The organism is Martinezella paranaensis, assembly GCF_014200235.1.
Lineage (GTDB): Bacteria > Pseudomonadota > Alphaproteobacteria > Rhizobiales > Rhizobiaceae > Rhizobium > Rhizobium paranaense.
The window spans coordinates 55,739-113,409 of sequence record NZ_JACHBI010000001.1 but is presented as its reverse complement, the minus strand read 5'-3'; the positions used below and the strand labels follow the sequence as shown (position 1 = coordinate 113,409).

Genomic DNA, 57,671 nt, shown 5'->3' with positions numbered 1-57,671 from the left:
AAACCGGCGTCCAATGCAGATAGCCGTTGAAGACGATGATCAGCAGCAGGCCCCACCAGAAGATCGGCATGGAATAACCGACAAGGGCCACGCCCATCACGCTCTGGTCGAACCATGTGCCGCGCTTGACGGCGGCGAAAACGCCTGCCGGAATGCCAAGACAGATCGCCAGGATCATAGCGCAGATCGACAGTTCCAGCGTTGCCGGGAAGAAGGTCAGGAAGTCGGTCAGCACGTCGCGCTTGGTGGTGATCGAAGTCCCGAGATCGCCGTGCAGCGCACTCCAGATGTAGTGGCCGTATTGCATGACCAGCGGCTGGTCGTAGCCGAGATCATGAGAGATCTGGGCATGGCGCTCAGGCGACATGACGCGCTCGCCCGACAACAGCATGACGGGATCGCCGGGAAGCAGGCGGATGAAGGAGAAAGCGACGATCGATACGCCGAGGAATGTCGGGATCAGCACCGCAAGGCGGCCGAAAAGAAATCGCAACATGGCAGATGTCCAAAGTTTTCCGGCGGTCAAGCAAATTGCCTGACCGCCGGTTTCACCCGGCTCTCGACCGGGTATTTCAGAGCGTGTCCGTTATTCGGCGATATCGACGCCGTCGAAGCGGTGAACGCCGACCGGATCCTGCACGTAGCCAGAAACCTTGGTGCTCATGGGAACGAACTCCTCGGAATGGTCGATGGTCATCCACGGAGCTTCGCGCTTGAAGACGACCTGCGCCTGTTCGTAGAGCTTAGTGCGCTCCTTGACATCGGCAGTCTGCTTAGCCTTCTTCACGAGACCGTCGAATTCCTTGTTGCACCACTGGGCGCGGTTGTTACCGCCGACTGCGTCGCAGCCGAGCAGCGTATCCAGGAAGTTATCCGGATCGCCGTTGTCGCCGGTCCAGCCGAGGATAGCCGCGCCATCGCGGTCCTTGGCGGAGGAGAGCTTCAGGTACTGAGCCCAGTCATAGGTCACGATCTCGGCCTTGACGCCGATCTTGGCGAGGTCAGCCTGCATCAGCTCGGCAGCACGACGTGCATTCAGCATGTACGGACGCGAAACCGGCATAGCCCAGATCTTCATGCTGAGGTTCTTGACCCCAGCCTTTTCAAGCATCTTCTTGGCTTCTTCCGGGTTGTACGGATCGTCCTTGATGTCCTTGTTGTAGGACCACATGGTCGGCGGGATCGGGTTGGTAGCGACCGAGCCGGAACCCTGGAAGACGGCATCGACGATCGCCCGCTTATCGACAGCCATGTTCAGCGCCTTGCGCACTTCGGCCTTGTCGAAGGGAGCAACCAGCGTGTTGTAGGCGAGATAGGAGACGTTCAGGCCCGCCTGTTCGAGAACCTTCAAGCTCTTGTCGGTCTGGAGATCCTTGATGTCGGCGGCGTTCGGATACGGCATGATCTGGCATTCGCCGGACTTCAGCTTCTGCGCGCGAACGGATGCGTCAGGGGTGATCGCGAAGACGAGATCGTCGATCTTTTCCTTGCCCTTGAAGTAGGTTTCATTCGCCTTGTAGCGGATGACGGCATCCGGCTGATAGGCGACGAAGGTAAACGGACCAGTGCCGAGCGGCTGCTGGTTCATCTGCTCCATCTTCTTGTCGGCCTGCAGCTTGTCTGCATATTCCTTCGACAGGATCGAAGCGAAGTCCATGGCCAGGTCGGCGATGAACGGCGCTTCCGGACGATTCAGCACGAACTTGACGGTGAGGTCATCGACCTTGTCGACCGACTTGATGAGGGTCGGGAAGCCCATGCCCGCAGCATATTCATAGGAACCGCCGGCGACGTACTTGGCCCACGGGCTGTCTTCCTTGAGCTGGCGGTTGAACGAGAAGACGACGTCGTCAGCATTGAGATCGCGCGTCGGGGTGAAGTAATCGGTGGTCTGGAACTTCACGCCCTTGCGGAGCTTGAAGGTGTATTCCTTACCATCCGGGGAAACAGTCCAGCTTTCGGCGAGGCCAGGCTCAACTTCGGTGCTGCCGTGCTTGAACTCGACGAGGCGGCTATAAACCGTACGCGAAGAGGCATCGAAGGTGGTGCCGGCGGTGTAAATTCCCGGATCGAAACCTTCCGGCGAACCTTCCGAGCAATAGACGAGCGTTTTGGACCAGGCGGACGTCGCCATGACCGAAGCCAGGGCGGTCACTGCCAACAGGACAGAGATCTTTTTCATGATGTCGTTTCCCAGGTTTGTTATTCTTTTGAAGCCGTGGATCCCCTGAGGTTCCCTTCCGGATCGCGCCGATGGAACGCTATTTAATGTGTGAAAGCAACACGCCCCGCCCAAAATTTTTCCAAATTATAGAGTTTGGAAATTTTCCTATAAAAATGGTCTTGGATTGGTAACAATCTGACGAAATCGCGCCTCTTTTCGACGCATTTCGGATAATTTTACCCTTGCCTCTTCGCAAACATTAACGATTGGCGACAGAATTTACCTGACGGCACAAACGAAAAATCCGCGGACACCTCAAGGCGCCCGCGGATTGGGAAACTGCGTAAATTTAGGGAGGATCAGGCGGCCGGTGCCGTGATCGCTGGCTTCTTGGCGATTGCTCTGTGATCGTTCTCGGTCAGACCGAGCAGGAAATTGATCTGCGGACGGGCCTTGACGAGATCGTCGATGGAATATTCGGTCAGCACGTCGAAGAAGGCGTTGAGCGCCTTGCGCAGCGCCGAGTTCAGGCCGCAGCTATCGACCAACGGGCATTCGACGACACCTTCCTCGAAGCATTCCGCCATCGCGAAACTATCTTCGGTCACCTTGACGACATCGAACAGGCTGATGCTGGCCGCCGGCTTGCCGAGACGCACGCCGCCATTGCGGCCACGCACGGTCTCGACGAGACCAGCCTTGGTGAGCGGCTGCAAAATCTTGAACAAAAACAGCTCGGAAACACCATAGGCTTTTGCGATTTCCGGGATGCGGCTCAAGTGGCCATCGTTGGCGGCGCAATACATGAGCATGCGCACTGCGTAGTTGGTCTGCTTGGTCAAGCGCATGCCGATCTCCTGGAATCAAGGCCGCATAGGACGGTTCGACTGGTATATAGTGCCTTTCGTAGTTTTGAACAATTCCAAAATATGAAAATCACATTCACGTTATTCTGATGGGGGGACTCAGCCCTTTCCTGCTCCCGCCCTAAGCTCCCTGGCGTAATCGAGAATAGCCTGCTTGCGCTCCGGCGTACCCGGATGGGTCGACAGCATGCTGGTATCGGAATGATCGCCGAGTTTCGTTTCCAGAGTATCGAAGAAGCGCGACAGTGCTGTCGGGTCCATGCCCGCTTCCTGCATCAACTCGACCGAACGGCGATCGGCTTGGGCTTCGGCAGAGCGGGAATAGGCAAGCGCCAACAAGCCGCCCCCCTGGGTCAAAACATCCTGCACGCCGGAACCGACGTCGCCGGCAATCAGCAAGACCAAACCGGCGACGCCGGCGGCGCGGTAAAGTTGGCGGAGGCTATGCTTGTATTCGACATGGCCGATCTCGTGGCCGAGAACGGCGGTGATCATTTCCGTATCGCCGCCGGCAAGGTTCACCAATTCGTCGGTCAGGACCAGATTGCCGTCCGGCAACGCGAAGGCATTCGGGCCGACGACGCCACCTCCGCGAAAGTTCAGCTTATACCGGCCGACACCGCCCTCCGCATGGGTTGCGATCTTTTCGAATTGATCGGCTATTTCCTTACGCCTGGCTTCGGGCAGCTTGCTCGGGCTGAGCGTCACCTGATCCAGCGTCTTCAACGTCCCCGCGGACATCATCTCCGGCACGACCGGCGGCGTCACCAGAACGGCGACCTCCACCAGCGCCGGCAAAGCGTAGTGATAAATGGTCGACGCCAGCACGATCGTCGCAACGGCGAAGGCGATCATGCGCGGGCGCACAATCTCCAGCCGGTGTACAAAACCGCTGCGCCCCTCACCGCGGCCTTGGAGATAAGCGTCGACGGCATCATTATCGCGCGTTTCGAACACCGACTCGTTGCCGAAAACAATGCGCCGCGGAATGGAGCCCACGCGTGGACTGATTTCGATATCGGAACGGATGCCCCAGGCGAGGCGCTTGTCCTTTTCGTCGTCCTCATCCGAGAGGACGGTGAGCGAACCACCGATGTCAACCAGCCGGGCGGCAACCGCCCGGCTGGAATGGGGCGGATGCCAGGTGCCCGTGGCAATTGATGCCGGATCAGAAACCAAAGTCGAAGCCATCGACATCAAGATATTCCGCACTAATGACGCCGCCAGTCGAGCGGATCTGGTCGAAAACCACGCCGATCTCGCCGTCAATGCTTATTGCGGTGTGTTCTGCTAAAAGCCGCTGCATCTGTACCGCAGCCCATGGACGCATCAGGCCCAGCGTTACGAACGTCAGCACCGTATTGACGACGACAACCCAAATATACTCCCCGCGACCAAGGTTGCTACGGAGCTGATGGCGATGATCGATCATTGCTGCCGACCAGACGATGTTGCGGATCGAGGCCCGATAATAAAGGCCGGCGAATACGTATCCGAGCAGGCCAATGGCAAGCCCGACATATGCCGGACCAAGACCAGCATCTGAACCCATTGGGACATTGCGAAAGGCGCCTAAAACGCCCAAAACGAACCCCATGACTGCACCGCCTGCAATGGCGATCGCGATCATGGCACCGAAAACCTTGTAAATCGCACTCAATCGAGGCTCGGTCGAGAATGATCGGTCTCCATAACGCAAATTGTCGAAGATGTACTTATAAAACCAACGACTTGCGACTGGAGACGCCAACCCGAACGAGATCACCGTTACCAAGGCACCTAAGAAGATCGCCTTAAATGCACCTCCATAGGTTCCGACGAAATCGAAGCGCACATTGCGATAGCTCGTCACGCGCGCATTGAACTTCAGGCCGCGCATGAGAAACCATGGGAATACCACCAGCATCACCGGCCAAATTGCCAAGGCGGCCAACGGTGCCACATGCGAAAGGATATTTAAGGCGATGAGAAAGCCGAACACGATCAGCCGTCCGATCAGTATCTGTTTGCCCTTGGCATGATATTCAAAGGTGTGGCCCAGCAGGACCGTATTCCCATAGAAATACCGGTTGCGGCGTACCTTCGCCCAGGCGGAATAAATGCCCAGCGTAACGATCGTCAGCAGGATGTTGACGATCCAGATGCCGAAATACTCTTTGCTGCTTCCAGTAAATGATGCACGTTGAAAAAAGTGCTTATTTCCAATGGGATAATGCTGTTCAACAACTGCCATAATTCCCTGCCCCCACTATTGCCGTTTTCTGGCTGCTTACGGGAAGCAGCCAGAACGATTACCAGCTACCGCGACACATCCATCCCTTGCGTCAACAGATGTGTCGCCGCTATAAATTCTCTCTATCGTTGCATTTGAGAGCAGGAAATTCAGCTATAGGCAATGGGAAAATTAAGAACCGGGATAGGCAATGCGGCCGTGTCACAACTCAGACTGAGACTGCGACTTCAATGCCACACCCCCCGACCCGCCTTTAACTCACCGAAACCCAGACCGCCATCTCACAGCCGCCGGGCTCGCGGAAATGAAAGCGCCGGCCGCCGGGGAAGTCGAAGGCGGGCCGTGTGACGACCCCGCCGGCGAGTTCGACGGCGCGCTGTGCCGCTTCCAAATCCGTCGTGCGCACGACGGGAAGCGGTGCGTCGGTTGCCGCTGCCGCGTCACCCTGGATGCCGGCGTCGATGCCCGCCGCTTCGATGGCGTGATAGGTCGGTCCGTAGCTGACGAAGCTCCACTCGAAAGCTTCCTCGAAAAAACGGCGGGTCTTCAACCCGTCGGTCGACGGAAATTCGAGATAGTCGATCTGATAGGTCACGGGCATCACACCGTCCTCCGGTTGTTCTTGTTTTGTTCTAAAACAAAATACACCGTCCAGCAAGATGACTCAGCAGAAAATAACCGCAACAAAAAACCGCCGCCCAATTCAGCCTCAAATCGGCATTGGACGGCGGCTCGTATCAGACGATATCGAAGAACGTTACTTCATCGTCGGCATGACGAATTCAGCCCCGCCCTTGATGCCGGACGGCCAGCGGGCGGTGATCGTCTTGGTGCGGGTCCAGAACTTGATCGAGTCCGTGCCGTGCTGATTGAGGTCGCCGAAGCTGGACGCCTTCCAGCCGCCGAAGGAGTGGTAGGCGAGCGGAACCGGGATCGGAACGTTGACGCCGATCATGCCGATGTTGATGCGCGAGGCGAAATCGCGGGCGGCATCGCCGTCGCGGGTGTAGATCGCGACACCATTGCCGTATTCGTGCTTCATCGGCAGATCGAGCGCTTCTTCGTAGTTCTGGGCGCGGACAACCGAGAGGACCGGTCCGAAGATTTCGGTCTTGTAGATGTCCATGTCCGGCTTGACGTGGTCGAACAGCGTGCCGCCGACGAAATAGCCGTCCTCATAACCCTGCAGCTTGAAGCCGCGGCCATCGACCACGAGCTTGGCGCCTTCCTCGACACCGCGGTCGATCAGGCCGTTGACGCGGTTATACGCATCCTTGATGACGAGCGGGCCCATATCGGCCTTGTCATCGGTGTAGGGGCCGATGCGCAGGGATTCGATCTTCGGCACGAGCTTTTCGACCAGGCGATTGGCGGTGTCTTCGCCCACCGGAACGGCAACGGAGATTGCCATGCAGCGCTCACCGGCCGAACCATAGCCTGCGCCCATCAGGGCGTTGACGGCCTGATCCATGTCGGCATCCGGCATGATTATCATGTGGTTCTTGGCGCCGCCGAAGCACTGCGCGCGCTTGCCGTTCATCGCCGCCGTGCCATAGACATAGCGGGCGATCGGCGTGGAACCGACGAAGGAAACGGCAGCGATATCCGGATCGGCCAGGATGGCGTCGACGGCTGCCTTATCGCCATTGATGACGTTCAGGATGCCTGCGGGCAGACCGGCTTCGATCATCAGTTCGGCGAGGCGGAGCGGCACGGACGGATCACGCTCGGACGGCTTCAGGATGAAGGCGTTGCCGCAGGCGATCGCCGGGGCAAACATCCACATCGGGATCATGGCCGGGAAGTTGAACGGCGTAATGCCGGCGCCGATGCCGACCGGCTGGCGGATGGAATACATGTCGATCGCCGGGCCGGCGCCTTCGGTGAACTCGCTCTTCTGCAGATGCGGGATGCCGCAGACGAATTCGCAGACTTCCAGGCCACGGAGAACGTCGCCCTTGGAGTCCTCGACCGTCTTGCCGTGCTCCTTGGAGAGCAACAGAGCCAGCTCGTCCATATGCTGGTTCAGGAGTTCGACGAACTTGAAGAAAACGCGAGCGCGGCGCTGCGGATTGGTGGCGGCCCATTTCGGCTGCGCGGCCTTGGCGTTTTCGACGGCTGCGCGGATTTCCTCGACGCTGGCGAGCGCGACGGTCGCCTGCACTTCGCCGGTTGCCGGATTGTAGACGTTGCTCGTGCGGCCGCTGGTGCCAGCGACGTGCTTGCCGCCAATGAAATGACCGATCTCTTGCATGGATGTGCCTCCTCGTTTTCTGGAATGGTGACAGGATCGCACTTCAATTTGCACAAATCAATGAGCTGTTATAAGCAACCGTTGTGCAGAAATTAAAGCCCTGGATGTGCATATGGATTGGGATGATGTCCGCATGTTCCTCGCTGTTGCCCGCACGGGACAGATCCTGGCGGCCTCGAAACGGCTTGGGGTCAACCACGCGACGCTCTCCCGGCGGGTGACGACGCTGGAGGAGCGGCTGAAGACGCGGCTGCTGGTGCGCCGCACCAATGGCTGCGATCTGACCGCCGAGGGCGAAATCTTCCTGCATGCAGCCGAGCGCATGGAAACCGAGATGCTGCGCGCCCAGGCAAGTGTCGGCCATCTCGACAGCGCCATTACCGGCACGGTGCGCATCGGCGCGCCGGACGGTTTCGGCGTCTCCTTCCTCGCCCCCCGTTTGGGCCGGCTGATTGCGCGCTATCCGGAACTGCGCATCCAACTGGTGCCGGTGCCCCGCTCCTTTTCGCTGTCGCAGCGCGAGGCGGATATCGCCATCACGCTGGAACGCCCCGAACAGGGTCGTCTGATCTCATCCAAGCTGACAGACTATACGCTCGGCCTTTACGCTTCGAAGGCCTATCTCGATCAGGCAGGCCTGCCGGACAGCGTGGAGGCACTGAAATTGCACCCGCGCATCGGCTATGTCGAAGACCTGATCTTTACCGCATCCCTGAATTTCTCCGGCGAGATCATGCGGAGCTGGGACGCATCGTTCGAAATCTCCACCTCCATCGGCCAGACGGAAGCGGTGCGCTCCGGCGCCGGCATCGGCATTTTGCACGATTACATCGCCAGGCAATATCCGGAGCTGATCCGCATTCTTCCCGATGTCTCGATCAAACGCGCCTATTGGACCATCTATCACGAAAGCGCCCGCGATCTGGTGCGGGTGCGCACCGTCGCGGATTTTCTGCAGGAGTTGGTGAGCGAGGAAAGGCGGATGTTTTTCTGAAGCAGTCAGGCCTCTAAAGCTCGTCGCGATCTTTCAGATTCGCTCCCGCGCTTTGGCTGCTTGTTTTTGCATGTCGTTTTCGCAAGACCGCCGGACACTTTTGCGCAACATGCGTTAGGCATGCTTCGGCGGCTCTTCGTTCTCATCGGGATTGGGAACGGGAATTTCATCCGGCAGCCTGTCGGGATCCGGCTCCTCTATCGGCGGCACGGGTGCCCAGCCGGGACCGGGCATCGGTGGCTTTTCGGGAATCGGCTCGCGTGGCACGGACATGGCCAGGTCCTTCTGTCTTATTGTTGATATGAACAGAACGACGGCGAACAGGCAGGGTTCCACAGGAATTCCAGCCGCCCACCGAGAACGCCATGGCCTGGCTCCCCTGCCCCGGCATGAATTCCCGTTTCATTTGCGCACGGAACCAGTTCGTGCATAAGTAGAATAATAGACTTTCGTTTTCATCCAGGCAGGGTCCGAGGGGCGCTTGATGTTGAAAGGCGGGGTATTCTTCGCGGCGCTCGCCGGCGGTCTCAGCGCATGCACGAGCATCGACTATTCGCAGCTCCCCCCGGAAAAGGTTCGACCAGGTGCGCAACGTGTCGTTCAAGGACTCCGCGGATATCCTCGGCGAAGCCATCCAGGGATTGGTGAAGGCGAACAAGGTTCAGCGAAACGATGTGGCCGGGACGGCCATCACTGCAGCGGTCGGCAGCAGCATCGCCGATAACCTCTGGAACAAGAAGGGGGCGTGTGCCGCCTCCAAGGTCAGCCCCGAGGATATCGCGGCGGTCAAAAAAGCCATCCCTGGCGCTGCCCAGCCCGCCGCCAGAAGGACATTCAGGGTGCCGCCCGAAACGCCCGCAATACCGCCCCGCGGCCGCGCCAAGATCGTCTCGCGGATCACGTTCTAGGAGTGTCTTTGGGCGAGCACCAGAGATGCGCGACCGCATCGAGGTGACACGGCGCTGGACAAGGGCCGGTCGTGGCCTAGAATCCTAAGAACGTCTCAGGGAGCAAAGATCATGAGCGAGAAAAAGAAACCGAAGCTGACCGAGAAAGAACGCAAGGAGCAGGACGATTATCTCGAAGAGGCGCTTGAGGAGACCTTTCCTGCGAGCGATCCAATCTCACCGGGACATGTCGCAAAGAAGCCTGAGGACAAGAAATAGCCCGCCGCTGATATCCGGCTGCCTGCTATCGTTTGATCTATGGGGAGAAATGGTACGGTTGGGGGGTCTCGAACCTCCGACCTCAGGTGCCACAAACCTGCGCTCTAACCAACTGAGCTACAACCGCACATGCTCGCGTCGCCGCGAACGGGGGTGACATACGAGGACTTTGAAATTATTTCAAGTCCTATCTCCCTGCAATATGAAAAAGCTGGGCATGACCGCCTTCCAAAGCACATATCGCAGTCGGACGAGCCTGCGAAAAGCGTTGTGAGGCTGAATCAAAAACGTCCCGTTTCCAGTGTTCACCTGAAAACGGGACGTTCCGATCTTGGGAGGTTTTTTAAGAATTAGGCAACCTTGAAGGAGGACATGGCCTTTTCAGCAGCGTCCTTGGCCGGCTTTGCCAGCTTTTCGGCAACCTTCTTGGTGGTTTCCTGGATCGACTTGGCCTGCTCGACGGTAACTTCAGCCTGCTTGCGGATGAAGGAGGTCTGCAGTTCGAAGAGTTCGGCGACGGACTTGACGCGAAGCAGAGCTTCCATGTGCGCCAGCGAGCTTTCAGCATTGGCGCGCAGCACGTCGATGGTCTTGAGCCCGATTTCCACGGAGCCAGCCTGGGCGGTCTGGACAGTGGCCTCGAGGGTCTTGCCAGCGTCTTCGGCAGCCGTCTTCATCTTGGCGAAGGCTTCCTTGGACTGTGTAGCGCCCTTTTCGGCGAAGTCGCGGAAGGATTCAGAGAGCTTGGACGGGTCGAATGCAGCCGTTGAAAAAACGTCGTCTTTCTTTACAGTAGCCATGATAGCGCTCCTATACGGGCCCTCCTCAGAGGCGCCCTTGGTGAATTGATTGAGCCCTATATAATATAAACTATTGTGCAGTGCAACATCTTTTTTGCGATGCACAACGCGTTAACCCTTCCAGTCAAAAACCTGGCCCGTCGCTGGACCTGAAACCGGGGCGCCGTTATTAATAAAGCGTTAAAGTAAGAGAGGCGATCACGCCCGCAAAACAGGTCGGAACATGCCCGCAATTCAGTATCCGTTCATTGACATTGCCGTGCACCCCCGCGTTCGGGAGCGTTTTGCGCGCGGCGAAGCCATGGTGCTGTTTTCGACCGGCTTGGATCGCGTGCTCTGGGCCAACGGCGCCGGCGCCAACCTCTTCGGCTACGATATCATCTACGATTTCCTCGACCAGGGACCGAAGACCGGCGATGTCTCCTTCCGCCAGATCGAGGCGACGGCGCGCGGACTTGGTGCGGTCGGCGACCAGCGCACTTTCCTGATCCGCATGGCCTCCGGCTTCCAGCGCTCGGTCGTCAATGCCGCGGTCGAAATCATCCAGGTCCAGGCCGGTGAAGAGGCGGTCCTGTTTTCTTCCCCGGTCTCCTCCAAACCGCTCGCCGCGGCCGAGAGTGCAAAACGGATGATCGACGGCTTCGACGATCCCGATACGCATATGGCCGTGATCGGCCGCGACGGCGAAGTCATCGCCGCTTCCGCCCGCTTTGATGCACTGGGCGTGACGCCGCAAACCGCAAGGATGTTGACGACCATGGCGGGGGCACAGGCGGAGCGGCTTATCAAGCGGCCGATCCCGACCGGCCATGGCTATCTGCCCGCCGCCGTCGGCAAGCTGTCGGAAATCCCTGCCCTGCATCTGCTCTTCGTCGTCGATACCGCAGCCGGTGGTCTCGACCCGACGGCAAGCCTCGGGGCCGAAGCATCTGCCGGCTCCGCAACGGGCGCCGCGATCGAACCGGAAGCGGAAGAGGCGCGGAATGAGCTGGAGACAGCAGCGGCTGAGGAGATGCCCGTTGCCGACGCAGCGCCTGCCCCAGAAGTTCTCTCCCCTGAGGTCATCGACGCGGTGGCCGATATCGAGGACATCGAGCATGCGCCGGAAACATCTGGCGCCGACCATGAAGAGGTACATGCACACACCGATGCCGTCGGTCAGAATATCGACGCGCTGGTGATGATGGATGGCGTGACGCCCGAACAGATCGAGGCGGCCGCCCATGCCGACGAGCTTGTACCAGAGGCCGATGACGATCTCCGACCGAGCACCGGAGAAAAGCGGGCGGAGGATGCTGAAGCCGGCGCTGAGCCCGTCGCAGCCGAGGCAGGCGTTCCCGAAACCGACCAGTTGGAGGGTTTCACCTTCAAGCGCAGCGGCCGCGCCACGCGCTTCGTCTGGAGGATCGACGCCGAAGGCCGCTTCAGCGAAGTCTCGCGCGAGTTCGCTGAAGCCGTCGGCCCACATGCCACGAAAGTAACCGGCGTCGCCTTCGCTGACATCGCCAAGCATTTCAATCTCGATCCGGACGGCAAGATCGCCGAGCTTCTGGCCCGGCGCGACACATGGTCCGGTCGGACGATCTACTGGCCGGTGGAAAATACCAACCTGGTAGTGCCGGTCGATCTGGCTGCGTTGCCGACCTATACGCGCAGCCGCGAATTCGACGGTTTCAGAGGCTTCGGCGTCGTCCGCCTGTCCGATGCCATAGAAGATCCGATGAAGCTTGGCTTGCGGCTGGATGGAGAGGACGAACAGGCGGCACCGGGCACTGTTGACAAGCCAACCGTCGAGACGGCTGCGCCGGCAATTACCGAAGAAGCATTGCATGACGCGACGGAGGAAAATGTCGCCGCAGAAGAGGAGACGGCTCGCGAAGCAGGACCCGAGGCAACGAACGAACCCGTTGCCAGGGATGACGAGCCGCCTGCCCTGAAGATTGCCGAGACGCCGAACCGCCGGGAATCCGACAAGGTCATCCGGTTGCACGAGCGCCGCATGCAGACTCCAGGCGGCTTGTCATTGAGCGAACAGGCAGCCCTCCGCGAGATCGCCCGGCAGCTCGACCCCTTCGGCAAACGCGCCGAGCCGCCGAGCGGCGAGCCTGAAACGACAGAACAGTCCGAAGAGGTGGTGAGCATCTCCCCGCTGCCGAATGCTGCGGATGAGGTTCTGTCCGATGCTGTCGAGGCGCCGGCCGACGATATTGCTGCCAAAGATCAGTCGGAAAGCGGCGACACTGCACAATCCGAACAGGACATGCCGGCGCCTGTGGCCGAGGCAGAAAAGCCTGAAGAAAACATCGACCCGCTTGAAGTCTTGAGCACCGCCATTCCGCCGCGCGTGAAAATGCGTGACGGCCTGTCGGCCGAGATCGTCGATCAACTGCCCCTCGCCATCCTCGTGCATGCCGGCGACCGGCTGATCCACGGCACCCCGGAATTCCTGCGGCTGACGGGCTATGAAAGCCTCACGGACCTGGACCATGTCGGCGGGCTGGATGCGCTGCTGCAGCGCCATGACCTCGAAGGCAAGACCGAGCAGCCGGGGACGATGATGGTGGTGCGCGCCGACGATACGCTCGTGCCTGTTACCGCGCGGCTGCAATCGATCCGTTGGGAAGACGGCACCGCTTTGATGCTGGCGCTGATGCCGCTCGAAAAGAGCGAGGCCCCTGCGCCGGAGCCCGTGCCGGAAGAAGCGCGGCCGGAACGCATGGTCGAAAAGCTCGCCAAGCTGCAGGTCGAAATCGAAGAGCTGCGTTCGACGCTGGAAACGGCAACGGATGGGGTCATCATCATCGGGCAGGAGGGCGAAATCCGGTCGATGAACCGCTCGGCAAGCGCGCTCTTCAACTATGACGACCAGGAAACCCGTGGCAAACCTTTCGTCATGCTTTTTGCACATGAGAGCCAGAAGGCCGTGCTGGACTATCTCGGCGGTCTCTCCGGCCATGGTGTCGCAAGCGTGCTGAACGACGGCCGTGAAGTGATCGGCCGCGAGGCATCGGGTGGCTTCGTGCCCTTGTTCATGACCATGGGGCGCCTAAACTCCTCGAACGGCTATTGCGCCGTCATTCGCGACATCACGCAGTGGAAGCGCACCGAGGAAGAGTTGCGCAATGCCAAGCGCGCGGCGGAGACGGCCAATGCCCACAAGACCGATTTCCTTGCCCGCGTCAGCCATGAGATCCGTACGCCGCTCAACGCCATCATCGGCTTTTCCGACATGATGGCCGGCGAGCGCTTCGGGCCGATCGGTCACTCCCGCTATATCGAATATGCTGCGGATATTGGCCGCTCGGGCCGGCATGTGCTCGACATCGTCAACGATCTCTTGGACATCTCCAAGATCGAAGCCGGTGAGATGGACCTGGAATTTTCGTCCGTCGGCCTCAACGAGGCAATTGCCGAAGCCGTATCGCTGGTGCAGCCGCAGGCCAACAGCCAGCGTGTCATCATCCGCACGGCGCTGTCGCAAGCCGTGCCGAATGTCGTGGCCGACCTGCGCTCGATCAAGCAGATCGCGCTCAACATCCTGTCGAATGCCATCCGCTTCACGCCATCAGGCGGCCAGATCGTCGTGTCCACCTCTTACGAAGGCAATGGCAGCGTCGTCATGCGCATCCGCGATACCGGCGTCGGCATGACCCGCAGCGAGCTGGAGCAGGCGATGAAACCCTTCCGACAGGTCTCGACCAATGCCCGCAAACGCGGCGACGGCACCGGCCTCGGTCTGCCGCTGACCAAGGCCATGGTCGATGCCAACAGGGCAACCTTCTCGATCAATTCCGCGCCGAATGAAGGCACGCTGGTCGAGATTACCTTCCCCTCGCCGAGGGTGCTGGCGAACTGAGAGAGATCGCCAGCTCGTCATCAGAACCAGAGATCGCGCACGCACCGTCCTTTCGAAGGAAGGTCTTCAAACGTGTCGAGCCCATCGAAGTGATCGATAGGCAGGTCGGAGACGAGATCCGGTGGAGCAAGCCGGAGATTGACGGCAATGCGTCGGCGGCCATCCTTTTGAAGCCTCAGGCCGCGCCAGCTCAATACACAGGCGCAGGACGGGCAGAACAATATTTCGAGAGAAGACTTCTCCCTGCCGGCGCGCGTATAGGAAGCGGTCTGCCCGGTGACGGAAATCCGCCCCCCTTCGTAGTCATAGGCCCACAACGCGCCGTAGCGCCGGCAGAGCGTGCAATTGCAGGCCGTGATCGAGCCTGGATCGCCTTCGAGCGTCCAGCCTGCCTTGCCGCAGTGACATGAGCCGATCAGCATGAGCATGCCGCTCCATTCCGGTGCCCGTTCGAAGGCGGCATTCTGCCCCAGTCGCGAGATCCCTGCAAATCCCCTGTCAGCTCGCCAGAGCCAGCCCGCCGTAACGGCTGATTTCGCTTTCGATCTCCGCCACAAGCGTATCGAGCGCCGGATTTCTCACCTTGCGGCCGCGGCGCACCACATAGGCCAAGGCAGGCGGTGCCGGCAGGCCATGAGTGATGATCTCCATTTCGGGCTGCAGGTGACGGCCGTTCAGAAGCGCCACGCCCAAGCCCGAAGTAACAGCCGCGACGATCCCCGCCGCGCTCGCGCATTCGAATACGGTTTCGAGAACCACCCCGCCGTCCTGTCCGATATCGAGCGCCCAGCGGCGATAGAAGCATTCATCGTCGAAGGACAGAAAAGGAACTGGCTCGCCTGGCGGCAAGGAAAGGTCCGGATGCTTGACCCAATGAAGCGCCTCCCGGAAGAGAACGACATCGGTCGGGCGGACCTCATGGGCGAAAACCTGCACGATGGCGGCGTCAAGCTCTCCCCGCTCGAGCATGCCCCTGAGAATCAAGCTCATGCGGACCTTGGTGCGAACAGAGACATTCGGATGCAGCCGGCGAAATCGCCCCAATATCCGGGCAAGGTCTGTGCAGGTCGTATCCTCGGTCAGGCCAAGGGCGACGCGCCCGGCAAGCGATGTCTTCGACAGGCTCAACAGCGCCTCGTCATGCAGGCCGAGGATGCGCCCGGCATAGTCAAGCAGATCCTCCCCGGCCGCGGTGAACATCGACGCTCCAGGCTTGCGGCTCAGCAGATCGCAATCGAGGCTCGTCTCAAGCCGCTTGATTTTATGACTGACGGCGGATTGCGACAGGCCCAGGGCTTCGGCCGCGCGGGTAATGCCGCCGTGATGGCGGATCGCCCATAGCGCGCGCAACGCGTCGATTTCCAAACGTCGGCTGGTGAACTCGGTCATGGCAAACTCGGCCCGCATGATAGTCTCGCAGAGAGAATGCATATTCCGACAGCATCTGGCAAATATTCATTAGTTCTAAGACTGATATGTCATGCGATGATCGATATTTGTCATGTGTAATCGAATTGGCCCTGGCCTATGGCTGAAAGGCAGGTGACATTCAACCGAGAGCCTTATGACTGACCAGCCCCTCTCCCGGCCCATATTAAATAACAGCCGCTTCCTTTGGCCGTTGATGGCGACGCTGCTGATCTTTAGCTGGAGTTCCGGCTTCGTCGGTATTCGTTATGCCAGCCAGGAGGCCAGCGTCATACTGGTCCTGTTCTGGCGGACGCTGCTGTCGGGATTGGTCCTGCTGCCTTTTGCATTGGCGATCGGGCCACGGATGCGGCTGCGCGCGATAGCGGATCAGATGTTGTTCGGCGTGATGTCTGTCTTCCTCTATCTCGGCGGCTTTGCGCTGGCGATCGAACAGCGGGTACCGACGGGGCTAGTGGCGCTGATCTCCGATCTCCTGCCGCTGGCGATTGCGGCCTTGTCACAACCCGTCTTGGGGGAACGGCTGAGCGGGCGCCAATGGCTGGGAACGGCGATTGCTGTGGCCGGCGTGTTGATCGTGTCGCTAGACAGCCTCAACTTCGGCGCGGCCCCGTTTTGGGCCTATGGATTGACGGTCGGCTCGATGCTCGTCTTTGCCTTCGCATCGGTTCTGCACAAAAGGCGGCGGACCAGGCTTATGCCCGTTCACCAAAGCCTCTGCATCCATACTCTTACGGGCTCGGTGCTGTTCGGCGTCTGCGCCATGATGCAGGGCGATCTTGCGCCACCGATGACCCGCGGTTTCGCGATCGGCATGATTTGGCTGGTGCTGATTGCAACCTTTGCCGCCTACTCGGTCTACTATACGAGCCTGCGCCTCTTCCCGGTGGCGCAGGTCAGCGCGGCCATCTATCTCAGTCCACCCGTCACCATGCTGTGGGCCTGGGCCTTATTTTCCGAACCGCTGACAACGGCGATGTTCGTAGGATTGGCGGTGACGCTGGTGGGGGTCTGGCTGACCTCGCGCGGCCCTTCAGTGGAAAAGGTCTGACGTATCCTCTTGTTCCGAAGCAGACATTTCTGCTGCGTCCGCGGACCGATCAACGGCAAGCGGCTCGTTGCAAGAAAATATCCCAGTCGTCTACTGTCATCGCGCCGTCATTGACGACGGGGATATGGACCGAGCGAAATTGGGAGACGTAGTCGTGGACGCAAACGAGGCAGCCGAAGACGGAGCGGTAGTTCCACCGGCGGGCACGCCTTGGGAGGTCTTCGGCGCATTCCTTAAGCTCGGCCTCACCTCGTTCGGCGGGCCGATCGCGCATCTCGGATATTTCCGCGACGAACTCGTGGCGCGGCGGAAGTGGATCGACGAAAAGGGTTATGCCGATCTCATTGCCCTCTGTCAGTTCCTTCCGGGACCTGCCTCGAGCCAGGTCGGCTTTGCCATGGGCTTGTTGCGGGCTGGCCCGCTGGGCGCGCTTGCGGCATGGAGCGCTTTTACGCTTCCATCGGCACTGATCCTCTTTATCTTCGCCACCGCGGCCACTGCCCTCGACAATCCCCTCGGGCAGGGTTTGCTGCATGGGTTGAAGCTCGTTGCCGTGGCTGTTGTCGCCCAAGCGGTCTCGGGCATGGCAAAATCGCTGACGCCAGACCGGCCGCGCGCCGGCATCGCGCTCGCGGCGATTTTCATGGTGACGTTTGGCGGGACGCTCGGCCAGCTCGGAGCCATTGTGCTGGGTGCCGTTTCAGGACTTGCACTTTGTCGCGGAGCTGTGGTCGGGCACAAGCCAAGTCTTTCGTTCGGAATATCCAGATCTGCAGGCCTCTTTTGTCTGCTGGCGTTCGTGCTTTTGTTATTCGGGCTGCCGCTCGTTGTTTCGGCTCTGGATTGGCAGGGGCTGCGTCTCTTCGATGCCTTCTATCGTTCCGGCGCACTCGTGTTCGGCGGCGGGCATGTCGTGCTGCCGCTGCTTCAGGCAGAGGTGGTGAGGCCGGGCTGGATATCGGAAAACGCCTTCCTTGCCGGCTATGGCGTTGCGCAGGCCGTACCCGGCCCGCTCTTCACCTTTTCGGCCTATCTCGGGGCGGCGATGGTGCCCTCTCCCCAGGGCCTTGCAGGCGCAGTCATCTGTCTGCTCGCTATTTTTCTGCCCGGCTTTCTGCTGCTCGTCGGCACCTTGCCTTTCTGGGACAGGCTCAGCACCTATCCGCTGGCTCAGGCGGCCATGCGCGGCGCAAACGCAGCCGTGGTCGGCGTGCTGGGCGCCGCCCTCTATAATCCCGTGTGGACCAGTGCGGTCCTCTCATCAGCCGATTTTGCCCTTGCCCTTTCCGGCTTTCTTCTACTGGTGGTGTGGAAGGCGCCGCCATGGATCGTCGTTGTACTAATGGCCGCCGGCGCGCTTATTTTGCAAATGGCGTAGTTTCCGCATGTTATGGGCTGGGCCTACTCTCCGAGGGCTTGGTCACCCGGGCGACGGTGCCCGTCACGAAACAAAGACGGTCCAGCCAACGCCCAAAGCGGCAGATGCCAATAGGGTTGTTATCACCGACATCCTCAGACGGAAGATGGCTGTCGCGGCCAAGAGAGTCAGTACCAGCGAGGGCAATGAAAGTGAGGTTAGGACGGGTGCATCCATCGTCCAAGAGCCATAGGTGAAACTTGTGGTCTCGCGGAACAGCACATGGAGCCCGAACCAAATCGCGAGGTTCAAGATGACGCCTACGACCGCTGCCGTTATCGCTGACATGACACCGGTCAGAACGACATTGCCGCGCATCTTCTCGATGAATGGCGCGCCTGCGAAAATCCAAAGGAAGCTCGGTAGGAACGTGACCCATGTTGTGAGCACGGCGGCGAAAGTTGCTGCTGTAAGAGGGCTGAGAGTCCCGGGATTACGATAGCCTGCCAGGAACCCAACGAACTGCGTCACCATGATCAACGGTCCAGGAGTCGTTTCCGCCATCCCCAGACCGTCCAGCATCTCACCCGGCCGCAGCCAGCCCAACTGCTGTACCGCCTCCTGTGCGACATATGCCAGCACGGCATACGCACCTCCAAAGGTTACGATTGCCATCTCGCTGAAGAATATCCCGATCTTGGAAAAGACGTTGTCGGGGCCGAGCGTGATCAGGATGGCAGCAACCGGGATAAGCCACGCGGCGGCCAGCGCACCTGAGGTCTTGAGAGACCAGGCGAGGTTTGGTCGAGCGTGCAGAGGAATCTCCTCGCCAAGAACGGAGTCCTTGTCTTCCAGGATTGCCTCGGAGCCCGACTTGTGCCCGCCGCCCGCCTTGAAGGCCGCTACCCCTCCGCGAGAGGCAAGGTAACCGATAAGTCCCGCCCCAACGATGATTAGCGGAAACGGAACGTGCAGGAAGAAGATCGCAACGAAGGCGGCAGTGGCCAATGCAATCATAGTCCTGTTTTTGAGGGCTCGGCTACCGATGCGGAAGACGGCCTGGATTACGACCGCCAGCACGGCGCATTTGAGCCCGAAGAACATGCCTTCAATGAAGGTCAAGTTCCCGAACAAGACGTAGATGTAGCTGAGTGCGAGGATCGCAAGGAAGCCTGGCAGGACGAACAAACTGCCCGCGATCATACCGCCCAGGGTCCTGTTCAGCAGCCAGCCGATATAGATGGCAAGCTGATGTGCTTCTGGCCCCGGCAGCAACATGCAGTAGTTCAGAGCATGAAGGAATCTATGCTCTCCTACCCACTTCTTCTCGTCAACGACGATGCGGTGCATAACGGCGATTTGTCCAGCAGGCCCGCCGAAGCTCAGGGCGGCAACACGGGTCCAGACCTTGATAGCCTCGCCGAGCGGGACAACATCCCAGTCAGCCGAGTTTGATCGCGCTGCCGCGTTCTTTACGAGGTCGGTCATAGGCTCTCATGCCTTCCTCGGGTTGGGCCAATTGTGCGTCTCTTCTGTCGCATCACGACACCAACGATAGAAGGCATCATATAACGTCATGCCGGCTTCCAATTGCTCCAAGTCGTCGTTGAACATCCGCGAAAGCCCGAGCGAGGCTGCGAGCAGTCCGGATACTTCAGGTGCCAGGTCGGGTCGGGCGGTATCGGCGCCTCGAACGATGGTTGCAAGATGAAGGAGGGGCTCGGTGCCGAGGCCGAACTCTTCGATCATGACATCGAAGGTGCACAGCTCGCCGCGATGTCTCCAAAAGACATCCTCGATGTCGAAGGGCATCGCCTTGAAGCGATCAGCGACCGCTAAAACTTCAACTGCCGGGGCGAACAGAAAGATCGCTGACGGATCGATAAAGCGCCGGATCAACCATGGGCAAGCGATGCGATCGATCTTCGGCCGTGCTCTTGTGACCCAGACGGTTCGTCCCTTGGCATCTCGGGGCGGCAACTTCTCCTCGGGGACCAGTACACCCTTCGCGCTCCGTCACGCCTCGAAACCGCCTTCGAGAACCTCCGCCTCCTTTCCGAAGACACGAAGATAGGCAGCGACTCCGTGACCGAGTTTCTGTCCCTTCTGACAGAGGACGATGGCTGGCCCAGCCAGTTCGTTCGTCCAGTCGGTTACCGTTCGATAATCGCGACGGATCGAGCCGGGAATAAGACGGGGATCAGCAGCGAAATCCTCGTCGTTGCGGACGTCGATGATCGTCGGCGAGTTGGGCGTGCCGATAATACGATTCAGCTTGTCGGGTGTAATTTCCAGAAATGACGGCATAACGCGTCCTCCGTTGGCTCGGGTTCCAGGACGCGATTCTTCAGCCGTGGCCTCATGGGGTGATCGCAACCCCATGGACAATCTTCTGCCGGACGTGATCCAAATGTCAAGCCGAATAACCGCCTACCGCGCTCAGCAGACATTTTCTCAACTTCCGCAGCCGACTCCTATGGTGACCGTGACATGGCTGTCGCGGCAAAATATCTGCGATAGAGTACGCCGCGCCCCTATGGAGCGCGGCAGCCGGGATTACTCCCCGCGAGACTTCGCAGCCTTGCGCGCGGCCCTTGAGTTCGGCTTGCCACCCTTGGGAGGGCCGTCGTTCTTGGCGAAATTCGGCTTGCCGGGCTTCTTTGCCCAAGGCTTCTTGTCCGAACGCTCGGAAACTCTGCCCTCGCCTGCATGCGCCCGTTCCGGCTTGCGGTCGGACTTCCATTTCGGCTTGCCGCCGTCCTGTGGGCGGGCATCCCTGTCGGCGAAGGGCTTCGTCTTGCCGTAGGTTCCTTCCCGCTTCGCCTGCGAAAAATCCGGTATGCCAGCGAGCGGCTTGACGCGGATGCCTCTTTCCAAGGTCTTGTCCGGGCCGATGGCCGACAGGAAGCGTTCGGCGCCTTCTTGTGAAAATTCGACGAAGGTTTCCTCGGGCTGCATCTTGATTGCGCCGATGTCGCGCTTGGTCAGGTTGCCATTGCGGCAGAGCATCGGGATCAGCCAGCGCGGCTCGGCATTCTGCTTGCGGCCGACCGAGAGCGACACCCAGACGCCGTCGGTGAAGTCGTTGCGTCCGGCGGACGGCCCGTCGTGGTGAGTGACGGGGAAATCGTCGCGGCGTGGCTTTCTGCGCTCGCCTTCGGCGGGCACGTCCTGCAGTTCTTCAGGCGCGGAGTGGCCGGCCCGATATTGCCGCAGGAACGCAGCGGCAACCTGCTCGGCGCCATGGCGCTCCAGCAATTGTTGCACGATCGATTGCTCATCTTCAGCAAGCGGCGCGGCAAAGACCGGATCGGCGAGAAGACGCTCATCGTCACGCAGGCTCACCTCGTCGGCTGACGGCGGCTTTGCCCAGGTGGCGCGGATGCGGGCAGCTTCCAGCAGGCGTTCGGTACGGCGACGGGCGCTGAGCGGCACGATCAAGGCGCTGACGCCCTTGCGGCCGGCGCGGCCGGTGCGGCCGCTGCGGTGCAGCAGGGTTTCCGGATTGGTCGGCAGGTCGGCGTGAACCACCAGTTCCAGGCCCGGCAGGTCGATGCCGCGGGCGGCGACGTCGGTCGCGATGCAGACGCGGGCGCGACCGTCGCGCATGGCCTGCAACGCGTGTGTGCGTTCGCTCTGGCTAAGCTCACCAGAAAGCGCAACGACGGAGAAGCCTCGGTTGTTGAAGCGCGCCGTCAGATGGTTGACCGCGGCACGCGTCGAGCAGAAGACGATAGCGTTCTGCGCTTCGTAATAGCGGAGAACATTGATGATGGCGTTTTCCCTGTCGCTCGGGACGACCGTCAGGGCGCGATAGTCGATATCGACATGCTGCTTGGTTTCCGAAGCGGTGGCGATACGCACGGCGTCGCGCTGGTAGTTTTCGGCGAGCTTTGCGATCGAACGAGGCACGGTTGCCGAAAACATCAGCGTCCGCCGGTCGGCGGGCGCAGTTTCCAGAATGAATTCGAGATCCTCGCGGAAGCCGAGATCGAGCATCTCGTCGGCCTCGTCCAGCACCACGGCCTTGAGCCCGGAGATATCAAGCGAATTGCGGCGAATATGGTCGCAAAGGCGGCCTGGCGTACCGACGACGATATGCGCGCCGCGCTCAAGCGCCCGCTTTTCGGTGCGCATGTCCATGCCGCCGACGCAGGAGGCAATGGTCGCGCCCGTCAGTTCATACAGCCATTCCAGCTCACGCTGCACCTGCAGCGCCAGTTCGCGGGTCGGCGCGATCGCCAATGCCAGCGGCGTGCCGGCCGGGCCGAAGCGCTCGGCACCTTCCAGCAGGCTGGGCGCCAGCGCCAGGCCAAAGGCAACTGTCTTGCCAGAGCCTGTCTGGGCCGAAACCAATGCATCCTTGCCGGCAAGGCCGGGATCGAGCATGGCCTTCTGTACCGGCGTCAGCGCTTCGTAACCGCGCTTTGCCAAAGCCTGGGCGATCGCAGGAGCGATGCCTTCGAATTCGGTCATATCTTGTCTTTCGGAATTCTTCGCGCGCCAGCCGGCGCGGATCGTCGTGGCCCGCACGTTGCAGGCCTCTTCTTCAGGCGTGCACATACTTGGTCGGCAAGCCATTGTACAGAGCAGGCGCGTATTTGTGCGGCGCACAACGAAAAAAAGGCAGCGGATGGCGCTGCCTTTGAGGTCTATGCTGCCTAACGAAAGCTCGAGTCAATCAACGTCATGTCTCGGGAGCCTCACGGCTCCAAGCCGTCCTAACTCATACGAACAGCCCCAAGTTGGACTTTACCTTTGACCAATCTCTCTTAACGCCGGGTTACCGCCGATAGGTCAGCGTTTGCCCATGAGTTTTAAGGGACTATCAGTTTTTGAGCTCCTCCAGCCCGGAAAAGAGGTCCAACGCCTCGGGATTGGCGAGCGCTTCCTTGTTCTTCACCGGCCGGCCATGCACGACGTCGCGGACAGCAAGCTCGACAATCTTGCCCGATTTCGTGCGCGGAATATCGGTGACGGCGATGATCTTGGCCGGTACATGCCGCGGCGAGGCGCCGGTGCGAATGCGGGCCTTGATCGCCTTGGCCAGATCTTCGGTCAACACCGCGCCCGCGGCCAGGCGGACGAAAAGCACGACACGCACGTCGTCATCCCAATCCTGGCCGATGCAGAGCGCTTCGAGGACTTCGGGCATCTGCTCGACCTGATTGTAGATCTCGGCCGTGCCGATACGCACGCCACCGGGATTGAGCGTTGCGTCCGAACGGCCATGGATGACCAAGCCACCATGCTCCGTCCATTCGGCAAAATCGCCATGGCACCAGACGTTGTCGAAACGCTCGAAATAGGCGGCGTGATATTTGACACGATCAGGATCGTTCCAGAACATCACCGGCATCGACGGAAAGGTTTTGGCGCAGACAAGCTCGCCCTTTTCGCCGCGCACCGGCTTACCCTCTTCGTTCCAGACATCGACGGCAAGGCCGAGGCCAGGCCCCTGGATTTCGCCGCGCCAAACCGGCTGCAAGGGATTGCCGAGCACGAAGCAGGAAACGATATCGGTGCCACCCGAGATGGAGGCAAGCTGGATGTCGTCCTTGATGCCCTCATAGACGAAGGAGAAGCCTTCCGGCGACAACGGCGAGCCGGTGGACGTCATCAGCCGCAGGCTGGAAAGGTCGTGCGACGTCTTCGGCGTCAAGCCGCTCTTGCGCACTGCATCGATATATTTGGCCGAGGTGCCAAACACGGCGAACTTCTCCGCCTGCGCATAGTCGAACAGGATATTGCCATCCGGCGCGAAGGGCGAACCGTCATAGAGGCAGAGCGTAGCGCCAGCGGCAAGCCCGGTCACCAGCCAATTCCACATCATCCAGCCGCAGGTGGTGAAGTAGAAGACCTTTTCGCCGGGGACCACGCCGCAATGCAGGCGGTGCTCCTTGATGAGCTGCAATAATGCGCCGCCGGTCGAATGGACGATGCATTTCGGCACGCCCGTCGTGCCCGAGGAAAACAGAATGAACAGCGGATGCGAAAATGGCAGCGGCACGAATTCGACGGACTTCGCCTCGAAGGGCGCGATGAACGCATCCAACGTTCTTGCATCCGGCGTCACAGCCGCGACCGCATCGGCATCGCCGGCGTAGGGAACAATGACGGCAGGCGCGCCGAGGCGCTGCGCGATGGCACTGACCTTTGCCGTCACATCCTGCAATTTGCCGCTGTACCAATAGCCGCTGCAGGCGATGAAGAGTTTCGGCTCGATCTGGCCGAAACGATCCAAGACGCCCTGCTCGCCGAAATCCGGGGAGCAGGAGGACCAGATGGCGCCGATCGAGGCGGCGGCCAGCATGCAGGCGATGGTTTCCGGCATATTCGGCATCATCGCCGCGATGCGGTCACCCTTGCCGATGCCAAGGGCGCGATAGGCCTGCTGCAGGCGCGATACCATGGCCGAGAGCCGATCCCAGGACCAGCGGTCGCGCACCTTGTCTTCGCCCCAGAAGACCAACGCATCGCCCTCGCCGCTTTTCGACAAAAGGTTCTCAGCGAAATTCAGCTCGGCATCGGGAAAGAAACGCGCCTCCAGCATCAGGTCGCCATTAATTAGCGCCCTTTCGCCGCGTTTTCCCTTGATGCCACAGAAATCCCACACTGCCGTCCAGAAGGTTTCACGGTCGGCAATCGACCAGGCATGCAGGCTGGCGAAATCGGAGAGCGAAAGGCCGAAGCGTCGGTTGCAGTCTTCCATGAAGACGAACATCGGGCTCTGCCGGCGAAATTCATCCGATGGCGTCCAGAGCGGCTGACTGTCTCGCATATTATCTCCTCCGGTTTTCGGCTTATATACCATGCTGCAGCGCATTATAAAGTCACTGAGTTGTCGGCATTCCCGCTGTACAATGTTTGCATCCGCCGATCATTTCCTATATCCGGCAAACGCAGGCATATCAGCGCTATCCGTATGAAAGTCTGAGTTGGATCATGAGAGCGTCGAGGAACAAGAAGTGGTTGATAACGATGCGATCGGCCTCGCGCTGGCTACCTGCCGTTGCGCGCACCACGGGTATTGTCCTTCTCACCATCATCATCGTCTTCGCCGTCTTCAGAGCAACCGCTCCTTTCCTGATTTCCAGCGGCCTGGTTCGCGCCGGCATCGAGAACGCGCTGTCGGACTGGACGGGATATCGCGCCCAGATCGAGGGCACGCCGACGCTGGAATTCTGGCCGACGCCGCGCGTGACGCTCAACCAGATCACCATCCGCGAACCGACGAAAAACGGCAAGGTGCTCGGCCACGTCGACAGCCTCTCGGCGGATTTCTCGCTGTTTGCGGCACTGCGCGGACGCGCGCATTTTCATGAATTCCATTTCGTGCGGCCGGTGATCTATATCCGGCGCGACGAGACCGGTCTGATCGACTGGACGAATGAGGGGCTGCTGTCCAAAGCAATCGAACGGGTGGAGACATCCTCCAACCAGAGCACGCCGATAAGCAAGGATCAGGATGCCGTCATCGGCATGCTGACCATCGAGGACGGCAGCGTCGAGATGACGGACGATCGCAGTGGCAATCTCTACAAGATGACCAGCGTCAATGCCGACATCTCCTGGCCGCGGCTGTCTGGGGCGATGACTGCCGTCATCCTGGCGCGGCTCAACGGTCAGGACGTCAAGATCGATTTCAATTCCGCCCAGCCCCTGCTGCTCTTTGCCGGCAAAAGCGTCGATGCGAAGACAAGCTTCTCCTCTTCGCTGATCAATTGGGCCTATACCGGCGCCACCAGTATTTCCAATTTTTCCGCGCTCGCCGGAAATCTGGATCTGAGTGTGCCGAATGTGCCCTCCTTCCTGACCTGGAGCGGAGAACATCTGCCGGGCGCCGATACGCTGCGAAACGTCTCCCTCAATGCCGACGTCGCGGCAATCCCGAATGGCCTTCGCTTCAACAATCTGAGCTTCAAGGTCAACGATTCCGCTGCCTCCGGCGTCATGGACCTAAGCTATCCCACGGGTGGCAAGCCGAAGATTTCCGGAACGCTCGCCTTCGACCAGATGAATCTCAATCCGTTCCTGGCAGCCTTCTCCATGCGGCTCGCTGCCGATACCGCCATCGACGCCTTGCTCAACGGCAATCCGCTGCAGCGCCTCGATTTGGATATGCGGCTCTCGTCGAACAAAGCCGTGCTCGGTCCCTTCCAGTTCGATGATATCGGCGCCAGCCTGCTGGTCGCGGGCGGCAAGGCAAAATTCGATATCGGCGATAGCGGCTTCGAGGGTGGAGAACTCACCTCGCATCTGGAGGTCACGCAAAATGACTTCGATGGCGGCGGCAAATTGCAGATCTCCATCCACGATGCCGATTTCGGCGGGCTGTTCACCCGGCTCAACCTTGTAGGGCCTCTGCCGCTGACGACCGGATCTCTCGATCTTTCGCTCAGCACTTCGAAGCCGATCTGGGCCGCCAATCTCAGCGATGTCGCCGGCAAGATGCATTTCACCTCGGCCACCGGTTCCTTCCGGCAGTTCAACATCTCCACCTTCCGTGCGCTTGCCTCCCAAAAGGGCTTTTTCCGGATGAGCGATATCGGCGATACATCCTTCGACTTCGACAGCGTCGATGTCGATGCGAGCTTTGCCAAGGGATCGGTCGAAGTTCACAGTGCCAAGATCGTAGGCCGCAACGAAACGGTGACGCTGAACGGCGTCATTCCCTTCCGCAGTAACGGACTGGCGCTGTCGGGCACGATGCAGGCAAGCAACCCGGCCAATGCGGCGGAGCTGCCAATGCTGCCCTTTTTCATCGGGGGCACCTGGCCGGACCCGGTGATCTCGCCGGTCACGACGCTGCTGCAAAAACCCGGTCAGCAGCCACAGCAACAATAGGCGCCACCTACGGCGGGCTTGCCCTATGCCGCGGCGGCCGCCTGCTCGTCCCTCTGGCGCTGTACTTCGCGACGCTTGGTCACGATCGAGGCGCAGATGACGCCGACGGTGACGACACCGATCAGGATGGTGCAGATGGCGTTGATCTCAGGCGTCACGCCGAGCTTCACCTGGCTGTAGATCAACATCGGCAAAGTCTTGGCGCCGGCCCCCGAAGCAAATGTGGCAATCACCAGGTCATCCAGCGACAGCGTCAGCGCTAGCACCCATCCGGAAAACACGGCCGGCGCGATGATCGGCAGCGTAATCTCGAAAAAGGTGCGCACCGGCGGCGCGCCGAGATCGAGCGCTGCCTCCTCGATCGAGCGGTCGAAGCTCAGAAGCCTGGACTGCACGACGACCGCGACGAAGCACATGGTCAGCGTCGTATGCGCCATGACGATCGTCCAGAAGCCGCGATCGAGGCCGGCGGTGACGAAGAGCAGCAACAGCGACAGGCCGGTGATGACATCAGGCATGACCAGCGGAGCGTAGATCATGCCGGAAAACAGGATGCGGCCGTTAAAGCGCGTGTAGCGCACCAGCGTCAGCGCCGCGAGCGTGCCGAGGACGGTGGCGATCGTCGCCGAAAACAGGGCGATGCGCACCGTCAGCCAGGCGGCGTTGAGCATGTCGTTGTTTCGAAGCAGATGGCCGTACCATTGCGTCGAGAAGCCGCCCCAGACCGTGACCAGCCGCGAGGCGTTGAAGGAATAGATGACCAACAGCAGGATCGGCAAATACAGGAAGGCGAGACCGAGTGTCACGGATACGATGTTGAAGCGGGACCAGCGGGTCATGGCTTACCTCCCCTTCTCATCGGCTTTCGCCTGTATATGCTGGAAGAAGACGATGGGCACGACCAGCACGAGCAGCAGGATGGTCGCCACTGCCGACGCCAGCGGCCAGTCGGTATTGCCGTAGAACTCGCTCCACAACACCTTGCCGATCATCAACGTTTCGGAACCGCCGAGCAGATCGGGGATAACGAACTCGCCGACCGCAGGGATGAAAACCAGCATGCAGCCGGCGATGACGCCGGGGATCGACAGCGGGAAGGTCACGCGCCAGAAGGCGCCGATCGGCGTGCAGCCGAGATCCTGCGCCGCCTCGATCAGGGTGCCGTCCATCTTTTCCAGCGAGGAATAGAGCGGCAGCACCATGAAAGGCAGATAGGAATAGACCATGCCGATATAGACGGCGGTATTGGTGTTCAGGATCACCAGCGGCTCGTGGATGATGCCAAGCGCCATCAGCAATTGATTGAGCAAGCCCGTCGTGCTCAGGATCGACATCCAGGAATAGACGCGGATCAGGAAGCTCGTCCAGAACGGCAGGATGACCAGCATCAGCAGCGTCGGGCGAATGCTGCGCGGCGCCTGCGCCATGCCGTAGGCAATGGGATAGGCGATGATCAGCGTCAGGATCGTCGATATGCCTGAAATCTTCAGGCTCTGGACATAGGCGTTGAAATAGAGCGGATCGCCGGCCAGCCAGGTGTAGTTGTCGAAGGACATGCTCTGCAGCTTGTCCCACCAATCGCTGAAACTGTCCGACCAATTGAAAGCCGGATCATAGGGCGGAACCGAGAGCGCCTTCGTCGACAGCGAAATGCGGAAGACGATCAGGAAGGGCGCGAGAAAGAAGATCAGCAGCCAGGCATAAGGAACGATGATGACGAGGCGCTGGTAGATGGATGAGCCGAGCGTCCTCATGATCAATCCTTCAGCAGCACGCCGGCATTTTCATCGAAGGAGACCCAGACGTCCTGATCGTAGGCGAAAGGCTCCTCGACAGCGCGTACCGCATTCAGCGACGAGGCCTTCACGACCTGCCCGCTCTTCAGCTTGACGTGGAGCACCGTCATGTCGCCGAGATAGGCAATATCCCAGATCTCGCCCTCTGCGGCATTGACCGAGGCGTTGGCGGGCGGCCGCGGCGTGACACGTAGCTTTTCCGGCCGAATGGCGAAGCCCGCACGGCTGCCTTCGGTGGGCATTTCGCCGGTTGCCGTGCGCAAGGTGAAGCCATTGTCGACGGCGATCTCGACCGTGCCGCTATTTGCGCGCGTGACATTGCCATCGAGAATGTTCACGTCACCGATGAAGTCGGCGACGAAGCGGGAATTCGGAGCCTCATAGATCTCCGCCGGCGTCGCCACCTGCACGACCCTGCCATGGCTCATAACCGCGATGCGGTCAGCCATGGTCATCGCCTCCTCCTGGTCGTGCGTCACGACGACGAAGGTGAGGCCAAGGCTCTGCTGCAGGTCCATCAGCTCGAACTGGGTTTCCTCGCGCAGCTTCTTGTCGAGCGCGCCGAGCGGCTCGTCGAGCAGCAGCACCTTCGGCCGTTTGGCGATCGAGCGGGCGAGCGCCACGCGCTGGCGCTGGCCGCCGGAGAGCTGGTTCGGCTTGCGCTTGGCAAATTGCTCCAGCTTCACGAGCTTCAGCATCTGCGCGACGCGTTCGGCGATCTCCGCTTTCGGCATGCCGTCCTGGCGCAGCCCGAAGGCGATGTTCTTTTCCACCGTCATGTGCGGGAAAAGCGCATAGGATTGGAACATCATGTTGACGGGACGGCGATAGGGTGGCGTGCCAGCAAGGTTCTGGCCGTCCAGCACGATCTCGCCCGTCGTCGGCTGCTCGAAGCCGGCCAGCATGCGCAGCAGCGTGGACTTGCCGCAGCCGGATGCGCCGAGCAGGGCGAAGAATTCGCGGTTGTAGATATCCAGGGAAAGATTGTCGACGGCGGTGAAATCGCCGAACTTCTTGGTGACGTTCTTGAAGGAAATATAAGGCTTTGCCGAAGGATCGGCCCAAGGAGCGAAGGAACGCCGGATATTGCCGAGAGACTTCATCATCTATCCCCGAAATGAATGCCGCTCCGGCTTTTCCCCATCCGGTAGCGCTTCAGATTTCATATTATTCCATCCAGAACTGCGCGCCCTGGATCACCATTGCACTAGAGCGGCAAAGCGTTTCACGGAATCGCTTTCCCGCTCTATCCTTGTTTTTGCGCATTCCGGACGGAAAACCGCTTCGCACTTTTCCTGGAATTGCTCCAAGGAAAGGCCCGGGCGTTTCCGTCCGGGCCTTTGTCTGACTTACTGACCGGTCACGACCTTGGTCCACAAGCGCGTCGCCAGGCGCTGCGTTTTCGGATCCCACGGCGTCACCGTGAACAGGTGCTTCATGATCTCATCGGTCGGATAAACTGCCGGATCCTCAAGGATTTCCTTGTTCACGAACTGCTGCGAAGCCTTGTTGCCATTCGCGTAGGCGACAAAGTTGCTGGCCTTGGCGATGACTTCCGGCTTCATGATGTAGTTCAGGAACGCATGCGCCTCGGCCACATGCGGTGCATCGGCCGGGATCGCCATGACGTCGAACCACATCTGCGCCTGTGCTGGGATCGAATAGTCGACATGGACGCCGTTCTTCGCCTCTTCGGCGCGGTTGCGCGCCTGCAATATGTCGCCGGAATAACCGAAGGCGAGGCAGATATCGCCGTTGGCGAGCGCATTGATGTATTCGGACGAATGGAACTTGCGGATGAAGGGCCGGATCGACGTCAGGAGCGCTTCCGCCTTCTTGAAATCCTCAGGCTTGGTCGAGTTCGGGTCGAGGCCGAGATAGGCCAGCGCCGTCGGGATGACATCCTTCGGCGCGTCAAGCATGTAAATGCCGCAATCCTTGAACTTGGCAGCGACCTTCGGGTCGAAGATCACGTCGAGGGTCGGCTTGTCGTCGGTGCCGAGGATCTGCTTCACCTTGTCGACATTGTAGCCGACGCCGTTGGTGCCCCACATGTAGTCGACGGCATATTGGTTGCCGGGATCATAGGTGGAGATGCGCTTCATCACCATGTCCCACATGTTGGAAATGTTTGGCAGCTTCGACTTGTCGAGCTTTTGGAACACGCCTGCCTTGATCTGGCGTTGCATGAAGTCCGCCGTCGGCACGACGATGTCGTAGCCGGTCTTGCCAGCAAGGAGCTTGGTCTCCAGCGTCTCGTTGGAATCGAACGTGTCGTAGACGACCTTGATGCCGGTTTCCTTGGTGAAATCGGCCAGGATCGAATCATCGATGTAATCCGACCAGTTGTAGATATTGACGACCTTGTCTTCGGCCTGAGCTGCCGTCACCAGCGAAACGGCGGCAAAAGCCGTTGCTGCCAGCCGTGCGAACATGGACTTCATGGTCTCTCCTGTTTGTTCAAGGGCATCCCGGCGATACCCAACCCTCTGTTTTTCCCGTCAGACTAGAAAGGAATTCCGAAGGCCACAAGGGGGAAAAGCAAGGCAGTATGAGCTTTGGCGGATTTGCCGAAAATCGGCAGGCGACACCCGCGGAAACGGCAATATGCGGAGCGCACGTGATTGTGAACGCAAGACCCGCTTCCCGCGTGAATGCCGGGATGAGCTTTGCTAACATCGGGCCGTCTCATCCTACAAATAGCCTCCCGCCTATTTCGCCGCCCTGCCCCAAGGGCAAAATCAACCCGCGTGTCCAAGGGTTTCCATCATGCAGTATCAAAAATTCGGCAATACCGGTCTCAGCGTCTCCCGCCTGTGCCTGGGCACCATGACCTTCGGCCTGCAGATCGAGCAGGAAGACATCGCGCATGCCATTCTCGACAAGGCGACCGATGCCGGCGTCAACTTCATCGATACGGCCGACGTCTATCCGCTCGGCGGCGGCGAACAGCTTGCCGGCCGCACCGAGGAGATCCTTGGCCGCTGGTTGAAGGGCAAGCGCGACCACTTCATCGTCGCCACCAAAGCGGTTGGTAAGGTCGGTCCCTCTCCCTGGGACCAGGGCGCATCGCGCAAGCACCTGCTCGACGCCATCGATGCGTCGCTGCGGCGTCTCGGCACCGATTACGTCGACCTTTATCAGCTCCATTCCGACGACCGCGAAACACCGATCGACGAAACGTTGGAGGCGCTCGACGTCATCGTGCGTTCGGGTAAGGCCCGCTATGTCGGTGTCTCGAATTTCCTTGCCTACCGGCTGGCGCTCGCACTCGGCCGCGCCGATGTCCTGCACACCGCCCGCTTCGTCTCCGTGCAGCCGCGCTACAATCTGCTGTTCCGCCAGATCGAGCGCGAGCTGTTGCCGCTCGTGGAGGAACAGCGCATCGCCGTCATTCCCTACAATCCGATCGCAGGCGGCCTTTTGACTGGCAAACACAGGCATGACGTCGCGCCGACGGAAGGCCGGTTCAGCTCGCAATTGCGCAGTGCCGGCGCCAACTATCTGCAGCGCTACTGGCACCAACGCGAATTCGAGACCATTGAGAAACTGCGCGGCATCGCCGATGAAGCCGGCCATTCGCTCACCCAGCTTGCCGTCGCCTGGGTGGCCGCCAATCCGGTGATCACCTCCGCCATCATCGGCGCCAGCCGCCCGGACCAGTTGACCGACACGCTTGCCGCCATCGACCTCAAGCTCGATCCGGCGCTGAAGGCAAAGCTGGACGACGCGACGGTGGAATATCGCTGGGGCGACGCGGCTCGCTGAACATTGGTCCGTTATCCGGGATCAAGATACCGGCGGCGACCATGGCCGCCGGTTTTCATATATAGGTAGGCCGGTTGCCGGCGAAGAGATCAGCATGGCTCTTCAGCAGTCGCGTCATGCGATCGACCACGGTGCGGATTTCGCGGCGATGGCGGTCGGCATCGTTCATGACGATCCACTGCCCGTGACGAAGCGACGCAACTTCCTCGCCGACCCGCTCCAGCCGCGGCTCCAGATCGCCAACGAAGCAAGGGAGAACGGCGATGCCCGCTCCCGCAAGCACGAGATCGTAGAGGGAGCGTGGCCGGTTAACGGTCACCGCGATCGCCTCGCGCTGGTTCTGATGCGGCCAGCGCAGGTAGGCGGAGATCGCATCCTCTTCCGCGACTGCGATCCAGCGTCTCGGCCCGGCGAAACGCATGTTGCGGGCTTGATAGGCCGCATAGGCGACATCGCCGGTCTTGACGGCCGCCAGATTGGTCTCCTCCGGCTCGAAGGCGCGGATGCCGATATCGCTTTCGCGATGGGCAAGGCTGGCACGGCGTTCGGCGAGATTCAGATCGATGCGGAAGCCGTCGCGTTCGGAGCAGATCGATGGCATGTTCTGGCTGAGCAGCCAGCCGACCCAGGTGCCCGCCGCGATCCGGACGATTGCCGCACCCTGGGCGTCGCGCTGCCAGCTCTCGATCTTACGCGCAGCCGCTTCCATCTCCAGCAGTTGATCGAACAGCTCCTGGCCGTCGCCGGTCAGCACATAGCCCGTCTGGCTGCGCTGGAAGAGCGAACGCCCGATCTGGCTCTCCAGGTCCAGCATGCGCCGGCCGATCGTTGCCGGGCTCAACCCGCTTGAAGATGCAGCGCCCGTCAGCCCGCCGCCGCGGGCGACATCGAGGAAAAGTTGATAGGAATCCCAAAGAGCATTTTTCATAACTGAAAAATATAAGGGGAAAATGGTCGTTTATAAAGAAAATTCCTCTGTGTAATTGAAGGGATGCCTCCCAATATGGAGACTTCCCATGATCGATTGCATCGCCTTAGCTAGAATTATCCAACTGGAGAACGACGCCCGCCAGGCGCAATGGCGCCGCAACGAGGACGCTTTCTATCAGGAATATGGCCGCGACCCCTGGGCGCTATTTACCTGGTTCGCGAACGCTCTCGATGCCGGCTATGCATGGTTCAAAACGAAAAAGGCGGACCGGCCTGATATCGGCCGGTCCGCCTGTGATGGTGACGATTGCTGCGGTCAGGCGGCTTCTGCTCGCATATAGCCCACGCCCTGCCCGCCTTCGATCTTGAACTGCTGGATGAGATAGAGCAGCGCGTCCGCTTCGGAGGCCAGTTCGCGGCTGGCCGCCGTGGTTTCTTCGACCATGGCCGCATTCTTCTGTGTCATCTGATCCATCTGGTTGACGGATGAGTTGACCCCCTGCAGCGCGCTTGCCTGGTCGTGGCTGGCGCGCGCGATCATTTCCACATGCTGGCTGATGGTGACGATCTGGCCGCTGATCTGGGCGAGCACGGAGCCCGCCTCCTGCACGAACTGCGAGCCGGAATTGACCTCGTGGGTCGATTTGTTGATCAGCCCCTTGATCTCCTGCGCCGCAGCGGCTGAGCGTTGCGCAAGTTCGCGCACCTCCATGGCCACGACCGCGAAGCCCTTGCCGGCTTCGCCCGCGCGGGCAGCTTCGATACCGGCATTCAAGGCCAGCAGGTTGGTCTGGAAGGCGATCTCGTCGATGACGCCGATGATCTGCTCGATCTGGCGTGAAGCATCTTCGATACGCCCCATGGCGTCGATAGCGTTACCGACGACGACGGAGCTGTCGTCGGCGCTGCGCTTGGCTTCGCGCACGATCGCATCCGCTTCCTTGGCGCGCTCGGCGGAGGAGCGGACGGTGACGGTGATCTCATCCACAGCGGCGGCGGTTTCTTCCAACGCGGCCGCCTGCTGCTCGGTGCGCTTCGACAGGTCCTCGGCCGAGGCTGCCATCTGGCTGCCGTTGCTCTGGATCATCTCGACATTGTCGCGCACCTGGCTGAGCGTCTGCTGCAGACGCGAGAGCGAGCTGTTGAAATCCTGGCGGAGCTGTTCGAGGCGGCCGATGAAGGGCGTTTCGATGCTCGAAGAGATATCGCCCTGAGCCAGGCGCTCGAGGCCGGCGGCAAGCTCGCTGACGGCGAAGTCGATCTGGCGGTCGAGCTCGCGCTTTTCGGCATCGTTGCGCTGGCGCTCGTGCTCGGCGGCGGTTCGTTCCTCGTCGCTCTGTTCTTCGATGCGGATCTTCGAGAGCGCGTTTTCCTTGAAGATACCGAGCGCGCGGGCCATGTCGCCGATTTCGTCGTAACGCTGCTCGCCGGAGATCGCGGTTTCCAGCATGCCGTCGGCAATGCGGCGCATGGCGGCGGTGATCTGACCGATCGGACGCTGCAGGGTCAGGACCAGGGCGATGCCGCCGGCGACCGAGAGGATAATGCCGAGCGTGGTAGCGAGGATCGAGATGTAGTTCGCCTGGTCGCGCTCCGTGCCGGCGCTTTGCTTCTGGGTTTCGGCAAAGGCGGTGAGCTGACCCCAGACCTGATCGAGCTGCTGGCGGGCGCTGGCATATTCGGTGATGCGCTGCGCGATGGTATCGACCAGCTTGCCACCGGCATCATCCATCGACTTGATCGCCGGACGGATGGCCTTGTCGATATCGCCGGCAAAATCCATGTTCTTGGCGCTCTGGTTCAGGGTATCCATGTCGCCGCCAAGCTTGGAGACTTCCTGACGCAGACGAACGAGATTGTCCTTGTTAGTATTGGTGGTGAAGTCGGCAAGCACGAGCTGCAGCGAATAGATCGAAGCTTCGAGACGGCGGGTGTCCTGCAGAATGGAATTGGTCTGGACGACACGAGCATCCAGTTGAACGAAGGTCGTGGTCGCCTGGCGCATCATCTGCGTCGCCGTGAGCTGCGTATAGGTAGACATCTGCCGGAAGCGAGAAAGCAATCGACCGATCGAGGTGATGGTATCGTCCGTCGGAGCATCGGCGCTTTCGGCGAAAGGCGTCAGATCCTTGATGGTGCCAGCCAGCGACTGCACGACGCTTTTCTGGTTCTGCGGCACAGCGAGATCGATCGCGCGTAGCGCCTTGTTGAGGTCAGGCAATCGGTCCTTGAGCAGCTTGACCTTGTCGGCAGGCGTTGCGGCCTTGTTGAAATCTTCGGCGACGGAGACGAGCGAATCGCCCCCCTTCAGCAGGCGGTCGGCGGCGCGCAACGTCGCGGTCGCGTCGGCCTCATCCTTGCGCATCTGGTCTTCCAACTGCTGACCATCGTAGTCGACATTGAAACGGGCGCTGATCAGCGCCCTCTGCGCGTCTTCGATCACCTTGCGAAAGGCGACTTCCTGCTCGTGCAATGTCCAGAGCTTGGCGACCACGTTCGAGGTGTCGGCGGTCTTGGTCGTCGCGTCCATCAGATTGTCGCGGCCCTCCGCTTCCTTGCCGAGCTGGGCCATCGTTGCGTTCAGAACGCCCTGCTGCGACTTGATATCCTGATAGAGCTTGTCGCGTTGCTGTTCGTTGGTAATGCGCAGGAAGTCATCCATCGAACCGTAGAGGTTCTTGAAGCCCGTCAGCGATTGCAGCACGCTGTTGGAAATTTCCATGCGCCCCTGCAGCAGGCCGGAAGCGTAGAGCCCGGTGAGGCCTACGGCGGAAATGCTGATGACGAAAGGCAGGACGAAGATCAGAACCTTCGTCTTGATCTTGAAACGGGACAGGATCTTGTCAATGAACATGGTGCCTCTGGCCTCTCATACGCCGCACTCACCCTGCCGACGCCGCCACGGCGCTGACCGGATACACAACCATCAATCTTAAAATTTTTCGCAGACGGGGTCCCAACCATGTCGGGAGGCAATCATTGCTTCGGCTCTACGTTGTAGAAGCACGCCCCAGAAAATCTTCGGGGATTGTGAGTTCGATTAATTAATTTTCGGATAAGGCGGCGTGCCAATGAGCGACAGGGCGTTTGATAGCGACAGAAAGCCTTGAAATGCAGGGATGCGAGGCCTCAGCCGAGAGGATGTCGGGCGTATGCACACATGACGGCCGCCGGGAAGGCGGCGGCCGAAGCCGATCAGGCCGATGATGTCAGAAGCTGCGCACCGCGAGGTAAGCAATGCAGGCAGCCGTGGCGCCGGTCGCCAGCATCAGCAGCCGGATGGCCACCAACTTGGCATTGTCACGGGTTTGAGCAATTGCAATAGCGCGAGCGCGACGTTGTGTTCTATTCATGAGCCTAAATCCCATTTTCGCACTGACACGATAACCGGCAAAAGGTCGTTCCGGCAACTGCCAATGTGGACAATAAAGATGTAGGAAAGGAAAATGCCGGAACCAGAGCCTAGCCGCAATTGTCGCACCCAGCGAATATTTGTCCGAAAGGTGTAGGATTCCTTGCCCGGCAGTTCTACTTCAGTAGCACCTCAACGAAGATGCTTCCGTTACGCGGCCGCGTGTGGCGTTGGACGAAGTCAAAGCGAGCGCTTCAAGCTGCCTCGCCGGCGACATGGCCCGAGGCCCAAGCCCACTGAAAATTATAACCGCCGAGCCAACCGGTGACGTCGACACATTCGCCGATGAAAAAGAGGCCGGGGATGGTTTTTACCTGCATCGTCTTTGAATCGAGGCAAGCCGTATCGACGCCGCCAAGCGTGACTTCTGCTGTCCGATACCCTTCGGAACCCGACGGCTTGACCGGCCAGGCCTGGACCGCGGCGGCAAGCTGCTGCAGGCGCCTGTCGGGTTGATCGGCCATATTGCCCGACATGCCCTCTCCCTCCGCGAAATGCTGCGCCAGCCGCTTCGGCAATATCTCCGCCAAAGCCGTCTGCGCCGATTGCCGGCCGTTGGCTTGGCGAGCTGTTTTCAGGGTGATGAAAATGTCGATTTCGGGCTCGATCGCGACGGTGATCTCATCCCCTTCCCGCCAGTAAGAGGAGATCTGCAGGATTGCCGGGCCGCTCAAGCCGCGATGGGTGAAAAGCAGGGCTTCGCGGAATGCGGTCTTGCCATGGCGGATTTCGGCAGGCGCGGCAATGCCGGCAAGCGGTGCCAGGCGCTGAAGAAGCTGGGGATCGAGGGTCAGCGGCACGAGGCCGGGGCGGGTCTCGACAAGCGGCAGGCCGAACTGTTCGGCGATGCGATAGGCAAAGCCGGTGGCGCCCATTTTCGGGATCGACTTGCCGCCGGTGGCGATGACCAGAGAGCTTGCCTCCAAAGCACCCTCCGATGTGGCGATCCGGTAGCCCCCGCCGGCGATCGGTTCGATGGCACCGAAATCGGTGCGCAGCCGTAACTCCACGCCGGCCGCCCGCATCTCGTCGATCAGCATGCGGATGATGTCTTTGGCGCTGTTGTCGCAGAAGAGTTGCCCGAGCGTCTTCTCGTGCCAGGCGATGCCATGGCTTTCGACCATGGCGAGGAAATCCCTTGGCGTGAAGCGCGCCAATGCCGATTTGGCAAAATGCGGATTGGCCGAGAGGAAGTTCTTCGGGCCAGCATGGATATTGGTGAAATTGCAGCGGCCGCCGCCGGAAATCCGGATCTTCTCGCCCGGCGCTGCGGCGTGGTCGAGCACCGCGACAGAGCGCCCGCGCTGGCCGGCGCGAATGGCGCACATCATGCCCGCGGCACCTGCGCCGAGGACGATAACATCATATCTGCCGGCCACGTTTCATTCCTTTACCCATTGCTGCGCCGCATCATCGCTTTTCCATCATATGGCGAAAGTCCGAGCGGTTTCCCCCTCGCCAATTGGCAAACTGCCGTTATGATGCAATCACCGATCAACGCAAATACGGTGTTTTATGGCCGCGAAAAAGACCCCGCTGAAAGCTTCCTTGCAGGTCTCGAAAGTCGCAACAGTTCCCCCCAGCTTACGATCGGCGCGCGGCGTTGCAAATTGGAAGGAAGCGGCTCAATGGCTGCGGGCACGCGGGATCGAAGACATAGAGTGCATTACGCCGGACCTTGCGGGCGTGCCGCGCGGCAAGATGATGCCCACCTCGAAATTCACCTCCAACACCTCGCTGGCCCTGCCCTCGGCGATCTATCGCCACACGATTTCGGGCGAATATCCCGAGGAGACCGAAAGCTTCCGCTATGAGCCGCGCGACAGCGACCTGAAGCTGGTGCCCGATCTTTCGACGCTCTCGGTGGTGCCCTGGGAGAGCGATCCGACGGCGCAGGTGATCTGCGATATCGTCAATTCCGATGGCGAGGAAGTCTCCTACACACCGCGCAATGTATTGAAGCGCATCATGAGCCTCTACCGCGAGCGTGGCTGGAAGCCGGTCGTGGCGCCGGAAATCGAATTCTACCTCGTCGCCAAGAACGACGATCCGGACTATCCGCTGCATCCGCCGAAGGGCCGTTCGGGCCGCTCGATCCTCGGCGGCCAGGGTTATTCGATCGCTGGCATCAACGAATTCGACGAATTGATCGACGACATCTATCACTTCTCGGAGAAGCAGGGCCTGGAGATCGATACGCTGATCCATGAAGAGGGTCCGGCACAGCTCGAAATCAACCTGCGTCATGGCGATCCGATCGAGCTTGCCGACCAGGTGTTCATGTTCAAGCGCACCATTCGCGAAGCGGCGATGAAGCACGGCATCTATGCCACCTTCATGGCCAAGCCGATCCAGAGCCAGCCGGGCTCGGCGATGCATATCCACCAATCCGTGGTCGATATCGTGACCGGCAAGAATGTTTTCACCAATCCGGACGGCAGTCCTTCGCCGGAATTCTTCCACTTCATCGGCGGCATGCAGCGCTACGTGCCGAATGCGCTGGCGATGCTTGCGCCCTATGTGAACTCCTATCGACGCCTGGCGCCCAACATGTCCTGCCCAGTCAACAACGCCTGGGGCTACGACAACCGCACAACGGCGTTCCGCGTGCCGGTCTCCGATCCGCAGGCCCGCCGCGTCGAGAACCGGTTGCCGAGCTCGGACGCCAATCCCTATCTGGCGCTCGCGGCCTCGCTCGCCTCCGGCTTGCTCGGCATCATGAAGAAGGTGGAGCCGACCGCACCGACCGAAGATTCCGCCAATGAGGGTTCGATCGACCTGCCGCGCGGACTTCTGGAGGCCATCGCACTGCTGGAGGACGAACCAGCTTTCGAAGAGGTGCTGGGCAAGGACTTCATCGACCTCTATGTCGGCGTCAAACGCGGCGAATTCGAAACCTTCATGCAGGTGATCAGCCCCTGGGAGCGTGAATTCCTTCTGCTGAACGTGTGAGGGGGCGCCCATGACATTGCAGGAAGCGTGGCAGAGCCCGATAGCGCCTGGGCTTTCCTGGTATCAGGCAACCGTCGGCCCTCGCCCGGCCTATCCAAAGCTCGACGGCTCCCGGCGCGCAGACGTTGCGATCATCGGCGGCGGCTACACCGGCCTGCAGGCAGCCTACAATCTTGCCAAGGGCGGCGTCGATGTGGTGCTGATCGATGCCAACCGCTTCGGCGACGGCGCATCCGGCCGCAATGGCGGCCAGCTCGGCACCGGCCAACGCTCCTGGCCCGAGGAGCTCGAAGAGAAGATCGGCTACGAGCGTTCAAAGGCACTGTTCGATCTTGCCGAGGACGCCAAGCGCCATCTTCTCGACTTTGCCGCCGAGCAGGGCATCGACATCGACTTCATGCCCGGCCAGATGAATGTCACCCACAAGCGGAGCTACAAGCGCGCCTATATGGAGAACGCCGAAATCGCCGCGACGCGCTATGGCTATCCGCATGTGAGCTTCATGGATCAGGCCGAAACCCAGGAGCGGCTCGGCTCAAAGCTCTATCTCTATGGCGTCAGGGATATGGGCACGGGCCATATCCATCCGCTGAAGCTTCTGATCGGCCTCGCGCGGGTAGCGCAGGCCGCCGGTGCTTCGCTCTTCGAAATGACGCCGGCGAAGGCGATCCGGCAATCCGGCGGCAAGACGCTGATCGAGACCGACAGCGGCACGATCACCGCCGACCGCGTGCTGATTGCCTGCAACGGCTATATCGGCAATCTGGAGCCGGTGACCGCAAGCCATGTGATGCCGATTCGCTCTTTCATCGGCGCTACCGAGCCGCTCGACAAATTTCCCGATGTCCTGCCCGGCGGCGAAGCAGTGGCGGATTCGCGATTCGTGGTGCGTTATTTCCGCAAGTCGAAGGATGGGCGTCTGCTGTTCGGCGGGCGCGAGGCCTATACCGCAGATAACCCGCGCGACATAACGCAGCACATCCGCCGCCAGATCGCCGAAATCTACCCTGCCCTCGGCAATATCAACATCACCCATGCCTGGGGCGGATCTGTCGGCATCACCATGCCGCGCCAGCCTTTCGTGCGCGACGTCATGCCAGGCGTCACGTCCATCGGCGGCTATTCCGGACACGGAGTCATGCTGTCAAATTATTGCGGTAAACTCTATGCGAAAACGGTTCTCGGGAACGCCGACGACCTTGCGCTTTTCAAGGCGTTGAACATCCCGCCCTTTCCCGGCGGTGCCCGCATGCGGGCGCCTCTCCTGTTCCTGGCGCTCTCGTGGTTTGCGTTGCGCGACAGGTTTTAGATCCGGAGCGGATTTCCTCTTTCGGCAATCCGCTCTAAAAAGCCGAGTCTGAATTTTGCGATGCACACTGGCCTTTTTAAATCGATTAGATTAAAAGGGGCCTCAACCAAGACCGATTGAGAGATCCCTCATGAGCAGCCAAATCATTCCCGTTGAACCATTTGACTATGTCGTTTTCGGCGGCAGCGGCGATCTTGCTGAGCGCAAACTCCTGCCTGCCCTTTATCACCGTCAAATCGAAGGCCAGTTTTCCGAGCCGACTCGTATCATCGGCGCATCGCGCAGCGCGCTGTCGCATGAAGAATACCGCAAATTCGCCGAAGCGGCGCTGAAAGAGCACCTGAAAAAGGGTGAATACGACGATGCGGAAGTGAAGAAATTCTGCGCGCGCCTGTTCTACGTGCCGGTCGATGCGCGCAGCGATGCTGGCTGGGATCATCTCAAGAAGCTTCTGGACGAAAGCAAGGACCGCGTCCGCGCTTTCTATCTCGCCGTCGCTCCCGGCATTTTCGGCGACATCTCGCAGAAGATTCACGAGCACAAGCTAATCACCAAGCAGACCCGCATCGTCGTCGAAAAGCCGATCGGTCGCGATCTCGCTTCCGCCCTGCAGCTCAACGACACGATCGGCAAGGTCTTCAGGGAAGAGCAGATCTTCCGCATCGACCACTATCTCGGCAAGGAAACGGTGCAAAACCTGATGGCGCTGCGCTTTGCCAACGCGCTTTATGAGCCGCTGTGGAACGCCAACCACATCGACCATGTGCAGATCACGGTTGCGGAAGCGGTCGGCCTCGAAGGGCGCGCCGGCTACTACGACACGGCCGGCGCGCTGCGCGACATGGTGCAGAACCACATCCTGCAGCTCCTCTGCTTGACCGCGATGGAAATTCCGTCCTCGATGGACTCCGAAGCCGTTCGCGACGAAAAGCTGAAGGTTCTGCGCGCCCTGAAGCCGATCGACGCTTCCAATGTCGAGCAGGCGACGGTTCGCGGCCAGTATCGCGCCGGCGCTTCGGCAGGCGGCCCAGTCAAGGGCTATCTCGACGAGCTGGAAGGCGGCGTTTCCAACACCGAAACCTTCGTCGCCATCAAGGCCGAAATCGGCAACTGGCGCTGGGCCGGCGTTCCCTTCTACATCCGCACCGGCAAACGTCTTGCTGGCCGCATGTCGGAAATCGTCATTACCTTCAAGCCGATCCCGCACAACATTTTCGATCAGGCCGCCGGCCGCATCGTCGCCAACCAATTGATCATCCGCCTGCAGCCGGACGAAGGCGTCAAGCAGTCGCTGATGATCAAGGACCCGGGTCCGGGTGGCATGCGCCTGCGCAATGTCTCGCTCGACATGAGCTTCGCTTCGGCATTCAATGTCCGTAACCCGGACGCCTATGAACGCCTGCTGATGGACGTCGTCCGTTCCAACCAGACGCTGTTCATGCGCCGCGACGAAGTGGAAGCCGCATGGGAATGGGTCGATCCGATCCTCAAGGGCTGGGAAGCCACCAGTCAGCCGGTGCAGGGTTATACCGCCGGCACTTGGGGTCCGAGCCAGGCCATCGCTCTGATCGAGCGTGACGGCCGCACCTGGCATGACGATATCTAACCTGGGACGAGGACGATGACAGCGAACATGCATGCTTTCGCCAATGGCGCCGAACTCGCCGGCAAGCTCGCGGACAAGGTGGTCGAGGTTCTCTCGGCCGCCATCGCCGCCCGCGGCTCGGCAAGCATTGCGGTCTCCGGCGGTTCGACGCCGAAGGTCTTCTTTCAAACGCTGTCATCGCGTTCGCTCGATTGGAGCAAGGTGACGATTACCCTTGTCGACGAACGGTTCGTGCCGGCTGACAATCCGCGCTCGAACCACCTGCTCGTTCAGGAAAACCTGCTGAAGGACAAGGCGGCGGCGGCACAGTTCTTTCCGCTTTACCAGGACGTGCCTTCCGTCGAGGAAGCCGCCGTCATCGCCACGGAAAAGACCAAGTGCATCGGCTTTCCCTTTGACGTCGCCATCCTCGGCATGGGCAATGATGGCCACACGGCTTCGTTTTTTCCGGGCGGGAGCAATCTCGTAGCGGCGCTCGATGCGAAGAGCCCGCGCGGCATCATTACGATGGAAGCCGAAGGAGCCGGCGAACCCCGGCTGACCTTCACCTTCTCCAGCCTTCAGGATGCCAGATTGCTGGTGCTCCATATCGAGGGAGAAGGCAAGAAAGGCGTTCTCGCCAAAGCGGAAGCGCCGGGCGAAGAGACCGAGATGCCCATCCGCGCCGTTCTGCGCCGGGCTGCCTCTCCGGTCGAGATTTATTGGGCTCCCTGATACGGCCGACAGGCCTCGTCATCGAACCCTGAAAGACACAGCAACATGTGCTGCGCCATGTGCCCGTAAGGGCGCACCGGCAAAGCATTGACTTTTGAACCTCGCGCCACGCCCTCCACCAAGACAGATCGAAGCGATCTTCAGGGCACCGCGCAACAGACGGAGGCAGATCGACCATGGCCGCTGACGCCCGCATTTCCGCGATCACTACACGCATCATCGAGCGCTCGAAGCCAACACGCGAGCGCTATCTGGACCGCCTGCGCAATGCCGCAACAGTGGGCGCACAGCGCGCCGTGCTCGGCTGCGCCAACCTCGCGCATGGCTTTGCCGTCTGTTCCCCCACCGAGAAAGAGGCATTGGCGGGCGACCGCGTGCCCAATCTCGGGATCATCACGTCTTATAACGACATGCTCTCGGCGCATCAGCCCTTCGAGACCTATCCCGCGATCATCCGCGAGGCGGCCGCAGAGGCAGGCGGCATCGCCCAGGTTGCCGGCGGCGTGCCGGCCATGTGCGACGGCGTCACGCAGGGCCAGCCCGGCATGGAACTCTCGCTCTTCTCGCGCGACCTGATCGCCATGTCGGCCGGTGTCGGCCTGTCGCACAATATGTTCGATGCGGCCGTCTTCCTCGGCGTCTGCGACAAGATCGTGCCCGGCCTCGTCATCGCCGCTCTCTCCTTCGGCCATCTGCCGGCCGTCTTCATTCCGGCCGGGCCGATGACCTCGGGCCTGCCGAACGACGAGAAGTCCCGCGTGCGCCAGCTCTATGCCGAAGGCAAGGTCGGCCGCGCCGAGCTTCTTGAAGCGGAATCGAAGTCCTATCACGGCCCCGGCACCTGCACCTTCTACGGCACGGCCAATTCCAACCAGATGCTGATGGAGATCATGGGCTTCCATATGCCTGGCGCCTCCTTCGTCAATCCCGGCACGCCGCTGCGCGAAGCGCTGACGCGCGAAGCCACCAAGCGCGCGCTCGCCATTACCGCCATGGGCAACGAATTCACGCCTGCCGGCGAGATGATCGACGAGCGCTCGATCGTCAACGGCGTCGTCGGCCTGCATGCGACTGGCGGCTCGACCAATCACACGATGCACCTCGTCGCCATGGCGCGGGCAGCCGGCATCATGCTGACCTGGCAGGACATTTCCGAGCTTTCGGACATCATCCCCCTGCTCGCCCGCGTCTATCCGAACGGGCTTGCCGACGTGAACCACTTCCATGCCGCCGGCGGCATGGGCTTCCTGATCAAGGAGCTTCTGAAGAAGGGGCTGCTGCACGACGATGTCCGCACCGTCGCCGGCCAGGGGCTTTCCGCCTATTCGATCGAGGTGAAGATCGGCGCCGATGGCGGCGTCGTCCGTGAACCGGCACCGGAAAAGAGTGGCGATCCGAAGGTCCTGGCAAGCATCGAGACGCCCTTCCAGGGCAATGGCGGCCTGAAGATGCTGCGCGGCAATATCGGCAAGGCGGTCATCAAGATTTCCGCCGTCAAGCCGGAGCGCCATATCGTCGAAGCGCCGGCCGTCATCTTCCACGACCAGCTCGAAATGCAGCAGGCCTTCAAGGACGGTAAGCTGAACCGCGATTTCGTCGCCGTCGTCCGCTTCCAGGGACCGAAGGCGAACGGCATGCCGGAGCTGCACAAGCTGACGCCCGCACTCGGCGTGCTGCAGGATCGCGGTTTCCGCGTGGCGCTGCTGACCGATGGGCGCATGTCCGGCGCGTCCGGCAAGGTCCCGGCCGCCATTCACGTCACCCCCGAAGCCGTCGAGGGCGGACCGATTGCCCGCATCAAGGAAGGCGACATCATCCGCATCGATGCGATTGCCGGTACGCTGGAGGTGCTGGTCGACGCCGCCGACATGGCCGAACGCGAGCCCGTCGTTGCCGATCTCTCCGAGAATGAATTCGGCATGGGCCGCGACCTCTTCGCCCCCTTCCGCCGCGCCGCCGGCCCGGCCGATCAGGGCGCCAGCGTCCTGTTCCGTCATTGAGACAATAACAGCCCCAAAAAGAGCCCGCGCAGCATCTGCCGCGCGGGCTCTTTTTTTCGGTCGAAATTAAGCGCGGATATCGAGCACGCGGTCGCGATGCGACGGATGGGTGCTGTAGACGAAGATCTTGTTCATTTCCTTTTCCGACAACAGGCGCAGGAAACGGACCTCGATGGTGTTGTTGGGATAAACCTTCATCAGGATGCAACCGACCTTGGTGATGCGGGCATCGGGGATGTCGAGATAGAACTGCTTTGGCAGATTATATTGTGTGAGGATCGCCAGGACTGCGCTGCTCTGCGAGATGCGGATGATATCGCAGCGGCGCGACGCCAGGTTCATGACGCCTTTTTCGGTATATTCGATCCGCGCGGCGTTCATCGTGTCCTCCATCCGATACCGCACCTCGCGGTCGTACATGAAGGACTCTTCCTTGTTGAGGAAATGTTGGCCTGGGTTAGCGGTGCCGGAAGCTGCCATTATCGTAAATCCCTGAAGTATATTACGAACCTCAGGCTATCAGCGGGTATTTAACAGAAGGTTTGGAAGCGCTAGACCAAGTTGCATTTTATTGTATTTCTACACTTGGACTAGCGCTCCCGCACCCTTGGGAGGATGCCTTATTGCTTACGATAGGTGTGGCCATCAGCATCGAAGAGATGCAGCTTCTGCCTATCGGCCGCAAAGCGCATCTTCTGCCCGCGCTTAACGTCTGCGATGCCCGGTATCTTGACGATGATCGGCTCACCATCCACCAGGCCCTCGATATAAAGTTGCGTAACCTCGCCCAGGGCTTCGACGATGGAGACCTCGCCCTCGAAGAGGTAGTTCTCGTCAGTCGCGATCCGCAGGTCTTCCGGGCGAACGCCGAAGCTTGCGGTCTTGCCTTGCTCGGATGCCGCCGTCGCAATGTCGAGCATCACCGTCTTGCCGCCCGTCAGCGTCACCGTCGTCGTTGCGCCGGTTCCGGTGACCGTCGCCGGGATGATGTTCATGGCCGGCGAGCCGATGAACTTCGCCACGAAGAGGTTGGCCGGGTGTTCATAGAGTTCGAGCGGCGCGCCCACCTGCTCCACGCGACCGGCCGACAAGACGACGATGCGGTCCGCCAAGGTCATGGCTTCCACCTGGTCGTGGGTAACGTAGATCATCGTCGTCTCGGGCATGGAGTCGCTGAGTTTGGCGATCTCGATACGTGTCGCGACGCGCAGCGCGGCGTCGAGGTTCGATAGCGGCTCGTCGAACAGAAAGACCTTGGGGTTGCGGCAGATGGCGCGGCCGATTGCAACACGCTGGCGCTGACCGCCCGAAAGGGCCTTGGGGAGACGCTCAAGATATTGCGTGAGCTGAAGGCTCGCTGCGGCAGCGCGAACGCGGCGGTCGATCTCCTGCTTGCTTTCCCCGGCAATGCGCATGCCGAAAGCCATGTTGTCGAAGACCGTCATGTGTGGATAGAGAGCATAGGACTGGAAGACCATCGCGATGCCACGTCTTGACGGCGGCACCTCGTTGACCTTTTGCCCTGCGATGAGCATGTCGCCGGAGGTGATGCTCTCAAGCCCGGCGATCATACGCAGCAATGTGGATTTGCCGCATCCGGACGGGCCGACGAAGACGATGAATTCGCCCTCTTGGATATCCAGATCGATGCCATGCAGAACATGCACATTCCCGTATGATTTTCGGATGTCCTTTAGAACAAGCCCTGTCATCTATGCTCTCCTCCTCCCAAACACTCAGGCCAGACGCGCGAAGTAAGCGCCCCAAGCCGGAATATCGATCTTGTTGCCATAGTTATTGCTTGCAAAACCGTGACCGGCCAGTGCCTGCCAACTCCCCTCGGGCAGGGTTGCCGTCGTCTCCGTCGCGCTCATGTTGAACACGCAGAGAATGGTTTCGCTGCCATAGTGACGCGTATAAAGCAGCACGTCGCCCTGCGGTTCCGTAAACGCAATCTCGCCCTTGGCGAAGGCCGGGTGCTGCTTACGGAAGGTGAGGAAGCGGCGATATTGCTCCAGCACCGAATTCTCATCTCCATTCTGCACGCTGACGGCGCGCAGGATATGCTCTACCGGCACCGGAAGCCAGGGTTTCACGGTCGAGAAACCACCCTGGGTGACCTGGCTGTCCCAGACCATCGGCGTGCGGCAGCCATCGCGCCCCTTGAATTCCGGCCAGAACTGGATGCCGTAAGGGTCCTGCAGATCCTGATAGGCGAGATCGGCTTCCGTCAGGCCAAGCTCTTCGCCCTGATAGAGGCAGACCGAGCCGCGCAGTGTCAGGATCAGGGCCGCATATTGCTTGGCAAGCGCATCGCGATCGGCAACCAGGCTGCCCCAGCGGCTGACATGGCGCACGACGTCATGGTTTGAAAATGCCCAGCAGGCCCAGCCTTCCGGCGCGGCAACAGCAAAATCCTTCATGACGTCTTCCACGCGATCCGGCGACAGCGGGTCCGGCGCCAGGAACTCGAAGGCGTAGCACATGTGCATCTTGTCGCCGCCGGAGGTGTATTCGCCGACGATTTCGAGCCCGCGCTGGCTGTCGCCGACTTCGCCGACGGCGGCGATCGCCGGATATTCGTCGAGCACGGCGCGGAAACGCTGCAGGAACTTCAGGTTCTCCGGGCGGTTCTTGTCGTAGAGATGCTCCTGGAAGTTATAGGGATTGACCGCCGGGGCGGTGGAAGCATTGCGGCGCGACGGCTCCAGCGCGGGGTTGTCGCGCAGTTCCCGGTCGTGGAAATAGAAGTTGATGGTATCGAGGCGGAAGCCGTCGACGCCGCGATCGAGCCAGAAGCGCACGACATCCAGCAGCCGGTCCTGAACCTCGGGATTATGCAGGTTGAGGTCGGGCTGCGAGATCAGGAAGTTATGCATGTAATATTGCATGCGGGTCGGATCCCAGGCCCAGGCGGAACCGCCAAAGATCGACAGCCAGTTGTTGGGCGGCGTGCCGTCCGGCTTGGCATCGGCCCAGACATACCAGTCGGCCTTGAGATTGTCCTTGCTCGACCGGCTTTCGACAAACCAGGGATGGCGGTCGGAACTGTGCGACAGCACCAAATCGATCATCACCTTGATGCCCAAGCGATGCGCTTCAGCCACCATCACATCGAAATCGGCAAGCGTACCGAAGATCGGATCGACATCCTCATAGTTGGAGACGTCATAGCCGAAATCACGCATGGGGGAGGTGAAGAACGGCGAAATCCAGATCGCGTCGACGCCCAGGGAGGCAACGTGTGGCAGGCGGACGGCGATCCCCTTCAGATCGCCGATGCCATCGCCGTTGGAGTCCTGATAGGAGCGCGGGTAGATCTGATAGATCACCGCTCCGCGCCACCAGTCTTTGTCCACCGTCGAAATCGATTGAGAGGCAATGCTCATTCTGCGTAGGTCCTGTATGAGTAGAAAGGTCTTCGGTCAGCCCCCCTTCACCGACCCGGCGAGCAGACCGCGCACGAGATAGCGCTGCAGACCGAAGAAGACGAGGAGCGGAATAATAATGGTGACGAAGGCGGAGGCCGTGAGGATTTCCCAATTGCCGCCGCGCGAGCCGAGCAGAGCGTTCAGGGCTGCCGTCAGCACCAGATGATCCTTGTCGGTGCCGAGGAACACCATGGCGATCAGAAGGTCGTTCCAGACCCAAAGGAACTGGAAGATCGCGAACGAAGCGAGCGCCGGGAAAGACAAGGGCAGGATGATCTTGACGAAAATATCGAAGTCGCTGGCGCCGTCGACGCGGGCGGACTCGATGATTTCCTTCGGCAGGCCGGCAATGTAATTGCGCAGCAGATAGATGGCGAGCGGCAGGCCGAAGGCGGTATGCGCCATCCAGATGCCGGGATAGGTCTTCGACGGCACGCCGAATATCTGCCCGATCTCATTGTAGATGCGCAACAGCGGGATCAGCGACATCTGCAGCGGCACGACGATGAGGCCGACGACCAGCGCGATCAGGAGTGCGCGGCCGGGAAACTCCATCCAGGCAAGCGCATAGGCCGCGAAAGCCGCGATCAGGATCGGGATGATTGTCGCCGGAATGGTAACGGTCAGCGAGTTGATGAAGGACTGACCGATGCCCTCGCCCGTCAGAACGGTGCGATAATTCTGCAGGGTGAATTGCGGCGGGGTGGCGATGGTCAGATAGATGCGCTTGCCGCGCGTATCCGCGTCGAAAGCGGCATTCTTCTGATAGCGGTAGCGGCCGTCGGCATTGACTGTGAGCGTCTCGCCATTGCCAATATCGGCAGGCGCACCCGCCTTGAAGGCTGCCGGGTCCTGCACGCGCAGGCCGAAGGATTGGATCTTGCCATTACCGCCGTTGCCGTCGCCGGATACATTGCCGGTGATCACGTAATTGGGACCGTCCTGCGTTGCCTTGTCGGTGCCGGCGAGGCGCACGGCCGTCGTCCGCGTCGAGCCGGCAAAGGCCGTCCACCACCCGGAGACGACGATCTGATCCTTGTCGCGCAGCGCCGTGATGAAGATGCCGAGCGTCGGCAGCAGCCAGATGACGACGATGAGCACAACCGCGAAATGGACGAAGAGGCGGGCGGGGCCGATGCGGCCGAGATTTCCGAGCATATCAGCGACCCTTCGTTTCTGCGTTTGCACGACGGATGTTCCAGATCATGATCGGCGTGACGGCGACCATGATGACAAGCGCGATGACGGCACTTCGGCCGGAATCGCCGCCGCCGCGGAACAGCCAGTTGAACATCAGATTTGCAAGGACCATCGTGTTCCACTGACCGTTGGTCATGGTGAGCACGATATCGAACACCTTGAGGACGAGGATGGTGATGGTCGTCCAGACCGTCGCGATCGTGCCCCAGACCTGCGGCACCATGATCTTCCAGAAGATCTGCCAGCCATTAGCGCCGTCGATAACCGCGGCTTCGATCGTCTCTTCCGGAATACCACGAAGGGCGGCCGACAGGATGACCATGGCAAAGCCGGTCTGAATCCAGATCAGCATGACCATCAGGAAGAAATTGTTCCAGAAGGGGATGGTGATCCAGACTGCCGGCGTACCGCCGAAGAGCTGCACGACGGCATTCAGCAAACCAATCTGCGTGTCGTTGCCGCCGCGATATTCGTAGATGAATTTCCAGATGACCGATGCGCCGACAAAGGAGATCGCCATCGGCATGAAGATCACCGCCTTGGCGATGTTACCCCACCAGATGCGGTCGGTCATGACGGCGATGACGAGGCCGAAGAAGGTGCAAGCCGCCGGCACGACGGCGAGCCAGAGGATGTTGTTGAAGATCGACTGGCGGAATTCGGTGTCGTTGAAGGCCCAGACATAATTGGCGCCGCCAACGAATTGATTGCCGTCAGGACCGTAGAAGGACAGGATGAGCGTCGCTACAACCGGATACATCAGGTAGACGGCGAGGAGGAAAAGTGCCGGTCCGAGGAAAAGCCAGGGGCGGATGAGGCTGCGGCGACGCAGATTGACCGCGGCGCGGTGAACATCGTCACCTTCTTTCGCCGGAAAAATCAGGTCTAGCAGCTTGTTGGAAAACAGAAAGTAGGCGGCGCAAACGGCAACGCCGAATATCATGGCTCCAATCGCCGTCAGTATCTGCGAAATCATCCTTCCCTCCCGAATAATTGCTTGCATCAAGCCACCTGTCCGGCGCCGTCGGCACCCCCCAAGGCGTCGGCTGCGACAGGGTAGAGTGGCGGCGCCGGCAGATACCGGCGGCGCCCTTCTGCGATGTTGTGATTACTTGATGGAGTCCCATGCCTTCTGGATTGCATCAGCGGAGTCCTGAGCGGACTTGCCGCCGACGAAGTCCACCATGCCGGTCCAGAATGCACCTGCGCCGATCTTGCCCGGCATCAGGTCGGAACCGTCGAAACGGTAGGTGGTAGCGCTCGTCAGGATTTCGCCTTCTTTCCTCAGCGTATCGTTGGCGTAAGCTGCGGTGTTGACGCCCTTATAGGGGGTCAGGAAGCCGGACTGCGCCATCCAGACTTCCTGGGCGATGGGCGTCTGCAAGAACGCGATGAAGGCACGAGCGGCCTTCGAGTCCTTGGTGATCGCTGCTAGCGTGCCGGCGCCGAGAACTGGCTTACCAAGTTCCGGATGCGACGCATAGGGCGGGAAGTAGAAGAAGTCGGCATCCTGGCCGAGCTTCGTGCCCTCCGGGAAGAAGGACGGGATGAAGGAAGCCTGCTTGTGCATGTAGCACTTGGGCGGAACCGCAAAGAGGCCCTTCGGGCTGTCGCGGAAGTCGGTTGACGCCACGGCGGCGACACCACCATCGACATATTTGGGATTCTTAGAGAACTTGCCGAATTCCTCGATGGCGTTGACGACCTTGGGGTCGTTGAACTTCAGGCTGTTGTCGACCCAGCCGTCATAGTCCTTCGGCGCAACGGTGCGCAGCATAAGGTCTTCGACCCAGTCGGTCGCTGGCCAGCCGGTGGCGCCGCCCGAACCGAGACCGATGCACCAGGGGGTGCCGCCGTCCTTGACGATCTGATCGGAAAGCTTGATCAGGTCTTCCATGGTGGTGGGGACCTTATAGCCGGCTTCCTCGAAATTTTCCGGCACGTACCAGACGAGCGACTTCAGGTCGGCCTTGTACGGGAAGGCATAGAAGGCGTCCTTGCCGTCCTTGCCCTTATAGGTACCGTAGCCAACCCAGCTATCGCCGGCGCCGTAGTTGGTTTTCACCCAGCTTGCGAGATCGTCGCCGAGGGGCGTCAGATAGCCCTTGCTGGCGAGGTTGGCGAGGAGGCCAGGCTGCGGCAGGATCGCGACGTTCGGCGGCGAGCCGGCCTGGGTGTCGATGACGATCTGCTGCTCATAGTTTTCCGAGGACGAATACTTCGCGTTGACCCCGGTCGCCTCGGTGAAATAGTTCAGGACGCTCGTGAACAGTGCTTCGTCTTCGCCGCGCCATGGGCCGAAGATCGTCATCGTTTCACCTTTCAAGTCCGCATGAGCGGCCTTGAAGTCGTCATAGCTCTTCCAGTTGAACTTGGAATCCTGGCCGGGCTGGAACTTCAAATCTGCAGCCATCGCCGTACCAGCGGCCAGGGCCGCAACGGCAACGGTCATCAAAAACAATTTCTTCATGTGGTTGTCCTCCCAAATACAAATCCCACGAGCCCGAACACGTTGCGCGTGTTGCGCGCTCATTTCTCAAAGCGCTTTGGCTACTCACTCATTCCATTGCGGGCAGAGCAAAGTCAAGCGAATTTGTGAATTCGGCTAATATACACCGAAATCTCGCGATGCAGCATGGAATGACACCAATATTTCGCAAATTGTCTTGTTTCGAATGGCTCGCCTGCTACATAGTCTAAAGCGCTTTGGAAATCAGTCGCATGGCAGGAGGAGCCTTTGCGACCATTGGAAATGGGCATATGGAGGAGCAGAGACACGTGAATCTGAAGCAGCTATCGCAAATGTTAGGCCTGTCGCAGACCACAGTCAGCCGTGCCTTGAACGGATATCCGGAGGTCAATCGCGAAACGCGCGAGCGCGTGCTCAAAGCGGTTCGGGAAACCGGTTATCGGCCGAACAAGGCCGCGCAACGGCTGGCGACCGGCAAGGCCGGCTCAATTGGCCTGGTGATGCCGATGGCCGCTGGCCATCCGTCCGACCTGCATTTCAGCGAATTCCTGACCGGCCTCGGCGAAGAGGCATTGCGGCATGATTTCCATTTCGTCCTGACGCCGGCCGATCCGAACGACGAAGTCGGTGCTCTGAAGCGGCTTGCCGCCAGCGGCAATGTCGACGCCCTGTTCATCACCTATATGCGCGGCCATGATCCGCGCCTCGAAATGCTGAAATCACTGTCCATACCCTTCCTGGTGCATGGACGATCCTTTGGGACGGAGCCGGACTACCCCTATCTCGACATCGACAACGAGGCCGCCTTCTACGACGCCACAAAGCTGCTGCTACAGCTTGGCCATAAGCGTTTTGCGCTGCTGAACGGTCCGATCTATCTCGATTTCGCCATCCGGCGGAAAAAGGGCGTGGTCACGGCACTTGCCGAACGCGGCCTGGTGCTGGACGAGGCCTATGTCAGCCACACGGCGATGACCGATGAACAGGGCCTGTTCGCCATGGAGCGCATCCTGCAGCTCGACGAGCGGCCAACCGCCATCCTCTGTTCCAGTACGGTGCTGGCGCTCGGCGCAGTGCGCGCCATCAACCAGGCGAAACTGAAGCTCGGCGAGGATATTTCGCTGATCGCCCACGACGATGTGCTGACGTTGCTGAAGCCGGAGAATTTCACCGTGCCGTTGACAACCACGCGATCGTCATTGCGCGCCGCCGGCGTGCGCGTCGCCGAGCGCCTGATCGGCGAGATCAAACAGCTCGAGACATTTCCCGAGCAGGAGCTTTGGAAAGCCGAGCTGATCGTGCGTGCCTCGACCGGCGTGGCGCCGGCCGAGTAAGATGCTCTGATGGGCACGATCTATTCCGAAACCGCTTGATCGGTTTCGGGATCATGCCGACGACTTTAGAATTTCGGCGGCGTCTGACCGGCGGCACGATGGGCGGCGATCGAGGTATTGGCCATCAGCATGGCGATGGTCATCGGCCCGACACCACCCGGAACCGGGGTGATGACGGCGGCAACTTCGCCGGCTTCCGCAAAGGCGACATCGCCGACCAGACGGCTCTTGCCCTCGCCTCTTTCCGGTGCTGCGATGCGGTTGATGCCGACATCGATGACCGTCGCACCCGGCTTCACCCAATCCGCCTTCACCATTTCCGGCCGGCCGACCGCCGCCACCAGGATATCGGCGTTGCGGGCCACCGTGGCCAAGTCCTTCGTCCGCGAATGCGCCGTCGTTACCGTCGCATTGGCATGAAGCAGCAGTTGCGCCATCGGCTTGCCGAACAGGTTGGAACGGCCGATGACGACGGCATTCAGTCCCGACAGATCCTCGCCATGCACACGGCGCACCACCAGCATGGCGCCAGCCGGCGTGCAGGAGATGAGGCCGGTCGCCAGATCACCGGTTGCCAGCTTGCCGGCATTGACGACATGCAGGCCATCGACATCCTTGTCCGGCCGGATCGACTGGATGATCGCTTCGGCATTCAAATGCTTCGGCAGCGGCAATTGCACCAGGATGCCGTGGATGGACGCATCCTCGTTCAGCGTCGCCACCAGCTTTGCCAGCTCAGCTTGCGTCGTCTCGGCCGGCAGCGTGTGCTGGATGGAGTTGAAGCCGCATTCCTTGGCCATGCGGCCCTTGGCGCCGACATAGGTGTGGCTCGCCGGATCATCACCGACGATGACGACCGCAAGGCCGGTCTTCACACCCGTGTTCTTTTCCAGTGCTGCGGTTGCCGTCTTCACCGCATCAATTACCGAAGCAGCCACCTGCTTGCCATCGATCACAGTCGTCACGAATATCTCCCGACATTGTTTCGGCGGCAATCTACAAGCCATCGGCCCAGTGGATTTGCCTGCCAACGCCCTATGGTGTCTGAAAGCGGTAATTGCAAGGAAAAAGCAGTGACGGGGTCAGCCCCGCATCGTCTGCCGGCGCGACGCATAGGTCTGGACTTTCGTGCGCAACAACGCCAATTCGCGCTGGATCTGCGTCAGCTCCTCCGAGACCATGGGACGATCATTGGCAACCGGAATAGTGGCATCGAAGTGCGGTCGCGGCAGATCGAGCATTGGTCGCGGCGGCAGTGGGGCCGGCTCGACGACCGCACTGAAAACCGGCTCGGGCGTCATGATGTGCGGGGCTGCCTGATCCTCCGCAAACACCCCGCCGCCCATCCATTTCCGCAGGAAGACCAGGCAAAGTGCTGCGCCAAGGCCCATGATGAAGCCCGCTGCTTGACGACCCGCGAGATTGTCGTCGAGCGGCGTCTTGGCGGCGATGGCAGGGGTGATGACGGCGATCGGAATCTCGGCCTGGGGCGGAGCCGTATCAGCGTTTTGCAGATCGGCGTCATAGTGGCTCTGCGCCGCCGCAACATCGCTCTGAAGCTGACTCAAGCGGGCTATATCGACATCGATGCTTTTCTGGCTGAGAGCGGTCATCCGCGCGGAAAGCGCCGTCCGGTTCTCAAGGGCTGCCTGCAACGCTGCATCGCTGCTGGCGATGAGACGCTGCAGTTGATTGCGGATGTCGGCGACCAGACCATCGATCGTCGCCTGCTGCGCCAACAGACGGGGATGGCGCGGACCAAGCTGCGTGGAAAGCTGGGATAGGACGACCTTGGCGGCGCTATAGCGGCTGCGCAGATCATCGAGAGCGGCCGATGACAGACCGCCCGGCAACGCGCCACTCATGACGCTGGCAGGCGTCGCGGATTTGGCGGCCGAGACGCGCGCCCTTGCGCCCTGCACGGCAGCCTCGGCGGCCTTGATTTCGCCATCCAACTGCTGGCGCTGCTGCTGAAGATCGAGCGCGGCAACGATCCTATCGTCACCATACTGCGCCTTGAAATCGGCCAGCGCTCCCTTCGCTTGATCAAGATTCTTGAGGCTCTTGTCGGCAGGCGAGCTGCCGTTGCCAACAAGCCCTGCCCCTTGCGCAACGGTGGCGTCGTAGATGGTCGCATCGGCCAGACGATTGGCGATCTCTGCCGATCTTGCCGGATCGCTTGTGGTCACGGCGAGATGCAAGGTGCCACTCGACGCATCGATGGTAACGGCGATATCTTTGCGGAAGGCAGCCTGCGCACGCGAGGGCGCGTCGGAAGCGTTCCCATTGCCTGACAGCAATTCCACGGCAACACCGAAAGCGCCGGCCCGATCGCCGGTGAATTCCGGATCGCGGTCGAGCTTCAGCCTGGCGACAACATCGGAAAGCAGGGAGGGCGCCGTGGCGCGTTTGGCGGTGACATCCAGAAGCGCCTGTCGCGCCGCCCCCTGCCCTTTCATTTGCAACACGGTGTGAGAGACATAGCGCGGCGGCGCTGCCACCACCGTCGGGAGAAAAGCGCCCGCCAGCGCTGCGATAGTGACGAAGGCAATGGAGCCGAACCCGAACACCCAGCGACGATGCGGCGGAGGCGCGGTCGCCTGGACGGCAGGCGGTGCGACCAAGGGCAAAAGATCGATTTCAATCTCTTCGGCGCGGGACGAAGGCAATGATTGCTCTGCGATCAGCTCCGGTTGGCGATCCATGATGGTTTCGCGCGCGACAGAATGATCTCGCAGGATGCCGCGGATACGATCGGGGAGCGGCGGAGCCTCTGCGACCTCAGTCACCGCGGGCCTTTTCCGCCCAGAGACCGGATAGGGATCACCATCCAGCATCTTTTGAATGAGGGCCAGCAATTCCGCATCGCTCGCAGCCTGGCGGTCGGCGGGCTGGACATTCGCTGCTACGAGATAGCCGTCCACACCGCGATCGAAATAGGCATGACGTTCGGCGCCGCGGGAAGCCTCGAAGGCATCTGCGTCATTGGAAAGGAATCTGATCCTGGCCTTGCTTTCGAACATCGCGGGTTTTCTCGCGCGCATGGTCAATGACCGATGCCGATGGTTAACCCACTCTAAATTTTCAAGGCAAAGAAAAGGTTAACAACCGCAGCGATCGAGGGCGCGATCAGGATCAACTGGCGAGTTTGTCGGGCGAAGGAAGCCGCAGCAGCGGCGCGGCCTGTGGCTCCGCGGCACGCAGGATACGTTCCTTGCGGCCGAACTGGTGCCGAACGACCTGATAGAGGAAGTGCGGCACGCCGAGAATATAGCGCCGCCATAGCCTGCCCGGCTCCTGAAGCAGGCGATAGATCCATTCGGAGCGCATGGTGCGCATCAGCGCCGGCGCGCGCGGCACCGTGCCGGACACGAAATCGAACAGTGCGCCGACCGTCAGCACCAGCCTCGCATGCTGCGGCTCGATATGGTCGGCGACCCATTTTTCCTGGAGCGGCGTCCCCATGCCGACAATCAGCACGTCGATCTTCTGGCGGCCGACCTCCGCAGCGATCAGATCGCTTTCCGCCTTATCGAAATAGCCGTCTGCAATAACGATGAAGTCATGCCACGGTGCATGCTTGCGGAAATTTTCCGCGGCCTTTTCAACGACATCGCGGCGGCCACCGATCAGGCCGACACGCTTCCGCCGATCCATGAAAGTCAGCAGAGCCGGCACGAAATCGGTGCCGTTCAGATTGGCCGGAAAGGAAACACCATGGGCAACCCGCGAG

The 57,671-nt window shown here is 60.5% G+C and carries 46 protein-coding genes, 1 tRNA gene and 1 pseudogene (2 of these 48 running past the window's edge); 15 read left to right on the top strand and 33 right to left on the bottom strand.

All coding sequences use genetic code 11. The annotated features are described in order from the left end of the window. From GGD50_RS00530 to GGD50_RS00500, 7 genes are all read right to left on the bottom strand, one after another. A protein-coding gene (locus GGD50_RS00530) for an ABC transporter permease subunit (protein WP_107107091.1) crosses the window boundary here: on the bottom strand, positions 1-496 show its start. Its footprint begins 509 nt before the window's first position; only the first 496 of its 1,005 coding nucleotides appear in the window; the start codon lies at positions 494-496; the stop codon falls past the left edge of the window. 90 nt (positions 497-586) lie between these two features. After that, the gene (locus GGD50_RS00525; protein WP_107107090.1) at positions 587-2,182 is read right to left on the bottom strand and encodes an ABC transporter substrate-binding protein; all 1,596 of its coding nucleotides are present in this window, start codon (positions 2,180-2,182) and stop codon (positions 587-589) included. Positions 2,183-2,523: 341 nt separating this feature from the next. Continuing rightward, a complete protein-coding gene (rirA, locus tag GGD50_RS00520; protein WP_107107089.1) occupies positions 2,524-3,012 on the bottom strand; it encodes an iron-responsive transcriptional regulator RirA in 489 nt (162 codons plus the stop codon). Positions 3,013-3,129: 117 nt separating this feature from the next. Next, on the bottom strand, positions 3,130-4,227 hold the full coding sequence (locus GGD50_RS00515; protein WP_107107088.1) for a M48 family metallopeptidase: 1,098 nt from the start codon (positions 4,225-4,227) through the stop codon (positions 3,130-3,132). After that, complete coding sequence (locus GGD50_RS00510) at positions 4,199-5,263, bottom strand: YjgN family protein (protein WP_107107087.1); 1,065 nt, start codon at positions 5,261-5,263, stop codon at positions 4,199-4,201. Before GGD50_RS00510 ends, GGD50_RS00515 begins: the two co-directional genes overlap by 29 nt. A 253-nt stretch (positions 5,264-5,516) precedes the next feature. Beyond that, entirely contained in the window at positions 5,517-5,864 is a 348-nt protein-coding gene (locus tag GGD50_RS00505) for a VOC family protein (protein ID WP_107107086.1), read from the bottom strand. A 156-nt stretch (positions 5,865-6,020) separates the two neighbouring features. Further along, positions 6,021-7,517, bottom strand: a complete 1,497-nt coding sequence (locus GGD50_RS00500) for a CoA-acylating methylmalonate-semialdehyde dehydrogenase (RefSeq protein WP_107107085.1) — start codon at positions 7,515-7,517, stop codon at positions 6,021-6,023. Positions 7,518-7,629: 112 nt separating this feature from the next. Here GGD50_RS00500 and GGD50_RS00495 point away from each other — a divergent pair, with 112 nt between their 5' ends. Continuing rightward, a complete protein-coding gene (locus GGD50_RS00495; protein WP_107107084.1) occupies positions 7,630-8,511 on the top strand; it encodes a LysR family transcriptional regulator in 882 nt (293 codons plus the stop codon). 114 nt (positions 8,512-8,625) lie between these two features. On the opposite strand, the gene GGD50_RS00490 is transcribed toward GGD50_RS00495, so the two are convergent. Next, entirely contained in the window at positions 8,626-8,784 is a 159-nt protein-coding gene (locus GGD50_RS00490; protein ID WP_181316006.1) for a hypothetical protein, read from the bottom strand. A gap of 311 nt (positions 8,785-9,095) precedes the next feature. Here GGD50_RS00490 and GGD50_RS00485 point away from each other — a divergent pair, with 311 nt between their 5' ends. Both GGD50_RS00485 and GGD50_RS00480 read left to right on the top strand, forming a co-directional pair. Continuing rightward, positions 9,096-9,419: a hypothetical protein gene (locus tag GGD50_RS00485; protein ID WP_107107082.1), complete on the top strand. Its 324-nt coding sequence runs from the start codon at positions 9,096-9,098 to the stop codon at positions 9,417-9,419. 111 nt (positions 9,420-9,530) lie between these two features. After that, the gene (locus tag GGD50_RS00480) at positions 9,531-9,677 is read left to right on the top strand and encodes a hypothetical protein (RefSeq protein ID WP_181316005.1); all 147 of its coding nucleotides are present in this window, start codon (positions 9,531-9,533) and stop codon (positions 9,675-9,677) included. A gap of 50 nt (positions 9,678-9,727) precedes the next feature. Here the strand turns inward: GGD50_RS00480 and GGD50_RS00475 are convergent. Beyond that, positions 9,728-9,804: transfer RNA gene (locus GGD50_RS00475), tRNA-His, on the bottom strand. Positions 9,805-10,027: 223 nt separating this feature from the next. Beyond that, positions 10,028-10,477: a phasin gene (locus tag GGD50_RS00470; RefSeq protein WP_107107081.1), complete on the bottom strand. Its 450-nt coding sequence runs from the start codon at positions 10,475-10,477 to the stop codon at positions 10,028-10,030. A 223-nt stretch (positions 10,478-10,700) separates the two neighbouring features. Between GGD50_RS00470 and GGD50_RS00465 the strand changes: the two genes are divergently transcribed. Next, positions 10,701-14,333: an ATP-binding protein gene (locus tag GGD50_RS00465; RefSeq protein ID WP_107107080.1), complete on the top strand. Its 3,633-nt coding sequence runs from the start codon at positions 10,701-10,703 to the stop codon at positions 14,331-14,333. 20 nt (positions 14,334-14,353) lie between these two features. Here GGD50_RS00465 and GGD50_RS00460 read toward each other — a convergent pair whose 3' ends face one another. Both GGD50_RS00460 and GGD50_RS00455 read right to left on the bottom strand, forming a co-directional pair. Next, entirely contained in the window at positions 14,354-14,755 is a 402-nt protein-coding gene (locus GGD50_RS00460; protein ID WP_107107238.1) for a GFA family protein, read from the bottom strand. Positions 14,756-14,831: 76 nt separating this feature from the next. Beyond that, positions 14,832-15,722, bottom strand: a complete 891-nt coding sequence (locus GGD50_RS00455; RefSeq protein ID WP_107107237.1) for a LysR family transcriptional regulator — start codon at positions 15,720-15,722, stop codon at positions 14,832-14,834. Positions 15,723-15,897: 175 nt separating this feature from the next. Here GGD50_RS00455 and GGD50_RS00450 point away from each other — a divergent pair, with 175 nt between their 5' ends. Both GGD50_RS00450 and chrA (GGD50_RS00445) read left to right on the top strand, forming a co-directional pair. Beyond that, the gene (locus GGD50_RS00450; RefSeq protein WP_107107079.1) at positions 15,898-16,812 is read left to right on the top strand and encodes a DMT family transporter; all 915 of its coding nucleotides are present in this window, start codon (positions 15,898-15,900) and stop codon (positions 16,810-16,812) included. A 124-nt stretch (positions 16,813-16,936) separates the two neighbouring features. Beyond that, a complete protein-coding gene (chrA, locus tag GGD50_RS00445; protein ID WP_107107236.1) occupies positions 16,937-18,190 on the top strand; it encodes a chromate efflux transporter in 1,254 nt (417 codons plus the stop codon). 63 nt (positions 18,191-18,253) lie between these two features. On the opposite strand, the gene chrA (GGD50_RS00440) is transcribed toward chrA (GGD50_RS00445), so the two are convergent. The 4 genes and pseudogenes from chrA (GGD50_RS00440) to GGD50_RS00425 form a co-directional block, all read right to left on the bottom strand. Then, positions 18,254-19,657: a chromate efflux transporter gene (gene chrA / locus GGD50_RS00440; RefSeq protein ID WP_107107078.1), complete on the bottom strand. Its 1,404-nt coding sequence runs from the start codon at positions 19,655-19,657 to the stop codon at positions 18,254-18,256. A gap of 6 nt (positions 19,658-19,663) precedes the next feature. Further along, positions 19,664-20,476: pseudogene (locus GGD50_RS00435) on the bottom strand (chromate resistance protein ChrB domain-containing protein). Positions 20,477-20,725: 249 nt separating this feature from the next. Beyond that, positions 20,726-22,645: a DEAD/DEAH box helicase gene (locus GGD50_RS00430; protein WP_107107235.1), complete on the bottom strand. Its 1,920-nt coding sequence runs from the start codon at positions 22,643-22,645 to the stop codon at positions 20,726-20,728. A 352-nt stretch (positions 22,646-22,997) separates the two neighbouring features. Next, positions 22,998-24,950, bottom strand: a complete 1,953-nt coding sequence (locus GGD50_RS00425; protein ID WP_107107077.1) for an acetoacetate--CoA ligase — start codon at positions 24,948-24,950, stop codon at positions 22,998-23,000. A 164-nt stretch (positions 24,951-25,114) separates the two neighbouring features. Between GGD50_RS00425 and GGD50_RS00420 the strand changes: the two genes are divergently transcribed. Continuing rightward, a complete protein-coding gene (locus GGD50_RS00420) occupies positions 25,115-27,016 on the top strand; it encodes an AsmA family protein (protein ID WP_107107234.1) in 1,902 nt (633 codons plus the stop codon). Between the two features lie 23 nt (positions 27,017-27,039). Here GGD50_RS00420 and GGD50_RS00415 read toward each other — a convergent pair whose 3' ends face one another. The 4 genes from GGD50_RS00415 to GGD50_RS00400 all read right to left on the bottom strand — a co-directional run bounded on the left by GGD50_RS00415 (position 27,040) and on the right by GGD50_RS00400 (position 31,247). Continuing rightward, positions 27,040-27,855 carry an ABC transporter permease subunit gene (locus tag GGD50_RS00415; protein WP_107107076.1) on the bottom strand — a complete coding sequence of 272 codons (816 nt, stop codon included), beginning with the start codon at positions 27,853-27,855 and terminating at the stop codon, positions 27,040-27,042. Positions 27,856-27,858: 3 nt separating this feature from the next. Next, positions 27,859-28,770, bottom strand: a complete 912-nt coding sequence (locus tag GGD50_RS00410; RefSeq protein ID WP_107107075.1) for an ABC transporter permease subunit — start codon at positions 28,768-28,770, stop codon at positions 27,859-27,861. A gap of 2 nt (positions 28,771-28,772) precedes the next feature. Next, positions 28,773-29,915: an ABC transporter ATP-binding protein gene (locus GGD50_RS00405; protein WP_107107233.1), complete on the bottom strand. Its 1,143-nt coding sequence runs from the start codon at positions 29,913-29,915 to the stop codon at positions 28,773-28,775. A gap of 246 nt (positions 29,916-30,161) precedes the next feature. Continuing rightward, positions 30,162-31,247, bottom strand: coding sequence for a polyamine ABC transporter substrate-binding protein (locus tag GGD50_RS00400; RefSeq protein WP_245407419.1), 1,086 nt, complete (start codon positions 31,245-31,247; stop codon positions 30,162-30,164). A 334-nt stretch (positions 31,248-31,581) separates the two neighbouring features. Between GGD50_RS00400 and GGD50_RS00395 the strand changes: the two genes are divergently transcribed. Further along, complete coding sequence (locus GGD50_RS00395) at positions 31,582-32,580, top strand: aldo/keto reductase (protein ID WP_107107072.1); 999 nt, start codon at positions 31,582-31,584, stop codon at positions 32,578-32,580. A gap of 55 nt (positions 32,581-32,635) precedes the next feature. Here GGD50_RS00395 and GGD50_RS00390 read toward each other — a convergent pair whose 3' ends face one another. Beyond that, positions 32,636-33,508: a LysR family transcriptional regulator gene (locus GGD50_RS00390; protein WP_107107071.1), complete on the bottom strand. Its 873-nt coding sequence runs from the start codon at positions 33,506-33,508 to the stop codon at positions 32,636-32,638. Positions 33,509-33,596: 88 nt separating this feature from the next. Between GGD50_RS00390 and GGD50_RS00385 the strand changes: the two genes are divergently transcribed. Next, positions 33,597-33,851: a hypothetical protein gene (locus GGD50_RS00385; protein WP_107107070.1), complete on the top strand. Its 255-nt coding sequence runs from the start codon at positions 33,597-33,599 to the stop codon at positions 33,849-33,851. Here GGD50_RS00385 and GGD50_RS00380 read toward each other — a convergent pair. From GGD50_RS00380 to GGD50_RS00370, 3 genes are all read right to left on the bottom strand, one after another. Further along, a complete protein-coding gene (locus GGD50_RS00380) occupies positions 33,827-36,364 on the bottom strand; it encodes a methyl-accepting chemotaxis protein (RefSeq protein ID WP_107107069.1) in 2,538 nt (845 codons plus the stop codon). The genes GGD50_RS00385 and GGD50_RS00380 overlap by 25 nt on opposite strands. 355 nt (positions 36,365-36,719) lie before the next feature. After that, complete coding sequence (locus tag GGD50_RS00375) at positions 36,720-36,863, bottom strand: hypothetical protein (RefSeq protein ID WP_162950124.1); 144 nt, start codon at positions 36,861-36,863, stop codon at positions 36,720-36,722. A 253-nt stretch (positions 36,864-37,116) separates the two neighbouring features. Further along, a complete protein-coding gene (locus tag GGD50_RS00370; RefSeq protein ID WP_107107068.1) occupies positions 37,117-38,301 on the bottom strand; it encodes a BaiN/RdsA family NAD(P)/FAD-dependent oxidoreductase in 1,185 nt (394 codons plus the stop codon). A gap of 136 nt (positions 38,302-38,437) precedes the next feature. Here GGD50_RS00370 and GGD50_RS00365 point away from each other — a divergent pair, with 136 nt between their 5' ends. The 5 genes from GGD50_RS00365 (at position 38,438) to edd (ending at position 45,503) form a co-directional block, all read left to right on the top strand. After that, on the top strand, positions 38,438-39,874 hold the full coding sequence (locus GGD50_RS00365; RefSeq protein WP_107107067.1) for a glutamine synthetase family protein: 1,437 nt from the start codon (positions 38,438-38,440) through the stop codon (positions 39,872-39,874). A gap of 10 nt (positions 39,875-39,884) precedes the next feature. Beyond that, positions 39,885-41,183, top strand: coding sequence for an NAD(P)/FAD-dependent oxidoreductase (locus GGD50_RS00360; RefSeq protein ID WP_107107066.1), 1,299 nt, complete (start codon positions 39,885-39,887; stop codon positions 41,181-41,183). A 130-nt stretch (positions 41,184-41,313) separates the two neighbouring features. Then, entirely contained in the window at positions 41,314-42,789 is a 1,476-nt protein-coding gene (gene zwf / locus GGD50_RS00355; protein ID WP_107107065.1) for a glucose-6-phosphate dehydrogenase, read from the top strand. Between the two features lie 15 nt (positions 42,790-42,804). Further along, the gene (gene pgl, locus GGD50_RS00350; RefSeq protein WP_107107064.1) at positions 42,805-43,503 is read left to right on the top strand and encodes a 6-phosphogluconolactonase; all 699 of its coding nucleotides are present in this window, start codon (positions 42,805-42,807) and stop codon (positions 43,501-43,503) included. A gap of 176 nt (positions 43,504-43,679) precedes the next feature. Further along, complete coding sequence (edd, locus tag GGD50_RS00345; RefSeq protein WP_107107063.1) at positions 43,680-45,503, top strand: phosphogluconate dehydratase; 1,824 nt, start codon at positions 43,680-43,682, stop codon at positions 45,501-45,503. Positions 45,504-45,569: 66 nt separating this feature from the next. Here the strand turns inward: edd and GGD50_RS00340 are convergent, their stop codons facing one another. From GGD50_RS00340 to GGD50_RS00315, 6 genes are all read right to left on the bottom strand, one after another. Beyond that, complete coding sequence (locus GGD50_RS00340) at positions 45,570-45,983, bottom strand: hypothetical protein (protein ID WP_181316004.1); 414 nt, start codon at positions 45,981-45,983, stop codon at positions 45,570-45,572. Positions 45,984-46,123: 140 nt separating this feature from the next. Next, positions 46,124-47,215: an ABC transporter ATP-binding protein gene (locus GGD50_RS00335; RefSeq protein ID WP_107107061.1), complete on the bottom strand. Its 1,092-nt coding sequence runs from the start codon at positions 47,213-47,215 to the stop codon at positions 46,124-46,126. Between the two features lie 24 nt (positions 47,216-47,239). Then, positions 47,240-48,892: a beta-galactosidase BglA gene (gene bglA / locus GGD50_RS00330; RefSeq protein ID WP_107107060.1), complete on the bottom strand. Its 1,653-nt coding sequence runs from the start codon at positions 48,890-48,892 to the stop codon at positions 47,240-47,242. Between the two features lie 36 nt (positions 48,893-48,928). After that, positions 48,929-50,092, bottom strand: coding sequence for a carbohydrate ABC transporter permease (locus tag GGD50_RS00325; protein WP_107107059.1), 1,164 nt, complete (start codon positions 50,090-50,092; stop codon positions 48,929-48,931). A gap of 1 nt (position 50,093) precedes the next feature. Further along, a complete protein-coding gene (locus GGD50_RS00320) occupies positions 50,094-51,110 on the bottom strand; it encodes a carbohydrate ABC transporter permease (protein ID WP_107107058.1) in 1,017 nt (338 codons plus the stop codon). A 132-nt stretch (positions 51,111-51,242) separates the two neighbouring features. Continuing rightward, positions 51,243-52,604, bottom strand: a complete 1,362-nt coding sequence (locus GGD50_RS00315; RefSeq protein WP_107107057.1) for an ABC transporter substrate-binding protein — start codon at positions 52,602-52,604, stop codon at positions 51,243-51,245. A 308-nt stretch (positions 52,605-52,912) separates the two neighbouring features. On the opposite strand from GGD50_RS00315, the gene GGD50_RS00310 reads away from it, so the two are divergent. Further along, positions 52,913-53,938, top strand: a complete 1,026-nt coding sequence (locus tag GGD50_RS00310) for a LacI family DNA-binding transcriptional regulator (protein WP_107107232.1) — start codon at positions 52,913-52,915, stop codon at positions 53,936-53,938. A 65-nt stretch (positions 53,939-54,003) separates the two neighbouring features. On the opposite strand, the gene GGD50_RS00305 is transcribed toward GGD50_RS00310, so the two are convergent. The 3 genes from GGD50_RS00305 to GGD50_RS00295 form a co-directional block, all read right to left on the bottom strand. Beyond that, the gene (locus tag GGD50_RS00305; protein WP_183937589.1) at positions 54,004-54,903 is read right to left on the bottom strand and encodes a bifunctional methylenetetrahydrofolate dehydrogenase/methenyltetrahydrofolate cyclohydrolase FolD; all 900 of its coding nucleotides are present in this window, start codon (positions 54,901-54,903) and stop codon (positions 54,004-54,006) included. A 117-nt stretch (positions 54,904-55,020) separates the two neighbouring features. Beyond that, the gene (locus tag GGD50_RS00300) at positions 55,021-56,961 is read right to left on the bottom strand and encodes a GumC family protein (protein WP_107107018.1); all 1,941 of its coding nucleotides are present in this window, start codon (positions 56,959-56,961) and stop codon (positions 55,021-55,023) included. Positions 56,962-57,073: 112 nt separating this feature from the next. Further along, a protein-coding gene (locus GGD50_RS00295; protein WP_107107017.1) for a WecB/TagA/CpsF family glycosyltransferase crosses the window boundary here: on the bottom strand, positions 57,074-57,671 show its 3' portion. 245 nt of this gene lie beyond the right edge of the window; only the last 598 of its 843 coding nucleotides appear in the window; its start codon lies off the right edge, out of view; it ends in the stop codon at positions 57,074-57,076.

What these genes read in the sequence shown, in the direction of transcription:
- GGD50_RS00525 (WP_107107090.1), bottom strand. Translation starts at nt 2,182, where the DNA reads ATGAAAAAGATCTCTGTCCTGTTGGCAGTGACCGCCCTGGCTTCGGTC.
- rirA (WP_107107089.1), bottom strand. Translation starts at nt 3,012, where the DNA reads ATGCGCTTGACCAAGCAGACCAACTACGCAGTGCGCATGCTCATGTAT.
- GGD50_RS00515 (WP_107107088.1), bottom strand. Translation starts at nt 4,227, where the DNA reads ATGTCGATGGCTTCGACTTTGGTTTCTGATCCGGCATCAATTGCCACG.
- GGD50_RS00510 (WP_107107087.1), bottom strand. Translation starts at nt 5,263, where the DNA reads ATGGCAGTTGTTGAACAGCATTATCCCATTGGAAATAAGCACTTTTTT.
- GGD50_RS00505 (WP_107107086.1), bottom strand. Translation starts at nt 5,864, where the DNA reads ATGCCCGTGACCTATCAGATCGACTATCTCGAATTTCCGTCGACCGAC.
- GGD50_RS00500 (WP_107107085.1), bottom strand. Translation starts at nt 7,517, where the DNA reads ATGCAAGAGATCGGTCATTTCATTGGCGGCAAGCACGTCGCTGGCACC.
- GGD50_RS00495 (WP_107107084.1), top strand. Translation starts at nt 7,630, where the DNA reads ATGGATTGGGATGATGTCCGCATGTTCCTCGCTGTTGCCCGCACGGGA.
- GGD50_RS00490 (WP_181316006.1), bottom strand. Translation starts at nt 8,784, where the DNA reads ATGTCCGTGCCACGCGAGCCGATTCCCGAAAAGCCACCGATGCCCGGT.
- GGD50_RS00480 (WP_181316005.1), top strand. Translation starts at nt 9,531, where the DNA reads ATGAGCGAGAAAAAGAAACCGAAGCTGACCGAGAAAGAACGCAAGGAG.
- GGD50_RS00470 (WP_107107081.1), bottom strand. Translation starts at nt 10,477, where the DNA reads ATGGCTACTGTAAAGAAAGACGACGTTTTTTCAACGGCTGCATTCGAC.
- GGD50_RS00465 (WP_107107080.1), top strand. Translation starts at nt 10,701, where the DNA reads ATGCCCGCAATTCAGTATCCGTTCATTGACATTGCCGTGCACCCCCGC.
- GGD50_RS00460 (WP_107107238.1), bottom strand. Translation starts at nt 14,755, where the DNA reads ATGCTGATCGGCTCATGTCACTGCGGCAAGGCAGGCTGGACGCTCGAA.
- GGD50_RS00455 (WP_107107237.1), bottom strand. Translation starts at nt 15,722, where the DNA reads ATGACCGAGTTCACCAGCCGACGTTTGGAAATCGACGCGTTGCGCGCG.
- GGD50_RS00450 (WP_107107079.1), top strand. Translation starts at nt 15,898, where the DNA reads ATGACTGACCAGCCCCTCTCCCGGCCCATATTAAATAACAGCCGCTTC.
- chrA (WP_107107236.1), top strand. Translation starts at nt 16,937, where the DNA reads ATGGACCGAGCGAAATTGGGAGACGTAGTCGTGGACGCAAACGAGGCA.
- chrA (WP_107107078.1), bottom strand. Translation starts at nt 19,657, where the DNA reads ATGACCGACCTCGTAAAGAACGCGGCAGCGCGATCAAACTCGGCTGAC.
- GGD50_RS00430 (WP_107107235.1), bottom strand. Translation starts at nt 22,645, where the DNA reads ATGACCGAATTCGAAGGCATCGCTCCTGCGATCGCCCAGGCTTTGGCA.
- GGD50_RS00425 (WP_107107077.1), bottom strand. Translation starts at nt 24,950, where the DNA reads ATGCGAGACAGTCAGCCGCTCTGGACGCCATCGGATGAATTTCGCCGG.
- GGD50_RS00420 (WP_107107234.1), top strand. Translation starts at nt 25,115, where the DNA reads ATGAGAGCGTCGAGGAACAAGAAGTGGTTGATAACGATGCGATCGGCC.
- GGD50_RS00415 (WP_107107076.1), bottom strand. Translation starts at nt 27,855, where the DNA reads ATGACCCGCTGGTCCCGCTTCAACATCGTATCCGTGACACTCGGTCTC.
- GGD50_RS00410 (WP_107107075.1), bottom strand. Translation starts at nt 28,770, where the DNA reads ATGAGGACGCTCGGCTCATCCATCTACCAGCGCCTCGTCATCATCGTT.
- GGD50_RS00405 (WP_107107233.1), bottom strand. Translation starts at nt 29,915, where the DNA reads ATGAAGTCTCTCGGCAATATCCGGCGTTCCTTCGCTCCTTGGGCCGAT.
- GGD50_RS00400 (WP_245407419.1), bottom strand. Translation starts at nt 31,247, where the DNA reads ATGTTCGCACGGCTGGCAGCAACGGCTTTTGCCGCCGTTTCGCTGGTG.
- GGD50_RS00395 (WP_107107072.1), top strand. Translation starts at nt 31,582, where the DNA reads ATGCAGTATCAAAAATTCGGCAATACCGGTCTCAGCGTCTCCCGCCTG.
- GGD50_RS00390 (WP_107107071.1), bottom strand. Translation starts at nt 33,508, where the DNA reads ATGAAAAATGCTCTTTGGGATTCCTATCAACTTTTCCTCGATGTCGCC.
- GGD50_RS00385 (WP_107107070.1), top strand. Translation starts at nt 33,597, where the DNA reads ATGATCGATTGCATCGCCTTAGCTAGAATTATCCAACTGGAGAACGAC.
- GGD50_RS00380 (WP_107107069.1), bottom strand. Translation starts at nt 36,364, where the DNA reads ATGTTCATTGACAAGATCCTGTCCCGTTTCAAGATCAAGACGAAGGTT.
- GGD50_RS00375 (WP_162950124.1), bottom strand. Translation starts at nt 36,863, where the DNA reads ATGAATAGAACACAACGTCGCGCTCGCGCTATTGCAATTGCTCAAACC.
- GGD50_RS00365 (WP_107107067.1), top strand. Translation starts at nt 38,438, where the DNA reads ATGGCCGCGAAAAAGACCCCGCTGAAAGCTTCCTTGCAGGTCTCGAAA.
- GGD50_RS00360 (WP_107107066.1), top strand. Translation starts at nt 39,885, where the DNA reads ATGACATTGCAGGAAGCGTGGCAGAGCCCGATAGCGCCTGGGCTTTCC.
- zwf (WP_107107065.1), top strand. Translation starts at nt 41,314, where the DNA reads ATGAGCAGCCAAATCATTCCCGTTGAACCATTTGACTATGTCGTTTTC.
- pgl (WP_107107064.1), top strand. Translation starts at nt 42,805, where the DNA reads ATGACAGCGAACATGCATGCTTTCGCCAATGGCGCCGAACTCGCCGGC.
- edd (WP_107107063.1), top strand. Translation starts at nt 43,680, where the DNA reads ATGGCCGCTGACGCCCGCATTTCCGCGATCACTACACGCATCATCGAG.
- GGD50_RS00340 (WP_181316004.1), bottom strand. Translation starts at nt 45,983, where the DNA reads ATGGCAGCTTCCGGCACCGCTAACCCAGGCCAACATTTCCTCAACAAG.
- GGD50_RS00335 (WP_107107061.1), bottom strand. Translation starts at nt 47,215, where the DNA reads ATGACAGGGCTTGTTCTAAAGGACATCCGAAAATCATACGGGAATGTG.
- bglA (WP_107107060.1), bottom strand. Translation starts at nt 48,892, where the DNA reads ATGAGCATTGCCTCTCAATCGATTTCGACGGTGGACAAAGACTGGTGG.
- GGD50_RS00325 (WP_107107059.1), bottom strand. Translation starts at nt 50,092, where the DNA reads ATGCTCGGAAATCTCGGCCGCATCGGCCCCGCCCGCCTCTTCGTCCAT.
- GGD50_RS00320 (WP_107107058.1), bottom strand. Translation starts at nt 51,110, where the DNA reads ATGATTTCGCAGATACTGACGGCGATTGGAGCCATGATATTCGGCGTT.
- GGD50_RS00315 (WP_107107057.1), bottom strand. Translation starts at nt 52,604, where the DNA reads ATGAAGAAATTGTTTTTGATGACCGTTGCCGTTGCGGCCCTGGCCGCT.
- GGD50_RS00300 (WP_107107018.1), bottom strand. Translation starts at nt 56,961, where the DNA reads ATGTTCGAAAGCAAGGCCAGGATCAGATTCCTTTCCAATGACGCAGAT.